We start from the raw sequence: 57,671 nt of genomic DNA, 5'->3' as shown, positions 1-57,671 counted from the left end.
ATTGTTTCACCCTATTTCATTTTTTATTCAATTCAAAATGAAAATTTAATATTATTTTGAATAATCATAATTCTTTTCTTTTTGACGAAAATAGTAACAACATTTTTGAGCTTTATGAATAGTGCTTATTTTAAAGGTTTTTTAATATTTCATAAAATGAAACTTATCAAAACCATAACAAATTTTTTGATAAAAGCACAGTATAAACAATATAATAAAAATTCTAGTGGTTATTATTATTCAGAAATAGAAAACACAATTGAGCAAAGTGTTTCTCAATTTTTTTCAAATTTATTATCTTTTTTCAAAACATTATCAACAATTTTAGTGACTTTAGGAGTCTTCTTTTGAATTAATTATATATTAGCTTTGGTTGTTTTAGCGGTTATTATTTTCTTCCTTTTCATTGCTTTATTGTTATCAAAAAAATTGACAAAACTTCAAACAACACAATTGCAAGCAATTTCTAATTTCAATAATTCTTTAAGTACATATCTTCTGACTTTACCTACTTTAAAAACACTGAATTCAGATGATAAATTTGAATTTATAATCAAAGAAAAAAACAAACAAAATTGACTCACCAGAAAAAGATTTAGTTTATTTTCAGATTTAATTTCAGTTTTTAATGAATATTCTAGTCAATTTTTTTCCACAATTATTTCAATTGGAATAGCAGTTTGGTCATTTTATTTTATCAGTAATAAAGATAACGAGATGATAATTACAAATATTTCATTAATTATATTAGTTCAGTTATCTTTTAGTCAATTTTTTTCAGCCTCCAAAGAATTATTAGACAATTATCCATCTATGATTTCAGGTTGAAAAAATATAAAGTTATTTAAAAATAATAATAAATTTCAAGTTGATAACATACAAGAAAGTCTAGAAACATTAGAAGAAAAAATTTTCTCAATTTCTATTGAAAAATTAAACTTTAAACTTCCTGATAGAACTTTATTTAATAATTTATCTTTTAACATTGTAGCAGGAAATAAATACATAATTCAAGGTTCAAATGGTTCAGGAAAATCAACATTAGCAAGAATTTTGTTAGGAATTGAGAAGAAATTTGAAGGAAATATTGTTATAAATAATAAATTTGATATAAAGCATCTTGTTGCCACATCTTTAAATCAACATATTAATTATGTATATAATAATGCAAATCTTTTTGATGCTACTGTGTTAGAAAACATTACACTATTAGATAGTGAAAAAGAAACCAATATAGATAAAATATTAAAAGATGTTAATTTTGAAGAATTAGATGTAGATAAAGAAATTAACACAAGTACTGAAAATTTTTCAACCGGACAAATTCAAAAAATTCATCTTGCCAGATCATTATATGAATCAAAAGAAATTTTAATTATTGATGAAGGATTATCTAATTTAGATAACGAAAATTTCGATAAAATTTTATTGAATTTACTACAAAATAAGAACCTAACACTAATACTGATCACACACCATTTGGAGAAAAAATATATTAATTTATTCAATGAAATTATAAATCTTGATACATAATAACAAAAATAACAGAATGGAGGTGTCAAATGCAAGAAACAATTATCGTTGCTATTATTATAGTTATTCGTTCAAACTAAAATAATTTAGACACTAAAAAAGTGAAATTCAATAAATTTCACTTTTTTAGTTTCTTCATAAATATAAACTAAGAAAAATTAAGATTAATATATTACAAATTTATTCATAGTAAAGTTCATTTTTTAAATCTAAATTAGAAATAAAGTCATTCATGTATTCAGCATAAATTTGATTATTCTGATCTATTGGTAATTTGATTTTAACAGAAGGAATTTGATTTTTTTGTGTTCTTCCATGCCCTATAGATTTGAATAATCTTTCACTAATAACGATGGCTAAATAGAATTTAGATAAAGGAAATTGATTAAAAATATTTTTATATTTTTCTTTTAAATCACAAATATTTACAAAAGAGGTAGCACCAAATTTAAAATCACAATAATAAGTTTTACCTCCGCCACCATCACCTCCATTAATAATACAGAATTTATCTTGAAAAACTTCTTCTACTAAATGATTTTCTAGTAAACCACCAACTCCATTGTTATCTTTTTTAGCAATTATAATTGGTATCCCTTTTTCAAATTTATTTTCTAATTTTCTATCTATAGATTGCTTTTGTTTTCCTTTAGAAATAAAATCTAAAATTTCATCAACAGCAAAAAATTTAAATTTTATATTTTCGTACTTAGATAAATGTTTTTTCTTTAAAATGACTTGATTTTCTATTCCAGAGAGTACTTTACTTGCAAAGTTTTCTTTCATATATTTTTTAAAAACAGATTCATCAATATCAAAAGTTCTATTAGTATTAAATCTTTCAAAAGAAAGTTCTTCATCAAATCTTAAATTATGTTTTAAAGCCTGTAAAGGAGAAAATTGTCCTTTTAAAATTTTTTGTAATTCCTTCATTTTTGAAGCAAATTTATCAGTTTTATATCTTCTTTCGTTAGCATAAATAAAACCATCATCACTAAAATCTATTAAGAAAATATTTTGTGTATCTTCTTCAATTTCCTTCTTTTTTGAAGCTAATTCTTGAATTTTCTTGATCGTTTCTTGGCTATATTTTTCTAGAACAATAATTGAAGTATTTACTCCTGCATTAGGTTGAAATACATCTCTTGGTAAAGAAATTATATGACTTACCTTAGCCATCCTAAAAATCTTTTTTAAATATTCTACATTTTCTTTAACTCTTCCATTTAAAGAAGATTTAGGTACAATAGCAGCAATTTTCCCTTTTTCTTTTAAATTTTCAAGAGTTGCATAAACAAATTTAAGTTCTGATTCTTTTTGACTAAAAGGGGGATTCATTAAAACTTTAGAATATTTATCTTTTAAAAGAGGTAATTCTTTAAAACAATCTTTTTGAATTATATTACTACTTCCATCTCCATGTAAAAGCATGTTAATCTCAGCTAAAGTAGCATTAAATTCGTTTAATTCTATACCTATTAATTTATTACTTTTAATATCTTTACATGCTTGATTACAATATTGTTCTTCTTTTTCTTTGCTTAATTTTTTATTTTTAAAAAAAGAATAAACATCTTGAAACATATTCGCCATTGCATTAGTTAAAAATGTACCAGATCCACATGTAGGATCTAAAACAACATCATTTAAAGCATCTACTTGTATTAAATCATACATCAACTGCGCGATATGATCAGGAGTAAATACTTCACCTTTTTCTTTTGCATCTGCCGAGTTTCATTTTCTAAACACTTTTAAAAAAGCATTCATTATGTCATGACCTTTATAATTTTTATGACTAATATTTATAAGGTTATAAACATTTGAAATAAGTTCAACAATATTATTTAACTCAAAAATATCAACAGTTTTAAATGTGCTATTGTATAAATAATTTTGTAAGTTTTGAAGCTTAGATTTTAAATTAGTATTATTATCTGAATCAGGAATTTGATCAATAGAAGCTTTTTTAATGCTATCTAATAAAGCAGAAGTAGAATTTCTGTTAAACTCAATGCTGTTTTTTGTATTGCTATATTTGTAAGCTAACATAACTATACCGATAAATGGAACAGTCATTTGTTTATCAATTTTAGCTTCTCTAAAAGCGTTTGCTAGTTGTTTTGCAAATTGATTTATTAGTTCTTCGTTATTTTCTTTAGAATTTTTAAAGTATTTTTCTTTGTAATATGTATGGTTTTGAAGCTCTTTTTCTTCTTGCAAAAGTTTAAATTTACCTTTTTTACCATTTCTAATATAAACATTTAAATCTTTTCCATTATATTGAAATCCTATAATATCTTGGTGTTTTTCTAATTCCATATAATCAAGTAATTGATTTTGAAATTTAGCATTCTCTTTTTTAGCATCTAAAATAAAAATAACACCATCATAAAAATAGTATCCATCAGGTTTTGTAGCTTGATAACCATCTTTGTCTTTTTTATATAAAGGTACAGATCCATCTGTTTGATTTTTAAGTCCTAAAGTCGTGCTGAATTTTTCTACAACTTTGAATTCTGATTTTAATATTTTCATCTTTATCCTTTGCATATTTTTTTATATTTTTATAATTTTACTAAAATAACAATTGTTAATTAATGATTTAATTACTTTTTTAGTAATAATATTTAATAAAAATTTTCAAATAGAAATTTATTGATGAAAAATTAAATTGTTATAACATTAATTGCAGAAGTAAAAAATAAAGGAGTAATATGAAAAGAAAAATTACAATTACACAGCACGATGATGGTTCAATTACAATTAAAATAAAATAATTAAATATAAATACTTATAAACTTCTATATTAAAAAATAACTTAATTGTTATTTTTTAATATAAATTTATTTATAAAACCAAAACTTTTAGGAAATTATGAAACTTTTTAGTATTGTACGCTATTTTATTAATTTAAATAAACCATCTAATATTTTTATTTTTTTTCTTAAGTTTTTATTGTATTCTTTTTTAAATCTTCATTTATTTACATATTCTTATTTAATAAAATTTATAAAAAACAAAGTAGAAATTCAAAATCCAGAATTTATAACTTGAATTTGTATTTCAGCTGTCTCTTTTGTTTTGTTTTTTATCATTGAATTAATATTAATTTTTAAAACAAATAATGTTTTATACAATACCAAAAGAAAAAATATTAGTTTTTTAACTAATAAAATTGCAAAAGAATCTTATGATTATATTTTAGAAAACAAAACTTCATATATTTCTAAGTACAATGTAAATTTATCAGTTGCTTTTTCAATTAATGAAATAATTTATTCTATTCTTTTTTCATCAGTTTTTAATATTCCTATTACTATTTTATTTTTGTTTTTGACAGAAGTAAATATTTGAATAATTATTTTACATTGCGCTATTGCTTTGATTATTTCTATTATTATATTAATGAAGTTTTCTTCAGTTTTAAACAAATTACAAGAAAAATTAGAAAAAATATTAAGTTTAAATGCAAAAAAACAAATCAAATTTTTTAGTTTATTCAAACTATTTTACTTTTTCAATAAAAGAAAAATTTTTAAAACCTTCTTAAAAAATCAGGTTTTGGATAAATATACAAAAGAATTTCAATTACTTAAACAGTTTTATTACAGTCAATATTTTTTGGATATTATTTTTTCAGTTTTCTTATTTAGTTCATTAATTACTTTATCAGTTCTAACATATACTAAAACATTTCCTTGAGAATCTTTTATTAGTTTATTTTCTTTAACTACCAGTTTTATTTTTTCAATTTCATCAGTTTTTTCTTTTACTTTAATTTTTAAAACCCTTACACCTTATTTAGAAATTTTTATTACTTCACAAGAAGGAAATTCTTCTTCAAAAATAGAATTAAATGAAGAAATAAGAAGCATTTCCATTAAAAATTTAAGTTTTAAGTACAATGAAGATGAAAAGGTTTTTCAAGATTTAAACCTGGAATTTTTAACAACTAAAAAATATGGAATAATATCACCTTCAGGAAAAGGAAAATCCACACTTTTGAAATTAATTTCCGGTTTAATCACTAATTATGAAGGTCAAATACTAATAAACAACAAATTAGAATACAAAACTATTTCAGATGAAAGTTTAAGAAAAAACATAGCTTTACTTACAAACGAAAATGTTATTTTTCAAGATACTTTAGAGAATAATATAAGTTTGTGAGATAAGAATTTAGACAAAGAAAAATTAGAATTTTTGGTTAATAAATATAGAATTTTAGAATTTTCAGATTTAAATAAAGAAATAAATAATTCTGTTTTATCTGAAGGTGAAAAACAGAAAATTGCACTTGCGAGATTAGAATACCAAGACTTAAATATTATGTGTTTGGATGAAGCATTTGATAATATATATAAAGATGATGTTTTAAAAATTTATAAAGATTTTTTATCTCAGAAAAATAAAACAGTCTTTATCGTAAGCCATCATATTCCAGAAGAAATTAAGCATTTATTTGATGAAATTATTTAATTATAGGAAAAGCAATGAACCAACCACCAAAACATTTTTGATTTATTATTTGAAACTGAATTAATGTAATATTTACTATTGCTTTTAAAGTTTTTAGTATTATTTCGCCTTATTTTATTTTTTATTCTATTATCAACGAAAATTGGTTTTTTCTTTTGTTTTGAAGTATATCTTACTTTTTAGCTTCATTGATTTTATGATTTTTTGACACAATAAATACTGCTTATTTTAAAGGTTTTTTAATTCATCATAAAATGAAGCTTTTTAAGCAATTCCAGTCTTTCTTACTAAAAGTAACATTCAAAGACTATAATGAAAAATCACCTGGTTATTACTATTCGCAAATAAACAATAGTGCTGAAACTATTATTTCTAATTTTTATTCTGAATTGTTCAAAATTATCAAAATTATTTCTATTATTGGAATAACTTTAGGAATTATATTTTCCTTTTCTTGAAAATTAGGTTTAGTTACTGTTTTAATATTATCAATTTTCTTTTTATATACATCATTTTTATCCAAAAAATTAAGTACTTTATTAGAAACAAAATTGAAAAAACAATCAGAATTTAATTCGTCTTTAAGTGATTTTTTAAAGAATTTACCAACTTTATATGTATTAAATAAAACTAATAAATTAGAAGATGTTATAGATATAAGATATCAAAGTCTTTTAAAATATGAGAAAAAATATTCCAAGTTATCAAATTTTATTTCTTTTGTAAATAAGAATACAAGCAAATTATTTTCTTTTTTATTTACTATATCAATAGTTGTATTTTCTCTTTGAGATTCTCATAAGAATTTAGATAATGAAGTAATTATATTTGCAAATATTTCTTTGGTAGCTTTAGTACAACTATGTTTTGATACTTTCTTTTCTGACATAGAAGAACTTTTTGATTCATTTCCTAATTTAATAGCAAGTTGAAGAAATATTAAATCTTTCAAACAAGATCTTGTATTTAAAGTAGAAAATTCTGAATATCAATTGCAAGACTTAGAAGAAACTTTTTCTTTAATTAGTATTAAAAATTTAAACTATAAATTAGAAGATAGAGTTTTATTTAATAATTTAAATTTAGAAATTCAAAAGGGTAAAAAATATTTACTAAAAGGAGCCAATGGGTCTGGAAAGTCTACATTTTCAAGGATTTTATTAGGCATTGAGAAGAAATTTGGAGGTGAAATTTTAATAAATAACAAATATGATATAAAAACAATAAATCCTGATTCTATAAATAACCATATTAATTATGTATACAATAATTCAGATTTAATTAATGCATCAACTTTAGAAAATATCACCCTTTTAGAACAGCAACCAAAAGAAGAAATATTTCCAATATTAGAGAAAATCAACTATCAAAACTTAGAGCTTGAAAAAACAATTGAAAGTGACTTAGATAATTTTTCAACTGGACAAACCCAGAAAATTCATCTTGCTAGATCGTTGTATAAACCAAAAGAAATTTTAATTATTGATGAAGGATTATCCAATTTAGACCAAGATAATTTCGACAAAATTGTTTCCAATTTACTTTCAGATAAAAATTTAACTATTCTTTTTATAACACATCATTTTGATTCAAACTTTGTATCTAAATTTGATCAAATAATTTCTTTAGATTAAATCAAACATAAACAAAAAAGAAGCATTTTTGCTTCTTTTTTGTTTATTATCTTTGAATATTAATGGCTTTAAATCCTTCGGGAAATAAAGCAGTTTTATAATTACCATTTTCAAAACCATTAGGATAAATTTCTTTTAAGTTTTGTCTATAAGAACGTGTTTGAGCAGGGGAGTTTTGAGTATCAGAACCATCAATTAAATTATATGCTTTAATAACTTTATTGCTTACTGTGTCCTTAACATCTTTAGAAAGTAAAAAAGGAGTAAATGAAGCTCTTTTTAATAAATCTCATCTTTCACCACTTGATTGCACAAGACTATAAATTCCTACCATTTGTCCAAATTCATTATAAACTAATGAACCGGAAGCCCCAAAATATAGAGAAGAAAATCTGATATTTTGTGTATACCCATAGTAATCACCTAATGTTTTGTGAAATACTTTTGGATATGGATTTAAATTAAAATTTAACATTTTTCGTTCATTATCGTTGCCTGGAATTGCAAAAGCATTTTTATTTTCAGGTGCTCGTCAATAAGAAGCTGGTTCGGTGTCATTATTTCTTTCTGTTGGATTATTTCAAGCCAGTGAAGATTTTCCACCATCAATTCCAGGATAGCCAAGCATATAAGCATTTTTGGAGTTAGTTAAATTTTGATAATTACTTGTTCTTGAAGCAGTAATATAATCAACAGTTTGCATATAAGTAGAAATAGATTTGTCTTGATTTGGAAGCTCATTTTCTTTATTTCTCTTTATATACTGATCAAGTGCATTGATAGCTTTTAGTATCCAATCTTTTAGTGTTTTATCAGCATTTGATAAATCAACATCTAGTTCAAAAACAGCAAAATCTGTGTATAAAGGTATAAATTCTTTTGTTTCCAAAGTTTTTTTCAAAATATTATATTCACTGTATTCTTCATCAGATCCTTCACGATTTTTATAAGAATCTAGGCTATTTTGTATTTTTGTTAGCAATTCTTCTTGAAAAGGTTGGATATATTTTCTATCAATAAAGTCATAACCCGCAAATATGAGTTTCGGTCCACTAGTAAAAGCATTAGTTTTTGTAGTTACTAGGGCTGATAAGTCAGTAAAATTTGCATTTTTAAAATTATCATCTGAGGCATAGAATTTAGCTACGTTATTAGGATCTTTAGAAAAATCATAATTATTATTGTGAGTTGCAAAAGTTTGAGGTGCTTTAGCAGATTTTCCTATAGAAATTGAAGTAGCTTTGTCTTGGCTAGGGTCTTCATAATTAAATTTAGTCAAAAGGTGTTTATCTAAAGTATTTGATAAATGAGAAGCAACATGAAGATTAGTAGCGAAAAATAGTTTGTAGTTGTTGGCATCTTTTTTGTGATAATCTAGTAACCAAGCAGTTCCATTTTCAGTAGCTAAAAATTTGTTTTCAGGTGAACCATAGACTTTCACACCTTTGTTCAAAGTAACACCAAACTTTATTGAAAATGTTCTATCATAAAGCTCTTTATACAAAACTTGAGGATCAACAGCTTTATACTTTGAAGCAAAAGGAGGATATTTATCAGCATTTTTTCCTTTTTCCACACTAGGAAAAGTAAATCCTTCTGGTAAACCAAAATCTCCACCGGTTTTAGGATTTTGAAAATCACCATCTGTAGGTGGTTTTAAAATTTTGTTACCTTGTTCATCTTGATCAGTTAAATCATCTTGTGGATTAGTATTTTCAGGTGGCATTTCTTTATCAGGTGTTTCGTCTACTGGAGGATTATCAGGAGGATTTTCACCTTCATTTTTCCCATTATTTTCTCCAGTTGCCTTCATTTCAGAAGCTTTTATTTCCAATGTAAAATTATCTGACTTTGTTGTTGGTAATTCAATAACTCTGTCATTAATCATAATAAGGCCCACTTGATAGTCTACAGTAGGGTCTAAATTTTGAAACTCAAAATTAACTTGATTATCTCCAAAATCAGTTTTTCTTTTATATTGAGTATCTTTTATTCCAGTAATTCTCACTTCTAAATTTAATTTTGATCTCGGATCAGAAAAAATAGAAAAAAAATCAGGATTTAAAGCAATGTTTAAGGTTGCTTCGTTATTATCTTTCTTCTCAAAATCTACTTTTTGCAATACTCTTTGGTCAAACTTCTTATTAGAATTAATAAAAGGCTTTATTTTTAAAGCAATTTCTTCTAAAAGTTGCTTGCTTGATTTTTCTTCTGCACAAGAAATTAAGAAGGAAAATGAAGGAATTACAGCTATCAATAATAAACTTTTTAGTTTTTTCATAATACTCCAAAATCTAAGTAAATTTTATTCTTTTTTTTTTTTTTGTAAATTTAACAATAAAAAAATTCAAAAAGCACACTCGAAGTGTGCTTTTTGAAGTAATAAATTAATAATTAAACTACAGGTCCTCTTTTTACTTTAGCTTCTTCAGGTATTTCAACTTTTTGTTTTGATAAGTAACCATCAACTAAGTATTCACTTAATTTATGTGCAAATAATTCTTTGTCTGTTGCTGTATTACTATCTAATTTTTGAACATATTGACCATATTTAATTAATGATTCAATGTATTTGCCACCTTCGTAAGCTCTTTCGATTTTGTCATTTTCATTTAGGTTTAACATTTTATAACCATCTCCACCAACAGAAACAAAATCATTTGTACTTAAGTAGTAGAACTTGTTATCTTCTATAGGTTTGTCGTTGATTTTGAAGGAATTTACTTCAGGTTTTCACAATCAAGCCTGTTTATTAGTTTTAGCATCTAATCCTTTTTCTACTTTAACATCATAGGAAACGTTTGAAGAAAGTTGAGCAAAACCACCACTTCTACCTTTAGATAAACCATATGAAAGAGCTTCTTTTAAGGTATCACCTTTTAGTCTAATAGTTACAATTCTGTTTCCAAAAGGACTAAGCCCTAAAATGTCTCCTTTTGTAATGTCACCCTTTTTTAAATCAGTTCTTAATCCTCCACCATTTACAAGCGCTAATGAGTTATCAAGAGTTGCAGCTTCTCAATCTGATTTTCCTTCTCAAACTTTGGTTTTTGCAAATTCTCAAGCAAGTGAATCAGATACCATAGCACCTAATGTTGTGGCTTGGACTCTTCCTATTCAGTAAGGAGTCTTATCTATGTCTATTGTTTGAACATGTTTAAATACACCTGGTGAATTAAAGACAACTACTTTATTTTCCTTGTCATATTCTTTTTTTAGTTGTGAAATTAAGTAATTTGGAATATCTTTAGTAACAATATTAATTTGGTTTATGTCTCTTAAGGATTGAACTACTTTTACAATTTCACCTGTTAGAGTATCAAATACTAAATCAATGTCACCCAATCATTTTGTATATGCTTCTGTTTGTGTAACATAAACATTTTTATCTTTATTTGGTTTATGTATTTCAACATATGTGTGTGAATGTCCATCCAAAATTAAGTCTAGTCCTTCACCAGTATTTTCAGCTACTCACTCAGAAGTTCATTCTTGTTTGCTTCTTCCTGTTCCAAGGTGAGTAGTTGCAATTATGAAGGAAATTGAAGGATTTTCGGTTTTAATTTCATTAATTACCTTTTTAGCTTCTTGAACTGGATCTTTAAATTCTACCCAGAAAGAATTTTTTGGATGTGAAGTAATTTTAGTATCAGGAGTAGTGATTCCAAATACAGCTACTTTTAAACCATTAGATAAAGTTTTGATTATATAAGGTTTAAAAACTCTTTTTCCTTCTTGATATTGAGTTGGACGTTTATCTTTTTCTTCTTGAGGCAATTTACTTAACTCAGCTTCTGAAGGTTTTCTTCAATAAATATTAGCTGAAATAAATGGCATTGTTCTTTGAAATTCTTCTTTTTGTGCTTCTTTATCAAGGTCAAGAATATGTTGAATTCCATAGTCAAATTCATGATTTCCTACAGCTACAGAATCATAACCTGAATATTTAGCAATTTCAGTAATTGTTTTTCCTTGGTCAGTATCAGAGAGTGGAAGGCCTTGGATTAAATCACCTGCAGATAAAAGCAAGTCTCTGTTGAATTTTTTAAGATATAATCCTGTTTTATCCATACCTGAGTAATTGTTGTATTTTCCATCATCATAAACTAATCTACCGTGTTCATCGTTGGTATGAAAAATTTTGACAGTTCTTAATCTAGAATCTTCTTTTTTCTCCAATTCATGAAGTTTGTCAAAAAGATAATTTGATTTCCTAATTAATGGATCAATGTAAGCTTGTGCTTCGCTGATAATTTTGTTAATTTCTTCTGTATTACTATCTGGTTTAGTATTACGAATTGTTTTAATTTTTTCTTGAAATTCCTTTAACTTATCTGAATAATCTTTAACTGTTTTAAAGTATTCATCTCTAATTTTTTCAGAAGTTTCTACTTGAATTTTTTGACCACAACTAATAATAAAAGGTATTGTTGTAGCAACTGTTGTTAAACTAGAAAAAGTTAATAAAAATTTTTTCTTCAATTTGTTCCCCTTTTTTGATTATCACTATTAAGCCCGTATTATATAAAAAAACTTTAAAAATCATAAAATTTTCCTTTTTTTGTTAAATTCTTGATTTTTGAAGCTAAATGTAGTGTAAAAATAAAAAATAATAAAAAAAACACCAAAAGGTGTTTTTTACATCTATAAGCCGCGTTCTGTACTATTTCTAGTGTCAATTATTTATCTAAGTTAAAAAACTTTTTGTTTTTTATTGATTTCTAAAAAACAAATTCCCCTACCTTAATTTGGGTTTCTAGCTCATGGAGTTTACCGCGTTTCACTTTAATTTAATAAATTCGTCTCTGTGGCACTTGTCGTCTAGGCTTGGATTTATTAGATCCAACATGAACACTACTATCATCTCAGATAGTGCTAGCGCGGACTTTCCTCTACTTTTTACAAAGCAGCAATTGACCGATGTAAATAGAATTATAAATTAAAAAACAAAAGGAGTATAAAAATGAAGAAAAAAGTAAAAATTGTTTTAAGTATTTTTTTTACAATCTTGTTTTGTGTTTTGTGTGGTTTTTATATTACAAATAATAACTCTTACAATATTCCTACATTTCATAAACAAACGCAAGAAATTAAAGCCAAAATTACAGGTAGTGTAAAATTTCCAGGTGAAAAATATTTTAAAAAAGGAACAATTTTGAAGGATATTTTTAAAAAATTTGAACCACTTCCTAAATCTGATTTATCAGCTTTCAAATTAGAAGAAAAACAATTTAAAGATATAAATATAGTAATTCAAAATCAAAAACCTTTACTTGTTGACAATTTAAATGAAGAAACTTTTAAAACATTAAAGTTAAATAAAAAGTTATTAATAAAATTAAAAGAATTATTTCAAAACAATAAAAGTAAGAAAATCAGTTGAGAAAACATTGAGCAAATTCAAGGAATAGGCTTAAAGAGCTTAGAGAAATTACAAAAAAATTTTTCTCTTGAACAGTAGTAATATTAAGTCAAATCTTTTTAATTTTAGCAATAGACAAAAGCACATTTGATTTTTTTATTTTTAGTATTTTATGTTTAATGTTCTTGTTTTTTATACAAAGTTATAATCAAATTTTGTGAAGTTTGTTAGTTTCTTTTTTAGTTTTATTGTGATTTTGATTGAACCAAGCATCTATCAATTCGTTTGTTGTAAACTCTCAAGTTTCAATTACGAATAAAAATGCGTTAGGAGTTATTTTTCAATTTGAAGATAAAAATATTTTTTTAAAAGATAAAAATTTAGATATAAATGATCAAATTTTTATCTATGGAAAAGCAGAACGAATTGTTAATAGTTCTAGTGATTTTAATATAGAAAATTATTTAAAAAGTTATAAAACTTTCTTTGAAATTAAAGCAATAACCTCGTTGAAGATAATAAAAAAACATCAAGATTGAAAAAGTAATTTTTTTCATTTTGTGACTTCAGGTAATACTTATTATTCACAAGTTTTTCCTATAAGTTTATTAGGCGAGAATTATATTTTAGAAAATACATTTATAACTAATTTAAAGCAATTAAATGTTTATCATTTGTTTGTTATTTCAGGTTTTCACTTGTTGTTTTTTAAAAAATTTATATTTAAAATTTTTCAATTTATAAAATTAAATTTTTTAATCTCTAATTTTTTGTTTTTATTTTTTCTGTTGTTTGTAAATTATCTCTTAAATTTTCCGATTTCTTTTTTAAGAGCTACGTTATTTTTTATTTTTTCTTTAATCAACAAGCAAATTTTAAAAAATTATTTTAAAAACTTTGAAGTTTTATCTTTTGTTGCAATTGTTTTTATACTTTGAAATCCTTTAGTGATTTATTCTTTTAGTTATATTTTCACTTTTTTAATTACTTTAATTTTGTTATATTGTTCACATTTAAAATTCAACAATAAATGATGAAAAAATATAATCACAAGTTTAATTTCACACACATTTGCTTCTGTTTTATTGTTAATGTTTAATAATAAATATAATGTATTTGGCTACTTAAATTCCTTCATTTTTGTTCCTGTTTTTGTTTTTATATACACAGTTGGTTGAATATTTATATGAGAAAAAAATCTGCTGGATTTTATAGCTCAATTTATTTTATGATTAGTAGATCAATTTACAAAGTTCCAATTTTATATTTATTTAATAAAATTAAATTTTTTAACTGTATTTGTTTCATATATAATTTTTTCAGTATGTTTTTTGTTTACGGAACTGATACATATTTCACAAAGAAAAAAGTTGAGCAAATTTTAAAAAAATTTCCAGATTTTGAAGTTATTAATATTTTTGATAACGACTCTTTAGTTTCAATTATTGATGCATTAGAAGCTAGAGATCTTTTTGAAACAGAAAAAATATTTATTTTTCACAATTTTATTAATTCAAAATTAACAAACCAAGAGCAAAAAAAGATTGCTAACAAAATTTCAAAATATTCTTACAACGTAATTTTTTTATATGAATTAGAAGTAGAATCAGATGAAAAGAAAATTTTTTCTAGTTTCTTTTATTCCCATTTTTTTAAAAGTTCAAGTATTTTTAAAACTGAAGTTTTAACAGATAAAACAATAACAAAGTTTTTGACACAAATTATCAAGGAAAATGAAGGAAAAATTAACGAATCTAACCTTTTAACTTTATCTTTACAACTCCCTCTAAATGCAAATATAATAGAAAAAGAAGTTATAAAATTATTGTTATTTGATAAAGAAATTACACATTCTAGTATAGAAAATTTGCTTACAAAATATGATTCTGATAATGATTGAAACTTTATAAACGCTTTTACTGATAACGATTTTTTAAATACTTGAAACTTTTACAAAGAAAAATTAAATCAAGGAAAAAAAATTTCTTTTTTAATTTCTCAACTTAGTTCTAAATTAATGTTATCTTTTATCTGTTTCCTTTATAAAGAAGATAAATATACTGAATTTGATATTCAAAAAGAACTTCAAATTCATATATTTCAGGTTAAAAAAGCAGTTCAATTTTATAGAAAAATAGGAATAGCAAAACTTAAAAAATTAATAAAATTACTTGCTAAAATTGATAAAGACATTAAATCAGGACTATTAGGTGAAAAAGAAGCTTTTGAACATTTTTTACTAACATCTATGAAATAATTGAAATTTTTTATTTTTTTAGTATAATTCTTTTCGCAATACGTAGAGATAATAACTGTTTTTTTAATAAAACTTAATATTAGTTATTGAATGTATATTTATGGGTATTGCACTTTTTTATACTAATAAGGAGGTGTAATTTGAACGCTTTTAGAAAGAAAAAAGAAGAATTAGTTCAAGAAATTCAAAACTTAATTAAATCTTCTTCTTCCTTAGTTATAGCTGAGTATCGTGGATTAACAGTTGCTGAAGTTGAAACTTTAAGAAATGAACTTAAAGAAGCAGGTGTTTTTGTAAAAGTATATAAAAACAGATTGTTTAAAATAGCAGCAAAAGAAGCAGGATTTGAAGATTTAAGTCCTTCTTTAATAGGTCCTAACTTTTTTGCTTTTGGTTCAACAGATGCAATAGCTCCAGCTAAAATTATTTCCAAATTTGCAAAAACAAATCCAATTGTTGTTCTAAAAGGTGGAATTTTCGAAGGAAAAGCAGCTGATGCAAAAGAAATACAAACAGTTGCAACTTTACCAAACTACGAAGAAGCTCTTACTATGTTGGCTTCATCATTACTTGGTGGTTTGAGACAACTTTCAGTTGGTCTAAAAATGCTTGTTGATGAGAACAAAATTAACGCATAATAATTAATAAATAAATCTTAAAATACTATAAAAAAGAAGAAAAATTTTAAAAAGGAGTCATTAAAATGGCAAAAATTACAAAAGAACAATTTATTGAATCATTAAAAGAAATGAACATCAAAGAAGTGATGGAATTAGTAGAAGTAATGAAAGAAGAATTTGGTATTGACCCTTCAGCAGTTGCAGTAGCTGCAGCACCAGCAGGTGGAGCAGAAGCTTCTTCAAAATCAGAATTTAAAGTTACATTAAAAACAGATGGTGGACAAAAAGTTAACGTTATTAAAGTTGTTAAAGAACTTTTAGGATTAGGACTAATGGAAGCTAAAAAATTAGTTGATAATTTACCAGCTGTTCTTAAAGAAAACGCAAAAGAAGACGAAGCAAAAGACATTAAAGAAAAACTTTCTGCAGTTGGTGCAGAAGTTGTTGTTGAATAATTCTCAACAAAATACAAATTTTAAAATGGCATTGTTGTTGTGCCATTTTTACTATTCAATAAGGAAGCCCAAAAACAACAGACAAGGAGTAATAAATGGAATTTAAATTATCACAATATGGACCTACAACTGTACGTAGAGATTATTCTAAAACCAAATTTAGTCTCCCTACTCCAGATTTTTTAGATTCACAAAAACAATCATTTCAATGATTTTTAAAAGAAGGAATAGAAGAAACCTTTACAAAAATTTATCCTATTATTTCCACTAATGGAAAAATAGAAATTAGATTTAAAAAAGGTTCAGTAAGAGTAGAAGTTCCAGAACAAGAATACACAAACATCAAAGAATTAAAGAAAAAAGGTAAATCCTTTGTTTGCAAGGTGTTTGCTACACTAGAAAAATTACAAGTTGAATCTGGTGAACTAGAAAAACAAGAAATTTTATTTGGAGAAATCCCTTACATGACTGAGGGGGGAACTTTTATAATCAATGGATTTGAAAAAGTTATTGTTTCTCAATTAATTAGATCACCTGGTGTTTGTTTCAGAGAAAATGTAAGAAACAGACAAGCAGATGACTTGTTCAATAAAGTAGAAATTATTCCTCAGTTAGGTTCATGACTTGAAGTTTTCCACAGAGTTACAAGAAATGCAACAGATACTGTTAAATTAAGAATTGATAAACACAAAAACATACCTTTAATTACTTTCTTAAAAGCAATTGGTTTTGTTGATGAAGATATTATTAGAAAGTATTTTGGAAATTCACCAGAGTTAATTGAATCATTAAGAAAAGATAAATTTAAAGAACAATTTGACAGTTTAGAGTCTATTTATAGAACAATTAGAAAAGATGACAGAATAACAACAGAAGGTTTAAAAAACTTTATTCCTGCACTTTTATTTAATGAACGTCGTTATAACTTATCAAAAACTGGTCGTTATATGTTAAATAGAAAATTGAATTTATCAGACAGAATAATTCAAACCTATTTAGCAGAAAATGTTGTTGATTCTAAAGGAAACTTATTGTATCCAATAGGAACTTTTATTACTCCAAAAATTGCAAATGATATTCAATCTAAATTTGAACATGGAATTTTACCTTTATCCAACATTGAAGGATTAGACGAAAATGTTTATGGTCGTCAGCTAGAAATAACAAAAAATGAAAATCTAAAAGATAGAACAAAAATTGTTACTCTAAAAGTATGACCAAACAAACGTGCAATGGAACAAGATGCAAACAAAGAAATTCAAGAAAAATCAGTTCTAGTTATTGGAAATGATCCAACATCAACTGAGATGCATTTATTGATTTCAGACATCGTTGCTATTGTTTCATATTACTTCAATTTACTTGCTAATTTAGGTAAAAACGACGATCCAGATTCACTAGTAAATAAACGTGTTGTAAATGTTGGTGAGTTATTACAAAACCAGTTTTTAATTGCATTATCAAAACTAGAAAAAAACACAAAAGAAAGAATTTCTTCTAGAGGAGATACAGAAAAAATTAACATTAAAAACATTACTAACAACAAACCTATTTATAACCAATTTAAAAACTTTTTTAACTCTTCAAAACTTTCACAATTTATGGATCAAATAAATCCTTTAGGTGAAATGGCAAACAAAAGAAGAGTAACTTCACTTGGACCTGGAGGTCTTAACAGAGAAACTGCACAATTTGAAGTTCGTGACGTTCATGTTACTCACTATGGAAGAATTTGTCCAGTAGAAACACCTGAGGGACAAAACATTGGACTTATTTTAAACTTTGCAGTTTATGCTAAAACTAATCCATATGGATTTATTCAAACTCCTTATTTCCCAGTAGAAAATGGAGTTGTAAACTACGATCCTGAAAGCATTGTTTGATTAACAGCAGCAGAAGAATTTGGATATACTTTCGCACAATCTACTACTTTAGTTGATGATAATAACAAAATCATTGAACCTGAAATTATTGTTCGTAAAAACTATACTTATCTAACTGTACAACCTGAGCAAGTTGATTTTATTGCTGTTAGTTCCAAACAAATGACTTCACTTTCTGCAAGTGCAGTACCATTTTTAGAAAATAACGATGCTAACCGTGCGCTTATGGGTTCAAACATGCAACGTCAAGCAGTGCCTTTAATTACTACTGAAGCTCCTTTAGTTGCTACAGGAATTGAAGCAGATGTAGCTAAATTTTCTTCCACAAACATAAGAGCTTCTGAAGACGGACAAGTAGTTTATGTAGATTCTAAAAAAATAGAAATTAAAAATGAAGAAGGAAAAACAAAAACCTATCATTTACGTTATTTTGAAAAATCTAACCAAGAAACTTTAATCTTACAACGTCCAATCGTAGAAGTAGGTCAAGAAGTTAAAAAAGGTGATCTTATTTGTGATGGACCTTCTACAGATCAAGGTGAATTAGCTTTAGGTAAGAACGTTTTAGTAGCATTTTCAACTTGATATGGATACAACTACGAGGATGCAATTATCATCAGTGAAAAACTAGTAAAAGATGATGTATTTACTTCTATTCACATTCAAGAACAAACAATTCAATTTAGATCATCAAAAGCCGGAAATGACGATCTTACAAGAGAAATACCTAATGCTTCACAAAGATCCAAAAGACACTTAGATGAAAATGGTATTGTTCGTATCGGATCAGAAGTTAGTGCAGGAGATATTTTAGTAGGTCGTACTTCACCAAAAGGAGAAGATAATCCAACACCTGAAGAAAAATTAATGAACGCAATTTGAGGTAAAAAAGCTTCATCTCAGAAGGATACTTCACTAAAAGTTAAACACGGAGATGGAGGTACAGTAATCGACGTTCAAATTCTTTCTAGAAGCCAAGGTGATAATCTAGAAGATGGTGTTGAGAAGATAATTAAAGTCTTTATTGCTCAAAAAAGAAAAATCAAAGTCGGTGATAAAATGGCTGGACGTCACGGAAACAAAGGGGTTATTTCTCTTGTTTTACCAGTTGAAGATATGCCATTTTTAGAAGACGGAACACCAATAGATATCCTTTTAAATCCACAAGGTATTCCTTCTCGTATGAACATCGGACAAATTCTAGAAATGCATTTAGGAATGGTTGCTAAAAAACTAGATGTAAAATTCGTTTGTCCTGTGTTTGATGGAGTGAAATTAGACAAAATGAAGGAATTATTCCAACAAGCAGGTGTTCCAGAATCAGGTAAATTTACTTTATATGATGGAATCACAGGTCAACCTTTTGACAATGATGTTTCAATAGGTTATATGTATATGTTAAAACTACAACACATGGTTGATGACAAGATGCACGCTCGTTCTGTAGGTCCATATTCTCTAACAACTCAACAACCTCTTGGAGGTAAGAGCCAAAACGGGGGACAAAGATTTGGAGAAATGGAAACTTGAGCTCTTGAATCGTTTGGAGCTTCATCAGTTCTTCTTGAATTATTAACTTACAAATCAGATAATATTCAAGGAAGAAATGCTTTATATAACAACCTAGTTTCTGGTGGAAAAATACCAAAACCAGGAACACCTGAATCCTTCAACGTTTTAGCTTATGAACTTAGAGGATTAGGAATTAAACTTGAAGTTCACAAAAAAGAAAATGAAGAAGAACAACAACAAGAAATAAATCCTTCAAATTCTGAAGAAATACTTCTTGAAGATGCTTTTGATCAAGAGTATTTTGAAAGCCAAATGTCTAAAGTAGAAGACTATCACGAAGACTACGATAATGAAGATTCTGAAGAAGAATTTGATCATTTTAAATAAGAAAGGAAGAACATTAAATGAGTACAACTAATAAACAAGATACAAAAGTTTCTCGTCAATATGCAAAAATTTACGAAAACACAATTGAAAAAATTTCTTTAGCTCTAGCTACTCCTGAAAATATTTTAGAATGATCAAGAGGAGAAGTAACTAAGCCAGAAACCATCAATTATAAAACCTTCAAACCAGAACGTGGAGGTCTTTTTGATGAATTAATTTTTGGTCCATTAATTGACTACAAATGTCCTGTTTGTGGTAAAAAATATAAAAAATCAAACGAAAACACAATTTGTGTAGCTACTAAAGAATGTGAAGAATTAAAATCAAAAATTCTTCCAAAAATAGCTCGTCGTTATTCAATGGGTCACATCGCTCTTAATTCTCCAGTTTTACACTTTTGATTCTTCAAAATAGATCACTCAATTATTTCAAAATTATTAGGACTTAAAAACGAAGAAAACGGAAAACCTGTTTCAAAATCTTCTTTAGAGTCTTTAATTTACTACAAATCCCACATAGTTTTAGAAACAGGTGGTTTAAAATCTTTATCTAAAAACAAAATTATTGACATCTCAGAAGCTGGTGTTATTTATAAAAATGCACTACAAGAAATTCTTCAAAAATTTTCAGAAGAATCAGAAGAATATCAAGACATTTCAACCGCTCTTACTGACTTAACAGAAGTTGCAACTTCTAAAATCGGGCGTGATTACGGAATTGATTTTTATGAATTAAATGAAATTATTGAAGAGTATTCAGATGCTCGTATTTCTACAGGAACTAAAGCAATCGAATATCTTTTAGATCATCTTGATTTACAAGCTGAGAAAGTAAAAGTTGAACAAGAAATTCAAGAAGTTCAAAATACTACCAGTCTTTCTAAAAAAGATTCAACTAAAAATCAAAAAAGAGACAAACTCTATAAAAGATTACAAGTTATTAACGCATTTTTAAACTCAGGTCAAGATCCAAAATCTATGATTATCAAGAATCTTCCTGTTATTCCAGCTGATTTACGTCCTTTAGTTCAACTAGATGGTGCTCGTCATTCAACTTCAGATGTTAACGAATTATATCGTCGTATTATTATCAGAAATAATCGTTTAAAAAGATGATATGAAACAGATGCTCCAATTTTAATTATTCAAAATGAACTTAGAATGATTCAAGAAGCAATTGATGCTTTAATTGATAATCAAAGAAAATCACCAAATCCTGTTACTACAAAAGACAACAGACCGCTTAAATCCATTTCAGATGCGTTAACAGGTAAAAAAGGTCGTTTTAGACAAAATTTACTTGGAAAACGTGTTGACTATTCAGGTAGATCTGTTATTGTTGTAGGTCCAAAACTTAAAATGCACCAAGCAGGATTACCTCGTAGAATGGCTGCAAAACTCTTTGAGCCTTGAATTATTAGAAGGCTAATTGAACAAAACAGCGCTCCTTCAATAAAAACAGCTAGAAAGATGATTGAAGAACAAAATCCACAAATTTGACCTCACGTTGCCGAAGTTATAAAAAACAAACCAATTTTATTAAACAGGGCACCAACCCTTCACCGTCTTTCAATTAGGGCTTTTGATCCTGTTTTAGTTCGTGGAAAAGCAATTCAATTACACCCTCTTGTAACAACAGGATTTAACGCTGACTTCGATGGTGACCAAATGGCTGTTCACGTGCCAATTTCACCAGAAGCTATTAGAGAAACAAGAGAATTAATGTTTGCTAACAAAAACATTTTAGGTCCAAAAGATGGAGAACCAATTGTTAACCCATCACAAGATATGATTTTAGGTCTTTACTATCTTTCACAAGAAAAAGATGATGCTAAAGGTCAAGGTCGTTATTTTGGTTCTTATAATGAAATGATGAAGGCATATGAAGTAAAAGTAGTTGATTTACATGCTAGAGTTGCCTTACCTTTTTATGAAGTAAAAACAGCAAAATCTGCTTCATTACATGAAAATAAATACATAATTTCAACAGTAGGAAAATTCATTCTAAACAGAATTTTCCCAGATAATTTCCCTTTTATTTTTGACAATAAAGTAGATAACTTAGAGCTAAATTATGATACTCAACTAGAAAAATATTTAATTCCAATGGGAACAAATATTCCTGAGTATATTCAAAATTTACCTTTAAATCCTGCGCTTACTAAAAAAGATATAGCAAAAATTGTTCGTCAAATTTTCGACACTTATGACTATGTGGTTTCAAAAGAAGATGTAGCAAGCGTAATCAACAAATTAGACTTTGAAAACTATCAAGATTCTATACTTTTATATAGAAAATTACTTGATTTTAAAGGTGAACCACTTGCTTTAACTCACTGCATTAAATTAGCTGATTTTACAACAGCAGAATTTGAACGTTTAACTAGAATTAATAAAATTCATTCTGCTAATAAAATCAAGGTTTTTGAAGTAAAAGATAAAGTAGAAATCCTTGAAAAAGTTTGATTTAATTACACAAACGTAGTAGCTTCTATCTTAGATGACATTAAAGATCTTGGATTTATTTACTCAACAAACTCTGGTGTTTCCATGGCTATCTCAGACATCAAAATTGCACCAAAAAAACAAGAGTATTTAAAAGAAGGCGAAGACTACATAAATCAACTAAATCGCTTCTATTCACAAGGTTGAATCACTGATGATGAATGTTATATTCTTTCTATCAATAAATGAACAGCTGTTAAAAATGAAATTCAAAAGAATCTAAACGAAACTGTTGAACTCGATCCAAAAAACTCACTAGTTATTATGATGAAATCAGGAGCTAGATCAAATATGTCTAACTTCGTTCAACTAGCTGGTATGCGTGGATTGATGGCAAACAACGTTAAAGCTTTAAAAGTCGACGCTGAAAATGAAAGAGTTGTTCGTTCAATTGTTGAAGTTCCAGTTAAGTCTTCATTCTTGGAAGGTCTTACTTCATTTGAGTTCTATTCTTCAACCCACGGGGCTCGTAAAGGTCTAACCGATACTGCGCTTAACACTGCGAAATCCGGTTATTTAACACGTCGTTTAGTTGACGTAGCTCAAAACATTGTTGTGACTCAAAATGATTGTTTTTCTGACTTTGGATTTGTAGTAAAACAAATTATTGACACTAAAACAAATACAACAATTGTTCCTTTAGCAGAAAGAATTGAAGGTAGATTCTTAAATAAAGATGTAGTAAGTCCAGATGGTATGACACTTGCTAAATCAGGAGATTTTGTAAACGATCAGTTAGCTAGAAGAATAGTAGATTCTGGTGTAAAAGCAGTTGAAATTCGTTCTATTTTATCTTGCCACACTAAAAATGGTGTATGTAAAAAATGTTATGGTAAAGACTTAGCAACTAACAGATTAGTAGCTATCGGAGAAGCAGTTGGAATTATTGCAGCTCAATCAATTGGTGAACCTGGAACACAGCTTACAATGCGTACTTTCCATACAGGAGGGGTTGCTGGTGTTGAAGATATTACAGGAGGATTTACTCGTTTAATTGAGCTAATCGATGCTCACGAACATCCTTGAGGACGTCCAGCACAAATTTCACCAGTTCACGGAGTAGTTACTAAAATAGAATCAGTTAAAAATAAAGAAGATGGACAACTTACAGGTTCAATTTTAATTACAATTGAGTACAAAAATGAAGAAAATTTAGATGCAAACAAAATAATTAGAGTTGCTTCAAATCAAAAATTAAGAGTACAAATTGGTGATAAAGTAATACCTGGTCAAAAACTAGTTGAAGGTCCAATTATTCTAAAAGAATTACTAAATTACGCTGATGCAAGAACATTACAAAATTACTTATTAAAAGAAATTCAAAGAATTTACCGTATGCAAGGGATTACAATTTCTGATAAATACATCGAAATTATTATTAGACAAATGCTTTCAAAAATTCAAATTATTGACAACGGAGATTCAGATTTCTTTGTTGGTTCAATAGTAGATATTTTTGATTATCAAGAAGTAAGTGGAAAACTAATTGCTGAAGGTAAAAAACCTCCTTTTGGAAGCATTATTATCAAAGGAGCAAAACAAATTCCTTTACTTTCAAACTCCTTCCTAGCTGCTGCATCATATCAAGAAACTTCAAAAATCTTGGTTCACTCAGTAATTTCTTCACAGGTTGATAAATTAGAAGGTCTTAAAGAAAACATTATTGTTGGACATAAAATTCCAGCAGGAACAAACTCTAATTTTGAACACAAATCAAAATATGATATTAGAGATCCTTATTCATTCTTTAAGCCACAAATCAATAAAAATCATTAATTTTTAATCAAATAATATACAAAATTAAAACTAGGAAATTCCTAGTTTTAATTTTTATTTTTTTATTTTAAATAACATAGTAAAATTTGAATAAAAAGCTATAAAAATGAAGCAAATTTTAATCTATTATGAACTATAATCATTTAATTAATACACTTAATAACAAAGAAAAAATTTTAGTAAAAACTATAGAAGATTTACACTTAGTAGTAAATAAAATATTATCTTTAAATAAACAATTTATTTATCTTATCGGCGATTTCGGAGCTGGAAAAACCGCATTTGTTAAAGCATTAGCAAAAGCCTTAGGTATAAACCAAGAAATTACTTCCCCATCATTTAATTTTATGTTTTCATATAACAAATTAATTCACATTGACCTTGACAATTACAACTCAGATTTATCAGAATTTGAAGATTATTTTGAAGATAAATTCGTGGCAATTGAGTGAGCTAATAAACTTAAATTTTTGTATAATAATTCAGTTGTAATTTTTATAAAAATGCTTGAAAATGAAGAAAGAGAGTTCAATATTCATTGATAAATTATGAAGATATTTTTAGATACTACATCAGATTTTTTAGTGTATTTCCTTTTTGATAAAGATTTTAGACTTATAGATAAGCAAATAATAAAAGAGTCGAAAAAAGTAGAATTACTTGCAAATATCATTGAAAAATCACTAGAAAAAAATAAAATAAAGATTTCACAAATCACAGATTTTTATCTTAATTTAGGTCCTGGCTATTTTACAGGTTGTAGAATTTCTTTAGTTTATGTAAGAACAATTTGCCAACTAACTAATGCAAATATTTGAACTACAAATACATTTTCACTTTTATCATTTACAAACAAAAAAGAAGAAACTTACTACATTAATTCATCCGGTTTACACTTTTTTAGTGCTAGTGCAAAACAAGGCAAATTAACATCAGACGTTATTCAAGTTTTGAAAGAAAATAAAGAACTTAGTCAGGTAGATTATGAACTAATTTCCTTCAATTTTGAAGCATTTTCAAAAATTTTCCAACTAGAAACAAACATCTTAACAATTCAACCCTTTTATACCAAAGAACCCAGTGGAGTATAAAAAAATAGCAACTTATGTTGCTATTTTTTAACATTATTCTTTAAAAGCTTTTTTATCAATTTGTGAATTTTTAGTCATTCATTTAGGAACATTTACAGTTTTGGTTTCAGTGTTAAATATATCTACAATTTTAATTCTATTATCTTCATAGGTATTGACTTTTTGTACTGGATTTTTTGCAAACGCTTTACTATTAATGGTGATTTTAACATCTTTAGTTTTTGGTAATGTGATTTCTTCAATTTTATTATCTATAAATGCTTGTTCTTTAATTGTTAGATTTTTAAGATACTCAGGGAATTCAATCTCACTAATATTGTTGTTTGCAAAAGCTAATTTATCAACTGTAAAATCTGTTGCAGAAGAATAATCTTCGGTTTTTTCATTAGAAAAAATAATATTTTGTAATTTATTATTTATAAAAGCACCCTCAGAAATTTCTTTTAAATACCTAGGATCAATTTGTAAGTTTAGAGTATTTACACTATTGCTACCATAATAACTTCTATTACTGTAGCCATAAGTATATAGGCTTGTCCCTAGTTTATTATTAGCAAATGCGTATTTTCCTATTTTGCTAATTTGAAGTTTGTTTCAATCGTCTCTATTTGAATAACCATTATCAATTCAGTTTAATCAAGATATTTTGTAAATATTAGCATTTTTAAAGGCGTTATCTTCGATAGTTTTTAAACTTCTTGGAAGCATTAATCAAGGCATTGTGTTGTTTTCGAAAGCAGATTCACCTATTGTTGTTAAACCTATATCTGAATCACCATAGTCTTGAAATTGATCGTTTCTACTTATTAAGTTTTCTCACTGAAATTGAAGAGGAATTTTTTGTAATTTTATAAATTGTTCTTCTTTTTCAAAGTTTTTCTTGTCTAAATAAAATGCTTTTTCTTTAATAGTTTTTAAAGTATTTGGAAAAATAACATTACCTAAATAATATGTGGTTTTTTCGTTTTTATCAGTAATAGTAACTGTTCTAGATTCTCAAGTACTAAAAGCAAATTCAGGGATTTCTGTAATGTTAGTGGAACTTAAATCTAAAGTAAACATTTTAAATTTCAAAGTATTTTCATCATTTCTATAATAATAGTTACTAAAATCTTTATTGTCTAAATATATAGTTCCTCTACCAAAATCAGGTGCACTATTTTGATTTCTGCTAAAAAGAGAATATTTATAATTTTCATCATTATATCTAGAATCTTTTTTATAGTTTAGATCTTTTTCTCAATAACCATAATCAGTCTCTAATTTAACATATTTATTCCCGTCACCACCTCTGATGTATTTGTTAGTAAATTTGTTAGCTTCTTCTTTTTTAAAGACTTTTTTGACTTTTTCAACAATTTTATCTACAGTTTTATTTACTACTTTATTTACAGCTTTTTCCACTGCAGTTTGAACAAGAGGATTATCTTTAGCTTTATTTAATAAGTTTTCAACTGTTTTTATTGCTTTATTTTTAGTTAAAGGATTTGCTTCATTTTCCTTCATTTTTGAAGGATTTTCTTCAGGAGTTACAGGTTTTTTATTTTCCTCAGATTTTACTGGACTTTTTGTATCTGTTTTAGGAGGGTTTATTCTATTATTATTTTCAGACTCTTGAGTTTTTTCTGGTTTTGCGGTAATAGGCTTTACAACTGTAGTATTTGGAGAACCAGTATTACTGTTTTGATTTCTTCTAATAATAGGTTCTGGTTGAGGTTTAGGCTGAGGTTTTGGCTCTGGTTTTGGCTCTGGTTTTGGTGTCGGTTGATTAGTAGTTGTTGTTTCACAAGATAACAACACAGTTGTCGGAAACACAAAAACCAATGCACTTAATAAAATTAATTGTTTTTTCTTCATAGATAATTATTAAAACAAAAAAAAAAAAAAGCAAGAAAGTAAAAGTAAAAAATTCGCTAAAATTTATTTTAGCTTCAAAAAAGAAGAAAAAAGCACTGAAAATCCAGTGCTTTTTAAATGTTTAATAATTATTTAAAAGCTTCCCTATGAATACTTATTTTGTTTGTATCTGAAACAATAACGTCGTCTTTCTTTATAGGATTTTGTGAAAATACTTCTTCTGCAATGGTCAATCTTGATTCTAAATTAGTAGGTAATTTAACAGAAGCAATTTGATTCATTTTAAATGCTGCTTTTGAAATAGAAGTTAATTTATTAAACTTTTCTAAATCTAAACTTGTTAATTTATTATTGAAAAAAGCTCCAATACCAACTTTTGATAAAGAAATTTCTTCTTCAGGTCTTGTAAAGCTGATAGATTCAATTTCACTGTTTGCAAAAGCTTCGTCGCCTATTACACTTAAACTATTTGGTAAAACCAATTTACTAATTTGGTTGTTTTTAAAAGCTTGCTCTTTAATTTCTGTTAATGAAGTTGCTTTAGAAAAATCAAGTTCTAATTTTCTTTGTTGTTGACCATAAATAGCAGGGTCTAAGAAAAATGCTCTTTTTTCAATAGATCTTAAAGTAGCAGGAAAAATAATTTTTGATAGATTATATACAACAGAAACATTTTTATTTTCACCTGTTCCTGCTTTTGTATATGTTCTAGATTCAGCATTATAAAAAGCATTTTCAGGAATTTGTGTTAAATCTGTAGATGATAAATCTAAAGTGAAAGTAAAAATACTGGTTTTTGTATTATCTGGATTAGTAATTTCTGTAGTTGGATTAATTTTTACATATTTTTCAATCTCTTTTTCGTCCCCAGTTAAGTATTTAGAAGAAAAAGATTGTGTTGAACCACAAGATAATACTGTTATTATTGGAGTTGCAATGACTAATGCACTTAACAAAGCCTTTAGTTGTAATTTCATAGTCTTATTATTTTACTAAAAAAAGCAAAAATGCTTAAAAATCTTTATTTTTCTTTATCTTTGTTTAAAATTTTTTTATTAAATTAATAAAATCAAATAAAGTCAACAAAGGAAAATATGGTAATTTCAATTTTAGCAATGGGAAAAAATAATTTAATCGGAAAAGGTGATGATTTACCTTGATATGTAAAAGAAGATTTTGATTTTTATAGACAAGAAACAAAAAATCACGATATTTTAGTAGGTAAAAATACCTTCTTTACACTTCCAGAATCTCTTCAAAAATGAAGCAAAATTTTTATTATTACAGATGATAAAAGCTTTAAATATGAAAAAGAAAATGTCAAAACAATAAATGATTTTTCTTCATTAATAAAAGAGTATAAAGATCATCCAACAAAACATTTATACGTTTCTGGTGGATACACTTTGTATAAAAGTATTGTCAATGATTGTGATGAACTCATTATTTCTTTTATTAAAGGAGAACACTCAGGCGATGTTTTCTTAAATGAATTAAAATGAGACAAATTTACTGAAGTTTCTTCAGAAGATAAAGGTAAATTTATTGTAAAAAAATACAAAAAAATAAAGTAATTTGGTAAAATTTTATTTTTAAAAACACAAAAAAATTTATATAAAATAGGGGAAAAATGAAATTCAAAAATAAAATTTCTAAACTTTTAACTGCGTCTGCAATTTTAGTGCCTACAGTATTTTTAGCATCATGTCAATCAACTACAAGATTTGATCAAGTTAATGATAAAAAATTAGTTATTGCTCATACTTTTAAAAACAATGAAAGTAGATTTTTAGCTTTAAAAGAAATCGTAGACCTTTGAAACAATACAGAAAATGTAAAAAATGAAAAAGTGGGTTTTGATAGAATTGAATTAAATGGTCAGTTTGCTCCAACATATGCCCAACAAGGTGAAGCGCTTGAAAAACAACTAAAGGTAAAAAACACTAATCAACTTATTAATTTAATTTTTGGTTATCCTACACTTGCTGCTGTTGCTTCACAATACAATATGAGTTTAAATTATTCTGATTTTCCTGAACTAAATCAAGCAATTGAAACTACTTTTCCTAAAAACTTTTTACAAGAAAGTAAAGAAATAGCAGGATTAGACCCAAGCAAATACTGAATACTTCCAACACTAAAATCTTCAAGATCTTTACTTATAAATGGTCCATTATTTAATTACATAGTAGAAGAAGCCACAAAAACTGGTACTCGAAAAGCAACAGTAAAAGAAGAAGATAAATCTTGATTTGAAAACTTAGATAAAGAAAAAACTGATAGTAAATACATCAAAAAAGTTTGGGGAGATTATGTTCCTATTTTAGTAGAAAATGGTGGGCTAGATGGATATGTATTTTCAAAAAATGCTTTAGATAATTATGAAGATTTTTTTGATTTAATTTCAAGAATCAGAAAATCATTTCCTACAAAATTTACTGAAGAAGAAAATAAAAATAAAAATCAGAAATTTATTCTAGGTCTGGATGATATTGGAAATTCAATGTACTCAATAGCTTTTGCTAATGCAGATGCTGATTTTAAAAAATTCCTATTTAGTTTAGAAAAAAATAATAGTCCTAAAAATGATTCAGATACAGTTATAAAATATGCAACTTTTTTAGATGAGAAAAATTCTCCAAGATATCAAACTGGATTAAAAACTTTCAACCAAATTGACAAGTTATTAAAAGATGGTTCTTTATATTTTTATGGTTTAGTCAATGGCAATCCACCTTCTAATCTTTTCTTAAATGATCATCATATGTTGTTTGCAATCACTACCACTTCTAACTATAAACAAAGATTTGCTACACCTAAAGAAAAAATTAATATTCTAGAATTTAAGCCAAATCCGAAAGATCCTGAAAAACTAAAATCCGAACTAAAAAATAGTGTAAATGTTTCTTCAGTTCCTGTTTTTGTTGCTTTTTCACCAACAGATGAAGAAACAAAACAAAATATTTTGTTCAAATTTACTTCTACAGATAACCAATTAGAAATTCCCGAAGCAAGTTGATGAACTCAGTCTGAAACTCAACAAGTAAATTATTCTTTAAATTTCAAATCTTTTACTGTCAAAAAAACAACTGATAATAAATTATTAGTAGAAGAATGAGATGCAAATTCTACACAAGCAAAAACTCACGAATTACAAGAAAATTCTGACTTTTTAAATTTGATAAACTCTTTAAATAGCAAAGAAAATGAAGAAACTAAAGGTGTTTGAAGTGCTTATTTCTTTAACAAAAATCAAGATTTTAAAGGTGGTAAACTTGATGATTTTACTGTATTTGATAACCTACATCTAAGCAGTTCTACTAATGACAAACTAGCGTGAATAACAGCAACTAAAAATGTTAAACATGAAAGAGTTGACAAAGACAAATCTCTAAACGAGAATGAAATCCATTTTTTAATTGAACCTAATAAAAAAGATAAAAATAGTGCAAAAAAATTAGTAACATTCCAAGGTCCAGGTTTAATAGGGATTCACTCTAACAATGAAGAAGATTTAGCTACTGCAAACTTTTTAAAATGATTTATCACTGAAAAAATAACCTTCACTTATAAAGAAAAAGAAGCAGATACAGTATCAAAAACCTTTGAAGGAACCCCAAACGAATATTTAGCATTTAGAGGAAATTATTTAGCTCCTACAAACTCTAATTTAATTAGTGATATAAACGATAAAACAAAATTTCCAAACAACAGATTGTTTAAATTATTATTTGAAACTTTTAAAAATGTAAAAGACAATCCAGAGAAATATGCTATATTTTCAGAACCAGCAGGAGCATTATCAGGTCGTTTAAGAACCAATATTACTATAGCGTTTCAAAATTATTCCAATCAAATAAAAACCAATCCTAATGCTACACATGATTACGATTCTTATGTAAGAAATCTTAAAAACTTATTTTTACCTAACAAAATTCAATAATTTTTTAGGATTTTTACTATATAAAATTAAAAAAATTTACTTTTTTGAAAAATATTATATAATGTAGGCTATGATTAGCACAAACTCAATAAAAGCATTTATTTTGAAGTCAAATAAAGTTTTATTGAGTTTTTTTATAATGAAAAAATGAGGAAAAAATGAAGAAATCTTTTAACAAAACTAAAAAAATTTTATTAGCAACATTAGCACTTTCACCTGCTTTAGCCTTATTATCTTGTGGTCAAACAACAACAAGATTCGATCAACAAGAAGATGGCGTAATTAAATTAGGATATTCTTTTTCTTCTACAGGACGTGAAGCAAAAGCAATTCAAGCAATCATTAAAAAATGAAATGAATTTGATGCAACTAAAAAAGCAACTTTCCCTAATTATTTACCAGCAGATAAAATGGAATTTCAAGGTGGTTATTCAGGAGCCGCTTCAACAATTTCACAAAAATTAAAAGCACAAGACAAAACATCTTTAGTTAATTTATTATTTAACTATGATTCTGTTTTAGCAAATATAAACTCTTATGATATGAGTGTTCCATTTGTGGTAGACACAAAAGATTCAAAGAAAAATTCTGAAGATCAAAATGAAATTAATACTTTTGTAAATGACAACTTTTCTGAAATATTCTTAAAAAACAACACATTAATACCAGGAAAATCAGCAGATGTAATTTATACTATTCCAATTAGTAAGTCTTCTGAAATGTTAAGTGTTGATGGTGTTTTATTAGGATTTATAATCAATAAAGCTACAGAATCTACAACAAATCCAGCAACTATTAAATCTGAAGATACTGCATTTTTTAAAAAATATCAAGATATGGCAAAAGATACCAAATCAGCAGATGATATAAAAGAAATAGAAAAACTTTGAAAAGAATATAAACATCTTAACAAAGAAGATGGTGGTCTAGGTGGTTTCGAATTTTCTAAAGAAAAATTTACTAACTATAAAGATTTGTTAGACTTAGCTCAAAGAGTTAAAAAATCATTTCCAAAAGCATCAGAAGGAGATAGTGTTTTAGATACAGTATCAAATGTTATAGGATTTGATGCAATTGCAAATGCTGTTTATGTTCTTTCTTCTTCAATAAGTGAAGGCGATAGATCAAAACAAATTGTTCAAGTTAAAGATAGAAAAGTTAGCTTTACTGCTTCACAAAAGAAGGATACAGATAGTTACAACAACTTGAAACAAGTTTTCGAATTTTTATACCCTTACATACAAGATGAAACTTTAAAAATTAGTGGCAAAGGAGAATATTCTTCAGATTTTTTAAAAAGTCACCAACTTCTTTTCGCAATAGGTTCTACAGCAGGGTACTCACATAATTTTGTTGCTAACACTGGGGAAAACAAAAGCGTTTACACTTTAAAAACAAAAATAAATTCAGAAGTTAAAAGTCAAAATATAGAAGAAAGATTCACTTTTGAATTAATTAAAACACCTAAAAAAGAAGTAGAAAAAGCAATTGGTTACTTAAAAAATTTAGGTACACAAAAAGAAAGTGCTGTTTTTTCAGAAACCGATCAACCACAAACACTACTAAGTGGTTCTTTAGTTGTAGATGAAGCAGCTGCTACAAAAATTAAAAGCATTTTAGCAGGAACAGCAGAATTTTATATTTCTTCAGATAAAAAATTTGGTAATTATGTTTCTTCTAATTCAATACCAACAGAATCAATTGAAAAAGTAGGAAAACAACTTGTAAAAAACAATTCATTTGATATTTTCTTCTTAAATAAAGCAACTAATGAAATTGTTTCGCAAAAAGCTTCAGCTAAACTAAACAAAGATGAACTCATTTCTTTAGCTTCACCAGAAAAATATACTTCACAAAATACAAAAGCTATAATTCCTTTACAAGGCCCTAACCTATTTGCTATTCACTCTACAGAAAAAGAAGATAAAGCAACAATTGAATTTGTAAAATGATTCTTAACTTCAAAAGAAGACTGAGAAAAAGATCATAAACAACTTACACCAATGGAATTCTTTAAATCCCAAACTGACTATATTTCTCTAACTAATGAATCATTAAATGAAACCAATCCAAAATTAAGAGTTGGTTCAAAAACAGCTTTTGATGTACTTAAAAAAGCAAAAGCAAATCCAAATGACTTTGTAATTTTAGAAGATGCAGTTGATTCAAAATCTAGCACTTTTAGAGATGCAATAGTAACTACATTTACTACCGTAGCAAATAGAGAAAAAACCGGAAATAAACTAGACACATTTGACAAATTTTTAGGAACTTTAAAAACCAATCTTGGTCCTACATTTAAATAAATATGCTAATAAAAAAACTCGTTCAACATAAAAAATCCTTCTTTTTCCTTCCTATAATTTCATTTTTACCTGTTTCGTTTTTCGTCTCTTGTTCTTCAATTTTAGATTCTGCTTCACAAGTAATTTCACTAAATGATTCTTCACCAACCGAAAACTTTCCTAAAATTGGCTTTAAAATAGATACTTTTGAACAATCTCCACTAGAAGATATCAAGAATTCACAAAGTACTTATTTTAAAGAAATAGCTAAGTTTTTAGACCACTCATATCAATGAACACAAGAAGATAAAGACAGATATCAAGGACTTGCATATTCACTACCATCAAAAGAAAATACTTTTACATCTTTAGATGCCACTATAGTTAGATGAAACGATGGTGATACTCCTACAATTTCGCTAAATTATCCAGGTTGACCTAAAACCATTAATGTGAGAATCAAAGACATTGATACACCTGAAAAAGGAAAAAAAGAAGGTAATCAATATACACAAACAACAGGTTTAGAGTATGAATATGCAACAAAAGCAACAGAATTTGCAGAAAAATTAATTCCTGTTAATTCTAAAGTTACTTTTGTTTTTTCCGGTCAACATAAAAAATCATATGAAAGATTTGTTGGCTCAATTTTAATAGGTCATGATGGAATTTATAGAAATTATTCTGTAGAATCAAATCAAGCAGGTCTTTCAGTAACCACAGGAGATTATAAAAAAGTTCCGGATAAAACTTCTACTGAATTTTATTGAGGACTGGCTCAATCCGCAGTTATAGAAAATGCAATTAATAAACAATATGGTTTTTATAAATTATTAAACTCAGATACATCAACTAAAAAAATTTTACAAATGATGGCAGATGTATTTCAAACAAGAGGAACTGGTAATCTTCTTACTTTCATAAAAACTCCTGAAACTAAAGACGAAAACATAATAGATTATTTTAATTGACTAAAACAAAATAAATAAGTTATTATAAGAAAGTTAATTATGCAAGTTAATCAAGACAAAATTAATTTTATTAATAAAACAAAAGAAAAAGCTGATAAATGATTTAAGTCTCAAAAAGATAATTGAGCTATAGAAATCAAGGATTTAACTATAGATTTTGGTGAAACTTTAGCAGTTGATAAGGCTAATTTACAAATTCAAAAAGGAAAATTAGTTACATTACTTGGACCTTCTGGTTCAGGAAAAACAACAATTTTAAATGCTATAGCAGGTTTAATTACCCCGACTTCAGGAGAAATACTTTTTGAAGGTTTAGATGTTACAAAAAGTACTCCACAAGATAGAAAATTAGGTTTAGTTTTTCAAAACTATGCACTTTATCCTCATTTAAATGTTTATGATAATATCGCTTTTCCTTTAACAAATGACGCTGTTTGAAAACAAAAAACAAGAGAAAAATCTTTATATGCTAGACACCAAGCAAATGTTATTGTCTTTAAATCAAACGGTTGTTCTGAGAAGGAAATTGAAGAATATAATAAACTAATTTTTAATTATTTTGATGTTTATAAACAAGTTGAAAGACAATATAATAATCAAAAATCACATCTTTATAAAAACTTGTTTGAATTAAATAATAAAAAACATTTAATTCAGCTTTATAAAGAAACAGAAATTAAAAAATTAAATGAAAATACAATTTCTAAACTAAAAGAAATTAGAAAGAATAATTTTAATAATTATATAAATTCACAACCTAATTTAAATTCTAAATTTGCTTTGTTTTTTCACAAAATTAAATTTGCAATAAAAGACTTTCTTTCTTCTTTTAAATCAATAAAAATCAACAAAAAAGAAGTAAAAAATTCTATAAACAACATCGATTCTATTAAATCTAACGCAGAACTTCAAGACTATTTTTCTCAAGTTATTAAACAAATAAAACATAATTTTAAACAACAAAAAAATCAATTAATTCAACAAATAAAACAAGAAAAACAAAAAATTAAAAATTCAGCTGAACTGATTGAATTAAAAGAAAACAAAAAAAATATTAAAAAATCAAAACAACTAACTTTAAATTTATATTTAGATTTTGAAAAAGCACTAGTTCAAAAATATTCTTTAAATTTAACTAAATTATCAGAATCCGATAAAGAAAAATACAATAAATTTAAATCAGAAGATATTTCATTAAAAACTGCTATTAATAATGAAGTATTAAAAACTGCTGAAAAAGTAGAAATTACACAAAACTTGCATAAAAAACCAACTAAACTATCAGGTGGTCAACAACAAAGAGTAGCGATTGCTAGAGGAATAGTGAGACATCCAAAAATTTTATTAATGGATGAACCACTTTCAAATTTAGACGCTAAATTAAGAGTTCAAACTAGACAATGAATTAAAAAAATCCAGTCTGAAATAGGAATAACCACAGTTTTTGTAACTCATGACCAAGAAGAAGCTATGTCAATTTCAGACAACATTATTTGTATGTCAACTGGGAAAATACAACAAATTGGTACTCCTTTAGAACTTTATAACACTCCCAAAAATGAATTTGTTGCCAAATTTTTAGGTGTACCTGAAATGACAATTTTCACAGCAAATTTGACTACTCCAAAATATTTATTTTTATTAAACGAGCTTCAAAAAAGAAGCATTTCTTATAAGAAAAACCAAATTAGAGTAGGAATAAGAGCTGAAGATTTAATTGAAACTAACTCACAAAATTATTCTTTTAAAGGAAAAATTGAGTCTGTTGAATATTTAGGAAAAGACATTTTAGCCAAAGTTAAAGTTGAAAATGTAGAAGTATTTAATATTTTCTTGAAAAATAAGGCAAATTATGAAAAAAATGAGGACATTTTCTTCAATCTTTCCACTTCTAAGCTTCATTTATTTGATATAGATACAAGAGAGAGGCTGTAATGAATTTGTGATATAGACTTAAGTTTAAAATGTTTAAAAAAGAAACAAATTTTGAACTTGGAATCCTTCATAAACAAGAAAAGTTTTGAAAACCATTACTACTTTTATTACCCTCCATCTTAATAATTTTGTTATTTACTTTGCTTCCTTTTATATATGCAGTTAAAGAATCTGTTTTAATAAATGATGATCCTAATAACAAAGCCTCAGTACATTTTGGATTTACAGCTTTTTCAGATGTTTTACAAGATCCATTTTTTCAAATTGGGATAAGAAATTCAACTATTTTTGCCATAATTTCTCTTCCTATTACCTTGCTTATTTCGTTATTAATTTCTTCAACAATTGCAAGCATTTATAGAAAATGAGCTAGAGGTTTTTGACAAACTGTCTTCTTTTTACCCTATGTTACATCAGGGATTGCTGTCTCACTTGCCTTTTCATATGTTTTTGCTACAGAAGGCGGATTTATTAACAATTTATTTAATACAAAAACAAGATGATTAGAAAGCGGACAAGAAGATTCTTTCAACGCTTTAATAGTTATTTTATTTTCAGGTGTATGACGTTCGCTAGCTTTTCAAATTTTAATTTTAACTACAGCAATGTTATCAGTAAATCCTACACTTTACAAAGCCGCTTCTATTGATGGTGCAAGTCCTTTTAAACAGTTTTTCAAAATCACTTTACCTTCAGTTTCTAAAACAATAAACTTTTTAATCACAATGGGAATTATTGGGGGTATTAAAGTATTTCCAATTGGTATTTTTCCAGATGCTGGAACAGCAAAAAGTAATGGTGGAACAACAATTTTAATTTATATCTATCAACAAGTTAAAGATTCTGAATTTACCTATGCAGGAGTTTCTACCATTTATTTATTTGTTTATGGTTTAGCCCTTTCAATAGTGCTTAAAAAAGGAATAAATACTATATTACTTATTATTTCAAAATTAGGAGAAAGACATGTACGCAACAAAATTAAAGCTACTAATTTTTTGAAGGAATAAGTTAGCAAATTTAAAAACAAGAAAAGCAACAAACTTAATTTCTTCTCAAGTAAAAGAAGTATCTTTGTGGAAAAATGTAGTATCTTTTCTTCTTAAATTCATAGTCTTATTTGTTTTTGGTCTATTTATTATTTTCCCTTTTTACTTCATGGTTATCTATGCACTAGCACCAAAAGAGCAAGTAATTGACTCAAGGGTTTTAGTTTATTATCCACAAACATTAGAATGAAGTAATTTTTCTCAAGCTTTTGCAGAAGGTTATGGTCAAGCATTAGGTTGAACAATTCTAATTACGCTAATTTCAGTTATTGGAAAAATATTTTTTTCAATGACTTTTGGCTATGCATTTTCTTTAAAAAAATGAAAATACAAAAAAGCTTCTTGATTAATTTTTCTATCTATCTTATTGCTACCAGAAACAGCTTTATTAATAGGTCAATACAGAGTTGTAATTATTTTGTTATGAAATAAACAACCCGGAACCATTTTAGCTTTAGTAGCTCCATTTGCAGCCTCAGTTTTTTCAGGCTTTATGTTCAGAAATGCATTCGAAGAAATCTCAGATAGAATTAAAGAAGCAGCTATGGTTGATGGTTGTTCAAATATTAAATTTTTCTTCAAAGTGGCTATTCCATTAGTGAGTCCGACAATTTGAACGGTAGGTATTCTTACAGCCTTTGCAGCTTGAAATGGACTTTTATGACCACTATTGATTTTAGAAGGAAACTCTAATATTAAAGTAATTAATATTTGATTATTAGATGTTGGTAGAAATCCAGATGAAGGTGAAGGATTAATTCCTTTCTTAAAAAACATTAGAATGGCAGGAGCTATTTTAGCAATATTACCAATGTTTATAATTTATTTTGGATTTAGAAAAAGAATTCTAAGAGCAATTTCAAGACAAGGTTCAACAATTAAAGGATAAATTATGTTTTTTGAATATTATTTAAACAGTTTGAAATTAAAATATCGTAAACAAGAACATAATGCAAAATCAAAAATTCAACTTAAAACATTTTTGAAAATTTTTGGAATGTCATTAGTAGTTTGTGTAGGATTAGGGCTTACAATTTCTGCAATTTATGGTCTTGTTGTTGTTTTTATTTCCATTGGGACCATCGGAACTATATAAAATAAGCTTTTATATTTGTAAATAATTAAAATTTGTTATTATTAAATATTACAAATATTGGAGTAAAATGAACAAAAAAATTAATATTGCTATTGATGGACCATCCGGTGCAGGTAAATCTTCAATAGCACAAACTATTGCACAAAAGTATAATTATTTATTCGTAAACACAGGTTCACTTTACAGAGCTATTGCGTATTTTTGCTATAAAAATGAAGTAAAAATTGACAGTGAGAAAGAAATTTTAAAACACTGAAGCAATTCTTTTTTACAACTTTTAGAAGATGGTTCTATTTTGTTAGAAAAGCAAAAAATTGAAGATGAATTGAGATTAGATGTTATTTCTAAAAATGCTTCACAAATTGCAAAATTTCCAAAAATAAGAGAACAAGTTGTAGATATTTTAAAAGAATTTCAACAAAACCATAAAGGAATAATAATGGAAGGTAGAGATACTACATTTGTTGTTATGCCTAAAGCAGAATTAAAGATTTTTCTATGAGCTGATTCAAAAATAAGAGCAAAAAGAAGAGTTGAACAAAACAAAGAATTAAATTTAGAAACTAATTTCCAAACAATTTTAGAAGAAATTGAAAAGCGAGATCAAAATGATATGAATCGTAAAGTCAACCCTCTCCATAAGACCGAAGATTCAATTTTTATAGACTCAACACATTTAAATTTTGATCAAGTAGTTAATCAAATTTGTAAATTAATTGAACAGAAATTGCTTTAAAAATGAAGAATATCGTAGCTTTAATCGGTAAACCAAATGTTGGAAAATCAACATTATTTAATAAATTAGTAGGAAAAAAAGTTTCAATAATTCACAATAGTCCAGGTGTTACAAGAGACAGAATTTATTCAAAAGTTTCTTGATCAGGCAAAGAATTTTACTTAATTGATACTGGTGGAATTGAGGTAGAAAATAAATCTTTTCAAGAGCTTATCAGAATTCAAACACAAATCGCAATAGAAGAAGCAAACCTAATTATTTTTTTAGTAGACGGTAGAGCTGAAATTGATTCAGACGATTATTTTGTTATTGATCTTTTAAGAAAATCAAATAAAAAGGTTTTAATTGCAGCAAACAAATTAGAAGGAAATAAATTTTTTGATACAAGCATTTATTCTTTAGGTTTTGAAGAAATTTTCCCAATTTCAGCTATTCATGGCGAAGGTATTGGAGACTTATTAGATGCAACAATAAATAACTTAGATTTTGCAAAAGAGAAGGAAAAAGAAGCATTTAAACTTGCAATTATAGGAAAACCTAATGCAGGAAAATCAACTTTATTAAACACGCTGACTAAAGAAAATAGATCAATCGTTTCGCCCATCGCAGGAACTACCAGAGATTCAGTTTCTAGCTTTATAAAAATAGATAAAATGGATTTTGAAATAGTTGATACTGCTGGGATTATTAGAAAATCTAAAATAGCAGAATCTGTTGATTTTTATGCACTATTAAGAGCTTTTAATTCTTTAGATGAGGCTAATTTATCCTTGATTTTAATAGATGCTACACAAGAATTATCACATTTTGATGCTCGTTTGGCAGGTTATGCATTTGAAAAACAAAAACCCATTATTTTAGTAGTTAACAAATGAGATTTAATTGCTAAAGAAACTAACACTCAAAATATTTTTATAAAGAAAATGAAGCAAAATTACAAATTTTTAGATTGAGCCCCTATTTGTTTTATTTCTGCACAAACAGGAAGTAGAATTACTAAATTAACAGATACAATAATTCAAGTAAAGAATAATTTAGAAAAAAAAGTTTCCACAAATGCCTTAAATCAGTTTGTTTTAGATATTCAAATGCTCCAACCTCCACCAAGTGTTAGAGGTAAGAAATTAACTATTAAATTTGCTCAACAAATCCAAGCACAAATTCCTACTTTTTTATTTTTTGTTAATGACAAAAATTTAATTCATTTCTCCTATCAAAGATACATAGAAAATCAATTTAGGAATTATTTTGGTTTTGAAGGTTGCCCAATAAAAATAATTTACAAAAATAATAAAGAAAAATAAAGAAAATAAAGTAAAATATAAATAATTTATCAATACAAAGGAAATCATTATGAACAAAAAAGAACTATTAGAATTAATTATGGATGAAACACAACTTTCATTTAAAGAGTGTGAAGCAGTATTAAATTCATTTTTTGATATAGTAACAGGTCAAATTAAAAGAGGAGACAAAGTTGTAATTGCAGGATTTGGAACATTTCAAGGTATTTTTAAAGAACAATCTACAGCAATTAATCCAATTACTAAATCAGAAGTTAGTATTCCAGCAAAAATGGTGGCAAAATTTAAACCTTCTAAAAATCTAAAAGATATGTTGAAATAGAAGTTTAAAATGTCAAAACCAAATAAACAAGCCAAAGAGTATTTTATTGATGATACTCAAATTAAAACTCCAACAATTCAAAGAGACGTTGAAGGTCAAAAACCAAAAGAAAACATTATTTTTTATAAAAGATTTTTAAGATTTAAAGAAAGACATAAAGCAGAAAGAGTAGCTCTATTTTTCTTGTTACTTGCTATCATTATAGTAGCAATTGTTGTAATAACTTGAATAATTATCTGATCTCAACAAGACATACACCATGATCAAGTTAGACCAGTTGCTGAAATTCTTTATAAAAATTCTGCTAGCCAACAAGCTTCTACTACAATTTTCAACACCACAACATCAGATTTTTTTACACTAATTAAAAAGTAATTTGTTATGGATGCTAAAAAAATCCGAAATTTTTCTATCATAGCACACATCGATCATGGTAAGTCCACTTTAGCAGATCGTATTTTAGAATTAACTAATGCAGTAGAAAAAAGAGAACTTCAAGCACAACATTTAGATTCTATGGATCTGGAAAAAGAACGAGGAATTACTATAAAACTAAATGCAGTGCAGCTTCATTACAAAGACTATATTTTTCATTTAATTGACACACCAGGTCATGTGGATTTTACTTATGAAGTTTCAAGGTCTTTAGCAGCTACTGAAGGTGCTTTGCTACTTGTTGATGCTACACAAGGAATTGAAGCTCAAACACTTGCAAATGTTTATTTAGCTATAGAAAATAATTTAGAAATAATTACAATAATTAATAAAATAGATTTGCCAGCAGCTGATGTTGATAGAGTTAAAGAAGAAGTAGAAAATGCTATAGGTACACCTACAGATGATGCAATTTTAATATCAGCCAAAAACGGTACTAATATTGAAGCAGTTTTAGACGCTATTGTAACTAAAATACCAGCTCCAAAAGTAGATGAAAATCATAAAGAATTAAAAGCACTTGTTTTTGATTCTTATTTTGATATTTACAGAGGAGTTATTATTTTAGTAAGAATTGTATCTGGTTCAATTAAAGTAGGCGATGAATTTAAATTTATGGCAAATGGTAAAAAATTTGGTGTTATTGAACTAGGTGTAAGAACTCCAAAAGAGCTTAAAAAAGAAGAACTTGTAGCAGGTGAAGTAGGTTGAATTGCAGCCTCAATTAGAAATGCAAAAGATGTTTCAGTTGGAGATACTATTACTTTAGTTTCTAATCCAGCAAAAGAACCTTTACCTGGTTATAAAAAATTAAAACCTGTTGTTTATACCGGATTTTATCCTGTTGATTCACAAGATTACAATTTATTAAAAGATTCATTAGAAAAAATTTCACTATCAGATTCTTCAATTAGCTATGAACCTGAGTCTTCAAAAGCTTTAGGTTTTGGTTTTAGAATCGGATTTTTAGGTCTTTTACATATGGAGATTTTGCAAGAAAGACTCGAACGTGAATTTAATTTATCAATAGTTGCCACTGCTCCTTCTGTTGAATTTAAAGTTACTAAAACAAACAAAGAGGTAGTTTCTATTTCTAATCCTAGTTTTTTTCCTGAACCTACACAAATTGAAAAAATTGAAGAACCATATATAAGAGCAACAATCTTTGTTCCTGAAGAATTTCTAGGTTCAATAATGGGTTTATGTCAAGATAAAAGAGGAGTGTATGAATCTTTAGAATACATAGACAAATCAAGAAGAAAACTAGTTTATATTCTTCCTTTATCTGAAATTATTTTTGACTTTTTTGATAAATTAAAATCTATGTCCAAGGGTTATGGTTCTTTTGAATATGAAGTAATTGGTTATCAAGAATCAAATTTAATAAAATTAGATATTTTATTAAATGGACAAAAAGTAGATGCTCTTTCAATTATTGTTCACAAAGATTTTGCATACAAAAAAGGAAGAGAATTAACAGAAAAATTAAAAGAAACTATTCCAAGACATTCATTTGAAGTTCCAGTTCAAGCTGTTATTGGCTCAAAAGTTATAGCCAGAGAAACAATAAAAGCTTATCGTAAAGATGTTACCGCTAAGTTATATGGGGGAGATGTCACTCGTCGTAAAAAACTCTTAGAAAAACAAAAAGCTGGTAAAAAACGTATGAAGTCCTTTGGTACAGTTGATGTTCCACAAGAAGCTTTTTTAGCTGTTTTAAAAACAGATACAGATAATAAAAAATAAAATCATATTAATTTATGATTTTATTTTTCTTTAAAAATGAAGAAAAATAATCTTGATATAAGATAATAACGTAAAGGAGTCTAAATGAAATATTATAAAATTTCAGAAATTGCTAAATTAGAAGCAGTGAGTCAAAAATTCATTAGAAAAGAAATAGCTAAAAAAAGTTTAATTTCTATAAAACAAAATAATAAATATTTAATTTTAGACTCAGATTATCAAGATTGAAAATTATCCTATAAAAAAGAAGTAAACAGTAATAAAAAAATAGGAAAAATTGAAGAAAAAGTTCATTTCATTGACGTGTTAAAAGAAATAAATAAATTAGACGGTTGAAATTTTAATTATAAAAATGGTTATAAATTTATAGACCTATTTTCAGGAGCAGGTGGATTATCCTGTGGTTTAGTTATGGCAGGTTTTGAGCCAATTGCTAGTGTTGAAATTATGCCTGAAGCAGTAGCAACTTATGTCTATAATTTTCAAAATAGGAACAAAAAAGAAGAACTTATTGAAACTAGAGATATTAGAGATGCTAAAGTCAAAGAAGAACTTTATAACAAATTTAAAAATACAAATATTGATCTAATAGCAGGAGGATTTCCATGCCAAGGTTTTTCTATGGCAGGAAATAGAGTAGTTGATGATCCCAGAAATAGTTTATATCTTGAAATGTTAGAAATAGTCATAAATTTGCAACCAAAATTTGTTCTTATGGAAAATGTGCAAGGTTTAAGAACAATGTTAAATGGACAAGTAGAACAAAAAATAATAAATGACTATAAAAACATAGGATATCAGATAAATGTAACTACTTTAAATAGTGCAGATTATGGAGTTGCTCAAATAAGAAAAAGAGTGATTTTTATAGCAAATAAAATTAACAAAATTAATTATTTTCCTAAACCAATATTACAACAAAAAGACTATAAAACTCTTGGTGAATGTATAGAAAAATATATGCATTTAGAAGAAAATAAAGAAATAAATCATATTTTTACAAAACATTCAAAAGAAATGGAAGAAAGAATCAAAAATACTCCAGAGGGACAAAGCGCTTACAAAAACTATTCAGATGGTTGAAAAAAATCTCCTTGAAATCAACCTAGTTGCACTATTAAAGAAAACCACGGTGGTGTCAATATCCATCCAAAATTACCACGAGTTTTAACACCAAGAGAATTAGCAGCCTTGCAATCTTTTCCAGATGATTTTATTTTTAAAGGTTCCAAAAAATGACAACTTGTACAAATTGGTAACGCCGTTCCTCCGTTGTTAGCTAAAGCGATTGGACTTGCAATTAAAAAAAGTTTGGACAAAAATAATGTATTATAGAAATTTAAAAGTATTACAAAGCAACTTTTTAGAAGATGAAAATAATTGTATTGAATCTTCAACAGCTATAGGCTTTATAATTAAAGAATTTTTAACAAGAAAACTAAAGCTTATTTAATTTTAAAAATAAATTATAAGTTTGACAAATCTTTAAAAGATCAGCAAAGAAAAAATGATTATTAGTAATATCTATTCTTTCTTTTTAAAAGAAGTTGATTTTCAACAAGGACACAAACAAGATCATAGAAATTGAAGCTCTACTTTTAATAGAAATTCAGGAAGATTGTTAATATCAAAATATTTTCCAAAATTAGACCCTAATTCTATAAGTTATCAATTAACTAAAAAATTCTTAATAAATATTATTAAAAAAAATAATAAATAATTTTTTAGTTTAAAAATAATAAAAAAAACTATATAATTCCAACTATGTTAAACCACAATCAAAATGCAATTGAATTTATTCAAATAACTAAGAAGTTTGGAGAATTTGTCGCAAATGATAATATCAACATTAATATCAAGAAAGGTACTATTCATGCCTTAATTGGTGAAAATGGTGCTGGTAAATCAACTTTAATGTCGATTTTATTTGGAATTTATACTCCAACCCAAGGTAGTATTAAAATAAATGGAAAAAGTAGTTTTATTCAAAATCCTAATGAAGCAAAAGATTTAGGAATTGGAATGGTGCATCAACATTTTAAATTAATTGATGCTTATACAAACTTAGAAAATATTATTTTAGGTAGTGAATTTTTAAAAAATAAAGTTTTTGTAGACTATGAGTTAGCAAGAATAAAAGTTTCACTATTGCAAAAAAAATATAATTTACATTTTGATTTAGATCAGAAGACTGGAGATGCAACAGTTTCAACTCAGCAAAAAGTTGAAATTATGAAAATGCTTTTTAAAGATTCTGATATTTTAGTATTTGACGAACCAACCGCTGTGTTAAATCCACAAGAAATTGAAGGATTTTTAGACATTCTTCGTTTTTTTAAAAATAGTGGAAAAACAATTATCTTCATATCTCATAAATTACATGAAGTAAAATCCGTTGCTGACGAAGCAACAGTAATTAGATTAGGAAAAGTTGTAAAACATTTTCCTTCTTTAAAAAATGTTCAAATTGATGAATTATCAGAAGCAATGGTTGGTAAAAAAGTTGTAATACCAAAAAATCAAAGTGGAATTTTATCAGACAAAACAGGCTTTCGGATGACTAATATTTTTGCTAAGCAAAACAAAGAAATTTCCAATATTAACATAGAAATTAAAGAAGGAGAAATTCTAGGTATTGCAGGTGTTGAAGGAAATGGTCAAGAAGAAATTGAGCTTGTAATTTCAGGAATTTTAAAGCCAAAAGAAGGAAAAATTGAGATTCTAGACAATTCAGGTCAGCTTGTAGATATCACAAATTTTTCAGTAAAAAACAAAAACAAAGCAGGTATTTCACACATTCCAGGTGATAGACATAAATATGCAATTGTGCTTGATTTTACTATCAGAGAAAATGCAATTATTAGAGAACTTTATAATCCAAAATTTCAAAAACTTAGTTTTATAAAAAATAAAGTTTTAAAAAATTTTTATAAAGAAATTCAACAAAAATTTGACGTACGTGGTGATGGAAGTGGAAATGCACTTGCAAGGTCTTTATCTGGTGGAAATCAACAAAAAGCAGTAGTAGGGCGTGAAATCCTTTCAGAGCATAAATTATTAGTTGTTGTTCAACCTACTAGAGGATTAGATGTTGGTGCTATTAACCAAATTTATGACTATCTTTTAGAAGAAAAAAAGAAGAAAAAATGTATTTTATTAATTTCATATGAACTTGATGAAGTTTTTGCTCTAGCAGATTCAATTATGGTTATCAATAAAGGTAAACTATCTGAAAAAAGAAGTGCAAAAAGTATGACAAGAGAACAAATAGGAATATTGATGGGAGGTGTGCATAATGACTAATGTTTTTACAAAAATAAAAGAGTTTAATTTATCAAAAATAATGAATTTTATTTTCAATAATGAGTCTATTTCAACAAGAAGAAAAGTTTTTAATTCATTATGATCTATCTTTTTTGGTCTATTAATTGCTTTTATTTTTATTTCTTCAAGTGCAAGTCCGTTCGAGGTAATCGAAGATATTTTTAATACTGCGTTTTCATCAACAAAAACTTATGATACATTATTGTTAGTTATCATTTTCACTTTTGGTGGTATAGCTGTAGGAACAGGATTTAAAGCAGGAATTTTCAATATAGGAATACCTGGTCAAATGATGACATCGGGAGGAGTAGCATTACTTATTTTAATTAATTCTGCTAAAATAAATGAACCAGTCTCAAATGGCTTTATTTTCCTAGCATTTTTAGTTGGAATTTTCTTTAGTGCTTTTATTGGTTTTATTGCAGGAGTACTAAAAGCCTTTTTCAAAATTAATGAAGTTATTTCAACTATATTACTTAATTGAATAATTTTTTACTTGTTTTATCAAATATTTTCAGCTCAATTATGAAACTTTTATAAAGGCGATGATGTTTCTCAGTCTGTAACTTTACCTACTTTTACAACTAGCAATAATTTTATAATTATGATGTTATTTATTTTGGTGATTTTTGCAACGTTAATGTGATTTGTATTCCAAAAAACTACTATTGGTTACAAAATTAAAATGTCAGGACTAAATTTAAATGCTTCAAAATATGCTGGAACAAATGAAAAAATTCTTGTTATTTCTTCTCTTTCATTTTCAGCGTTAATTGCAGGGGTTGCTGGATTTTTATGATATGTGATTTTACAAAAAAATATGCTGTTTAGTGCTAGAGCCCCATTAAAAGAAGGTTTTGATACTATTTTAATTGCACTTCTTGCTTATAATTCACCAATTGGTTCTATTTTAGTTTCTTTATTTTATTCAATAATTTTTAGCGGAAGTTCTAATTTACAAAGTATTGCTTATAATCTTGATTCAAATTCAATTTCTATTATTTTTGGTATTGTAGTTTATTTATCAGCAATTTCTATTGTATTTACAAAATTTAAACCACTTACCTTCATTTATAAAGCTTATTTACTTATAAAAGCACAGGTTTTTTGAAAATCTCAACAAAAAGAACAGTGAATAACTTTTAAAAAAGAAAAAGATAGTAAATTAAAAACTAGTTCAAAAAAAAGGAAAAATTCAGAACTTTTAGAAGAAAAAGTTCATATAGTTGAAGACAAAATAAATTACTTACAAAATCAATATAATAAACGAAATCTTGCTTTATTTACAACTTACTTTAGATTAATAATCCTTCATTTTAAACATAATTGTTTAAGTAAAAAAATCATTAAACAATCTACTGCACAACACAAATTAGAATGAAAAAAATTAAAAAAAGAATTAGAAAATGAGTTTTTAACTAACTATAAAAATATTAAAACACTAAATTCAACTCAAAAACAAATATCAGATGATGAAAAACTTGCTGAATTTAGTAAAATTCATGAAAAAAGAAAACAATTAGATGAAAAATTAAATAGTTTAGGTTATGACAAGTTAAAATACCAAAAACAAAAACACAAAGCTAATATCTTTGCTTTAAATAATTTGTTTAAGAAGGATTTAAAAGAGTTTTTAGCCATAGAAGAAAAAAAACTGTTAATTACAATAAACAAAATTAAAGCAAAAATATGTAAAAAATCTAAAAAAGAGGTTAAATAACATGGTTGAATTAGAACAAATTATAGTTTTCTTCTTTTTATTTCTTTCCATTATTATGATTGCTACTTATTCTGGCTTTTTTAGTGAAAGAGTTGGAATTGTTAATATAGCAATTGATGGTATGATGATTATAGGAGCAACATTTTTTGGTTTACTTGCACAGTCTTTTAATGCCGTTAGTCCGATAATGTCGTTAGTTGTGATATTACTAGCTTCATTAATTACAATGTTATTTTCAGCACTTCACGGACTTATTACCATAAAATTGAAGGGTAATCATATAATTTCAGGAGTTGCTATTAATTTATTAGCTGGATCAATTTCTGTTTTACTTTTAAGATTTACTGGAGCCAATGCACAAAAGTTTCAGTATGATTTAAAAGAACTAGCAGCTTCTACAGATAATTCTAGTTTTCTAAACATTATTTCTTTAAAAGTAGTTATTACAATTTTAATTTTTGTCTTCATTTTTATAGCTTTTAAGTACACAAAATGAGGTCTTAGACTAAAATCAATTGGTGAAAATCCACAAGCTGCAGATGCTGCAGGTATTAATGTTAATTTCTACAAATGACAAGGTGTTTTAATCTCAGGATTTTTAGCAGGAATCGCAGGTAGTATCTGATCACAATATTTAGGTGTAGGTTTTGGTGGAAACGTTAGTGGTTTAGGTTTTATTGCTTTAACTATTTTAATTATGGGAAGATGAAAAGTCGCTTATATAGGAATAGCTTCTATCATATTTTCTTTAATTTATTCAATTACTACAGTTATTGGTAATGGAAGTGGAATTTTCGAAAGTGTAAAAACTTACCAAAATATTTTCTATTTATTACCATATCTAGTAACGTTAATAATATTAATTTTTACATCAAAAAACACTATTGCCCCAAAAGCAGTTGGTCTCCCTTATGACAAATCATTAAGGTAGAAAATAAAAAACTTAACATTTTTTATTTTTATGGTATATTATAATTTTAAATTATACATTTAATAACTAAGGAAGGTGAATTTATGAATATTAAAAAATCATTATTATTTTTAACAGGAACAATATCAACAGTAGCATCAGTAGCAACTTTTGTTTCTTGTGGAGAAACTAATTCAACTAGACTTTTTGACAATTCTTTTGTTGCAAATAGAAAACAAGAAGTTGAAAAAGCAAAAGCAGATAAAACAGCATTTGACTTTAACACAGTTTTATTAACAGCTGGTGGTACTGTTCAAGATAAATCATTTAATCAATCAATTTGAGAAGCTGTTCAGGATCACTACATTCAAATTGGTAAAACTAGTATAAAAGATAGAGTTTCAGAAGAAACTAATAATCAGTCAGAACTTATTGGTAAATATAAAAATTTCCTTAATAGAGATCAAAACGTATGAATTTTAACTGGTTTTCAACAAGGTATAGAGTTTCCTAATTTTTTAAAACAACAAGCTCCTGATGGTAAAACATATGCTCAATTATTAGCAGAGAAAAATGTAATAATAATTGCAGTAGACTGAGATTTATCACAAGAAGATACAAACTTAATTCAGCCAGGACACTTTATTTCATTATTATACAAAACAGAAGAAGCCGGTTACATCGCGGGTTATGCTGCATCTAAATTTTTAGCATATAAATTCCCAAATGATGAAGCAAAAAGAACTATTTCTCCTTTTGGTGGTGGTCATGGAGCAGGAGTTACTGACTTTATCGCAGGGTTTTTAGCTGGAATAGCAAAATACAATAGCGATAGCCCAACTGCAAAAGTAAAAATCGCAGATGAGAAAATTAATATTGACACAGGATTTGTAGCTAATCCTACAACTTCTACACTTATAAATAATTTAGTAAGTAAATCTGCACTTATTTTTCCAGTAGCAGGTTCATTAACAAGTTCAGTAGTTGATTCAATTAAAAAATCAAATGATTCAACAAAATACTTAATAGGAGTAGATACAGATCAATCTAAAGCACTTTCTCCTGCTACAGCTTTCTTTACTTCAGTAGAAAAGCGTTTGGGAAGAACAATTTTTGAAGTATTAACTGATATTTATCTTAAAAAAGAAAATTCATCATTTTTAGGTTCATTTAGATCATTCCAGTTAAACAATCCAGCAAACGCTAGAGTTTATAAAGGAATTTCAGATGATTTTGTTGGTGTTTCTAATTCTACAGTTGCAAATGCAGACAAAGCAAAAGCTCAAGAATTTTTAGATGCAGCAACAAGAGATTTTAAAGCTCAAATCCAAGCTCATCCAACAGATTACAAAACAGTTTTAGGTATTCCTACAATGCTAATTAATGAAGATGATGCAAAAAGTAATGAAAAAGCTTTAAACAATTTAATTAAAAAAATTAACGGAACAACTACTACAGCAGCATAAAATCTATTTATAAATTAAAATTCAATAATCATTTAAAATAACACCCAATTTTGGGTGTTATTTTTAAATCAAAATATTATAAAATAATATAATTATTTAATATGTCAATAGCAATAATAGCAGAATATAATCCTTTTCATAATGGACATATTTATCAATTAAATTATGTTAAAAAATATTTTCCAAATGACAAAATTGTTGTAATCTTAAGTGGAAAATATACTCAAAGAGGCGAATTAGCAGTAGCAGATTTTGAAACTAGGAAAAAGTTTGCTTTAAAATTTGGAGCAGATGAGGTTATTAAATTACCTTTTAAATATTCTACCCAAGCAGCTCATATTTTTGCTCAAGGTGCAATAGAAATTATTGCAGAAAATAAAATAGATAAATTAATTTTCGGTTCTGAATCAGATGATATTGATCAAATGTATTTTTTAGCTACTACAATTAAAAATAATTTTGAAAAATATAATCAACTAATAAAAATATTTTTAAAACAAGGTAATTCTTTTCCAAATGCTTCAGCACTAGCTCTTAAAGAATTAACAGGCACAGTTATTACTTTACCTAATGATATTTTAGGTTTTGAATATGTTAAAGCCATTGTTTTTAATAATTATAATATTAAAGCTTATTGCTTAAAAAGAACTATTGATTTTCACTCAGAAACCCCAGATGATAATTTTGCTTCCGCATCTTATTTACGTAAATTCATCTATAAAAATGAAGACATTTCACAATATAGTCCTATGAAATTTTCTTCTATTCCTGATAGAATCGAAAATCATTATCCAGAATTTCAAAAAATAGTTAGAGAAAAATCTTCCGAAGAATTAGCTCAAATCCATTTAGTTTCTGAAGGAATCCAAAATCTGTTTAAAAAGCATATTGATGCTCCTGATTTTGATTCTTTTATTAACAGAGTTAATTCTAAACGATATACAAGTAGTAGAATTAAAAGAGTAATGTTGTACATTTTATTGCAGATTACAAATCCTGATGAAATTGATATTTAATTTAAATTTATTCATTTATAATATAAGAATATGAAAAGTTCTAAGAAGAAAATCACAATAATTTCTTCAGTATTATTAGCATCATCTATTATTGCTATTTCTACAACTTTAGGAATAATTTATTCTAAAGCAAAAATACAAGACAAAAAGCAAGATTTAAATATTTATAAAGATAATAGTTTACACCCGCAAAATAATAAAAAAAACAAAGAAAATGAAACAAAAGATTCTTCATCTGACAGAAAAATCAATATTTCTGACAACGAAAATAATAATCAACACTTACAAAACAAATCATTAAATAATATTTCTAAAATAGCAAAAATTGATGAAGAAAATAAAGAAAAACCTTCACAAGAATCTTCACAGAACCCTCCGCTTAATAATAATTCTGAACAATCTAATTTACAAGATAAACCACAAAATAATTTAAAAGAAAAAAATCAGAGTCAAAACACAGAAAAAAGTAAAATTAACAAATCTGATAGCACTTCTAATCACAAAACACCTGATATTCCTTCAAAAAACACAGATTTAAATCATTTACATGAGCATACAAATGAATCTTCTCAAAAAGAAGAAAATAGCTCCAAATCCATAGATGTTATTCAAGAAAATCCTAACCAAAATGAAGAAAAATCAAGCAAAAACGCAATTTCTACAGAGCCTAGTAAAACTAATGCTTCTTTAGGTGAAACTAAAACAAAAGAAGAAAAAATTAAAGACGAAATTGTAAAAACAAGCACAAATACAGAAACAGTTTCGAAAGATCCTATTAATCTAAATCCACAAGATGTAGAAGCTTCACAAGACAGTGCTAAGAAAATGGAGAACGAAATTAAAAATCCAATTTCTAATCCTGTGTTACATACATCAATCCCTTTTCTTTCTATCAACAAAAATACCCCAATAGAAGAAAGTTTGAAGAATTTCTTTGAAGGCAAAAACATTGTTTCGATAACTCATCTAAATGACAAAGATGAAGAAGTTAAAAATTATAATCCAGATAATTTAATTAAAAAATTAAAAATAAGCTTTGAAAATAATTGAACAAAATTATATGATGTTGAATTTTTTAATATAGAAAACAATCTTGTAGAATATAAAATAAAAAACAATAATAATGAACTTTTATATATTCCTTTTGTTGTCAATAATGAAAATTCAGTTAAATTAGATTTAGGTGATTTATCAACACTTAATTTATATTCAGATAATTATAATGCTTTATTAGCTGCTAATAATACTGATCTTAAAAAATTATTTTTAGAAAAATCTTTTAATGAAACAAAAATTAAAGCAAAAGAAATTATTTCTAATATTTTTAATTCTTATGTTAATTCAGCAAATATTACAGATGAGCAAAAACAACAATTAGCTACAAAAATAAAGAAAAATAAAGAAAAATTAGTATTTGTTCTTTCATATTTAAATAGATGATTCAACTTTAATATAAATACCCAAAACTTTAAAAATTGACTTTTATTTTCAAATTGATTTAATAAAAATAAAAAAGTTTCAATACTAGATTATTTAATAGATTTACCTAATGATTTTAAACAATATTTACCACATTGGTATCCTTCTAGATATGATAAGAATAAAATACAGGGTGTGGTAGATAAAGATACTTATAAGTCAAAAAATATAATTACTTTTTTTGACGATAATTTTAAACCATTAGTTAATAAAACATATTTTGATGCTATAGAAAATCAGTTAAATATTTCTTCATTAGATGTAAATACTTGATTTAAGAATACAACCAAAGCATACATAATTGAAGAAAATTCAAAAAATGATGATTTGAAAACATTACAAGAATCTAACGACGAAACCAAAGCAAACAAAATTTGATTTAAGTTAAAAAATCATCCAAATTACAAAGCTTGAATTCCTGTTTTACTTACCTTACCAGAGCAAACTATTTACATAATTTCAACTATAAATTCTTTATCTGTGGGTATGTATGAAAGTTATATAGATTTAAAGAATCCTTCAAAAATAAAGGAATTAGAAGAAAAAATCAAGCAAACTGCTGTAGCTCAAAGAAGTTGGTCTGATTTTTGACCTAGGATAATTTCTAATGAGTCAAAAATGAAATTATTTAGAACTACATTAATAGTAGATGGATTTAATTTGGTTGATCAAAACCAGAAAAATAGATGATTAAATCCAAGAGTAGATTATGATATTTCTTCATACTATAACTTTTTTGGTCCATTAATTGATTATTACTCAAATTCAGAGAATCACAGAGGAGAAGTTCAAGCTTATTATGGAGAAACACAAGATATTGTTCATTTCCAAAACGCTAGAATACTAACAGATTTTGGTTGAGCAACATATTCACATGAACTCACTCATGCTTATGACAGAAGTATTTTATTCGAAAATCATCAAAGAAGATTAGATCTTGGACCCGAACTATTTGCAAGAGGTTTATTCGAATCTACTTATGAAGCAAATCAAGATTTTTTCGGTATTAATACAATCAAAGATTATTCTAATATTAAAGATAAAGAAATAACAGGAAGTAAATACAGCAGACAAACCAAATGAAATACTAAATTAACTAACACTAGTCCATATCAATTTAAATCTGAACAAGATTTACAAAATTATTTCAAAAATCTTTTTGATTTAATTTACTTACTTGAAGCTACACAAGCAAATGCACTTATAAAATTAATACAAAATAAACCAGAAAGAGCTGTTGATTTTTTAGCTAAAATTACAACATATTCAAGTGGTCAAAACAACATACAAAAACTAAATAAAGAAGAAATAAGAAGGATTAATTTAAACTCTATAAATGATTTTATAGATAACGATTTAATAATTTTTACACCGACAAACACTTTGAAATATGGTACTCAAAAGAAAGATTGATACTATCAAATTCCAATGTTTAAAGCCTTTTGAGCTACAGCCGAGAATAAATTAGGATCACCAGGAGATTATTCTTTTAGAAGAATAGCTTTTGAATTACTTGCAGCTTTTGGTTATCAAAAAGGAATGCTTCCTTATATTTCAAATATGATGTTAGAACCAGGTAAAAACAGACTCACAGATGATGAAGTATTTCAAAAAATATTCAAACTCAATAATGTAGATAATAAATATAAAACTTTTAAAGATTTTAAAAAAGCTATGTATAAAGAAGTTTTAGCAAAACAAAATAAACTTAAAAAAATCAGCGATTTTAATTATGAATATACAAAATTCCAAGGAAGTACAAAAGTAGAAGAACCTTCATTTTATTTGAAAAATTTAGAAAAAATTGTAGATGAAATACTAAATAAAGACTTTAATAATTCACATTCTTTAAAACAAGGTTATGATGATAATACAGAACTTTTTTCTTTTATAAAAGCTATGATTAATATTTACAAATGAAGTACAAAAGATTTTAAGGAAAGTATTTTTACTTAATAAATCCTATAAAAAAGAAGTAAAATAAAACCAGAAGAAATGATTCTTCTGGTTTTGTAATAATTATATTATTTACTGTAGAACTCAACAATTAGAGATTCTTTAATTTCTGGATTTAATTCTTTTCTTTCAGGTAATCTTTCAAATGTTGCTTTAAATTTATCTTTTTCTAACTTAATTCATTCAGCTGTTCTGTTTTTTTCAAGAGATTCAAGAATTTGAACATTTTTTCTAATTTTTCCTTCTTTTTTAGTTGTTAATTCAATTGTGTCTCCAACTGAAATTATCATTGAAGGAATATTAGCTTTTTTACCATTTAATAAAAAGTGACCGTGATTAACTAATTGTCTTGCTTGTCTTCTAGTTTCAGCAAATCCTGCTCTATAAACTACATTGTCTAATCTGGATTCTAATGTTTGTAAGAAAACTGTACCTGCAACTCCGTGTTTTTTTGTAGCTTTTTTGAAAGTATTTCTAAATTGTCTTTCATTAATTCCATACATAAAACGAACTTTTTGTTTTTCGTATAAGTGTAATCCATAGTCAGATAATTTAGTTTTTCTTTGCCCGTGTTGACCTGGAGCATATTTTCTTTGTCTACCTTTTGCAAACTCTTTTCCTGTTTCTAAGATAGAAAATCCATATCTTCTAGATTTTTTAAATACTGGACCTGTATAACGTGACATTTTGTTCTCCTTTATATTTTTCATTAATAAAAAGGAAAATGATTCTTTATTTGAATTTTAAATTTAATGTTTTCGGATAACAGCATTCTTACTAACAAATTTCAAGCAAATTTAAAATTTTAAAATAAATATCATTTTGCTGTTTAAATAATGTTTTAATATTTTAATAAAAATTCTTTATTTTCCAAGTAAAAAAGAAAAAAATTGTGAAAAAATGAAGAAAATTTCCTAGTCTGAACAGATAAAAATAAAAATTAATTTATAATTAAAAACAATATGTCATTTTTTAAAAGATTAAAAGAGAAAATTTTCGGGCGCAAAAAAACAGAAGAAGAAAAGCAATTAGATGAAATTGCAAAGGAAAAAAAAGAACTTGAAAAGCAAAAACAAGAATTAAAAGAAGAAAAAATTGATAAATATGTAGCTGGTCTTAGCAAAGCAAACATTTCACTTTCTGAACAATTAATAGAATTACAAAAATCTAAACTTAAAGTAGATGAAGAATATTTTGAAGAATTAGAAGAAATTTTAATAATGTCAGATATTTCTCCATTTTTTGTTGATGTTATTATAGATGAGTTGAAAAAAGAAGTAAAAAAACAAAATATTTCAGATTCAAAATTAATTAATGAATTAATTGCTGATAAAATGTATACAATCTATGCAAATAGGTCTATAATTAATACTCATTTAAATATAAAAGAAGATAGATTAAACATTATTTTAATGATTGGTGTAAATGGTTCTGGAAAGACAACATCAATTTCTAAAATAGCAAATAAGTTGAAAAAAGAAGGAAAAAAGATACTTATTGCAGCTGGAGATACATTTAGAGCTGCTGCTGTTGAACAATTAGAAATTTGAGCAAATAGAGTTGGAGCTGATATTTTAAAACCCAATCCTAATGAATTCGATCCAGGTTCTGTAGTTTATCGTGCGCTTGAAAAAGCTGAAGCAGAAAATTACGATGTTTTAATTATAGATACTGCTGGAAGGCTTCAAAATAAAGTAAACTTGATGAACGAACTTAAAAAAGTAAACAAAATTATTCAAAATAAATATCCTGATGCACCACATGAGTCATTGCTAGTTTTAGATGCAACAACAGGACAAAATGGAATTTCTCAAGCTAAACATTTTAAAGAAGCAACCCCAGTTTCAGGAATAGTTTTAACAAAAATGGATGGTACTTCAAAAGGTGGAATCATCTTTTCAATTAAAGATGAACTAGATATGGATGTTAAATTAATAGGTTTGGGTGAAAAAATAGATGATTTACAGGAATTTGATTTAGATAATTTTATTTATGCTCTTACCAAAGATTTAATTAAAGAATATGAACAACAATAAAGAATTGGATTTGCTTGAAAAAAAAGAATATTGAATGAATTTATTTAAAAAATATTCTTTTTTATTAACTCAAAATCAGAAACAAGTTTTTCACTTATATTTTGTAGAAGATCTTTCATTAAACGAAGTTGCCACAGAATTAGCAGTAACTCGTTCTGCTGTTTTTGATACTTTAAAAAAAACTAAAAATAAATTAGAAGAAATATATAAAAAACACCAAAATTAAAGGAGATAGATGGCTAAAATTAGTTTTTTTGCACTTGGAGGTCAAGACGAAAATGGAAAAAATTCCTATGTTTTAGAAATTGATAATTCAATATTTTTAATAAACACAGGAGCAAAAATTCCACTTAGTAATTCACTTGGAATCGACACTGTTATTCCAGATTTTTCATACATAGAAGAAAATTTTTCAAGAGTTCAAGGTGTTTTTTTAACAGATGCTAAAAATGAATCTTTTTCAGCACTTCCTTGATTAATAATGAAAGTACCAAAATTGAAGATTTTTTGTTCATCATTTACAAAAGCTTTGATTTTGGAAAGGCTTACTAAATACAAAATTTCAAACAATCAATATGAAATTGTTTCT

General features: G+C 26.3%; 42 protein-coding genes and 1 other RNA gene (1 of these 43 cut by a window edge). 36 read left to right on the top strand and 7 right to left on the bottom strand.

Features of this window, described 5'->3' with window-relative positions:
• The first annotated feature begins 156 nt into the window (after positions 1–156).
• Positions 157–1,533, top strand: a complete 1,377-nt coding sequence (locus HF996_RS03690) for an ABC transporter ATP-binding protein (protein ID WP_334199178.1) — start codon at positions 157–159, stop codon at positions 1,531–1,533.
• 180 nt (positions 1,534–1,713) lie between these two features.
• Here the strand turns inward: HF996_RS03690 and HF996_RS03685 are convergent, their stop codons facing one another.
• The gene (locus HF996_RS03685) at positions 1,714–4,071 is read right to left on the bottom strand and encodes an HsdM family class I SAM-dependent methyltransferase (protein WP_168910683.1); all 2,358 of its coding nucleotides are present in this window, start codon (positions 4,069–4,071) and stop codon (positions 1,714–1,716) included.
• Between the two features lie 339 nt (positions 4,072–4,410).
• Here HF996_RS03685 and HF996_RS03680 point away from each other — a divergent pair, with 339 nt between their 5' ends.
• Both HF996_RS03680 and HF996_RS03675 read left to right on the top strand, forming a co-directional pair.
• Positions 4,411–6,015 (top strand): ATP-binding cassette domain-containing protein, encoded by a 1,605-nt coding sequence (locus tag HF996_RS03680; protein WP_168910682.1) that lies wholly within the window; start codon positions 4,411–4,413, stop codon positions 6,013–6,015.
• Positions 6,016–6,029: 14 nt separating this feature from the next.
• Positions 6,030–7,649, top strand: coding sequence for an ABC transporter ATP-binding protein (locus HF996_RS03675; RefSeq protein ID WP_168910681.1), 1,620 nt, complete (start codon positions 6,030–6,032; stop codon positions 7,647–7,649).
• Between the two features lie 46 nt (positions 7,650–7,695).
• Here HF996_RS03675 and HF996_RS03670 read toward each other — a convergent pair whose 3' ends face one another.
• From HF996_RS03670 to rnpB, 3 genes are all read right to left on the bottom strand, one after another.
• On the bottom strand, positions 7,696–9,930 hold the full coding sequence (locus HF996_RS03670; protein ID WP_168910680.1) for an MIP family Ig-specific serine endopeptidase: 2,235 nt from the start codon (positions 9,928–9,930) through the stop codon (positions 7,696–7,698).
• A 113-nt stretch (positions 9,931–10,043) separates the two neighbouring features.
• Entirely contained in the window at positions 10,044–12,131 is a 2,088-nt protein-coding gene (locus tag HF996_RS03665) for a 5'-nucleotidase C-terminal domain-containing protein (protein ID WP_168910679.1), read from the bottom strand.
• A 160-nt stretch (positions 12,132–12,291) separates the two neighbouring features.
• Positions 12,292–12,574, bottom strand: an RNA gene (rnpB, locus tag HF996_RS03660) — RNase P RNA component class B.
• Between the two features lie 38 nt (positions 12,575–12,612).
• Between rnpB and HF996_RS03655 the strand changes: the two genes are divergently transcribed.
• The 9 genes from HF996_RS03655 to HF996_RS03615 all read left to right on the top strand — a co-directional run bounded on the left by HF996_RS03655 (position 12,613) and on the right by HF996_RS03615 (position 25,496).
• On the top strand, positions 12,613–13,110 hold the full coding sequence (locus HF996_RS03655) for an MAG0490 family ComEA-like DNA-binding protein (protein WP_168910678.1): 498 nt from the start codon (positions 12,613–12,615) through the stop codon (positions 13,108–13,110).
• Between the two features lie 161 nt (positions 13,111–13,271).
• The gene (locus HF996_RS03650; RefSeq protein ID WP_254427711.1) at positions 13,272–14,396 is read left to right on the top strand and encodes an MAG0480 family ComEC-like protein; all 1,125 of its coding nucleotides are present in this window, start codon (positions 13,272–13,274) and stop codon (positions 14,394–14,396) included.
• Complete coding sequence (gene holA / locus HF996_RS03645; protein WP_168910677.1) at positions 14,336–15,268, top strand: DNA polymerase III subunit delta; 933 nt, start codon at positions 14,336–14,338, stop codon at positions 15,266–15,268. The genes HF996_RS03650 and holA overlap by 61 nt, the downstream gene beginning before the upstream one ends.
• Positions 15,269–15,408: 140 nt before the next feature.
• Positions 15,409–15,906 carry a 50S ribosomal protein L10 gene (rplJ, locus tag HF996_RS03640; RefSeq protein WP_168910676.1) on the top strand — a complete coding sequence of 166 codons (498 nt, stop codon included), beginning with the start codon at positions 15,409–15,411 and terminating at the stop codon, positions 15,904–15,906.
• Between the two features lie 65 nt (positions 15,907–15,971).
• On the top strand, positions 15,972–16,343 hold the full coding sequence (rplL, locus tag HF996_RS03635) for a 50S ribosomal protein L7/L12 (RefSeq protein ID WP_168910675.1): 372 nt from the start codon (positions 15,972–15,974) through the stop codon (positions 16,341–16,343).
• Positions 16,344–16,438: 95 nt separating this feature from the next.
• Positions 16,439–20,125: a DNA-directed RNA polymerase subunit beta gene (rpoB, locus tag HF996_RS03630; RefSeq protein WP_168910674.1), complete on the top strand. Its 3,687-nt coding sequence runs from the start codon at positions 16,439–16,441 to the stop codon at positions 20,123–20,125.
• A gap of 17 nt (positions 20,126–20,142) precedes the next feature.
• Positions 20,143–24,405, top strand: a complete 4,263-nt coding sequence (locus HF996_RS03625; RefSeq protein ID WP_168910673.1) for a DNA-directed RNA polymerase subunit beta' — start codon at positions 20,143–20,145, stop codon at positions 24,403–24,405.
• Positions 24,406–24,533: 128 nt separating this feature from the next.
• Positions 24,534–24,950 carry a tRNA (adenosine(37)-N6)-threonylcarbamoyltransferase complex ATPase subunit type 1 TsaE gene (gene tsaE, locus HF996_RS03620; protein WP_168910672.1) on the top strand — a complete coding sequence of 139 codons (417 nt, stop codon included), beginning with the start codon at positions 24,534–24,536 and terminating at the stop codon, positions 24,948–24,950.
• A gap of 3 nt (positions 24,951–24,953) precedes the next feature.
• Positions 24,954–25,496, top strand: coding sequence for a hypothetical protein (locus HF996_RS03615; protein ID WP_168910671.1), 543 nt, complete (start codon positions 24,954–24,956; stop codon positions 25,494–25,496).
• Positions 25,497–25,529: 33 nt separating this feature from the next.
• Here the strand turns inward: HF996_RS03615 and HF996_RS03610 are convergent, their stop codons facing one another.
• Positions 25,530–27,353: a leucine-rich repeat domain-containing protein gene (locus tag HF996_RS03610; RefSeq protein ID WP_168910670.1), complete on the bottom strand. Its 1,824-nt coding sequence runs from the start codon at positions 27,351–27,353 to the stop codon at positions 25,530–25,532.
• A 128-nt stretch (positions 27,354–27,481) separates the two neighbouring features.
• Complete coding sequence (locus tag HF996_RS03605; protein WP_168910669.1) at positions 27,482–28,330, bottom strand: leucine-rich repeat domain-containing protein; 849 nt, start codon at positions 28,328–28,330, stop codon at positions 27,482–27,484.
• Between the two features lie 117 nt (positions 28,331–28,447).
• Here HF996_RS03605 and HF996_RS03600 point away from each other — a divergent pair, with 117 nt between their 5' ends.
• The 21 genes from HF996_RS03600 (at position 28,448) to HF996_RS03990 (ending at position 55,046) form a co-directional block, all read left to right on the top strand.
• On the top strand, positions 28,448–28,927 hold the full coding sequence (locus tag HF996_RS03600; protein ID WP_168910668.1) for a dihydrofolate reductase: 480 nt from the start codon (positions 28,448–28,450) through the stop codon (positions 28,925–28,927).
• A 56-nt stretch (positions 28,928–28,983) separates the two neighbouring features.
• Positions 28,984–31,296 (top strand): P68 family surface lipoprotein, encoded by a 2,313-nt coding sequence (locus tag HF996_RS03595; protein ID WP_168910667.1) that lies wholly within the window; start codon positions 28,984–28,986, stop codon positions 31,294–31,296.
• A 158-nt stretch (positions 31,297–31,454) separates the two neighbouring features.
• Positions 31,455–33,602 (top strand): P68 family surface lipoprotein, encoded by a 2,148-nt coding sequence (locus HF996_RS03590; protein ID WP_168910666.1) that lies wholly within the window; start codon positions 31,455–31,457, stop codon positions 33,600–33,602.
• Positions 33,603–33,604: 2 nt separating this feature from the next.
• Entirely contained in the window at positions 33,605–34,570 is a 966-nt protein-coding gene (locus HF996_RS03585; RefSeq protein ID WP_254427710.1) for a thermonuclease family protein, read from the top strand.
• 21 nt (positions 34,571–34,591) lie between these two features.
• Positions 34,592–36,487: an ATP-binding cassette domain-containing protein gene (locus HF996_RS03580; RefSeq protein ID WP_168910665.1), complete on the top strand. Its 1,896-nt coding sequence runs from the start codon at positions 34,592–34,594 to the stop codon at positions 36,485–36,487.
• Between the two features lie 29 nt (positions 36,488–36,516).
• Positions 36,517–37,497 carry a carbohydrate ABC transporter permease gene (locus HF996_RS03575; RefSeq protein WP_334199177.1) on the top strand — a complete coding sequence of 327 codons (981 nt, stop codon included), beginning with the start codon at positions 36,517–36,519 and terminating at the stop codon, positions 37,495–37,497.
• On the top strand, positions 37,454–38,425 hold the full coding sequence (locus HF996_RS03570) for a carbohydrate ABC transporter permease (RefSeq protein ID WP_168910663.1): 972 nt from the start codon (positions 37,454–37,456) through the stop codon (positions 38,423–38,425). The genes HF996_RS03575 and HF996_RS03570 overlap by 44 nt, the downstream gene beginning before the upstream one ends.
• 3 nt (positions 38,426–38,428) lie before the next feature.
• A complete protein-coding gene (locus HF996_RS03565) occupies positions 38,429–38,632 on the top strand; it encodes a hypothetical protein (protein WP_168910662.1) in 204 nt (67 codons plus the stop codon).
• A 67-nt stretch (positions 38,633–38,699) separates the two neighbouring features.
• Positions 38,700–39,368 carry a (d)CMP kinase gene (cmk, locus tag HF996_RS03560; protein WP_168910661.1) on the top strand — a complete coding sequence of 223 codons (669 nt, stop codon included), beginning with the start codon at positions 38,700–38,702 and terminating at the stop codon, positions 39,366–39,368.
• A 2-nt stretch (positions 39,369–39,370) separates the two neighbouring features.
• Positions 39,371–40,672, top strand: a complete 1,302-nt coding sequence (gene der, locus HF996_RS03555) for a ribosome biogenesis GTPase Der (RefSeq protein WP_168910660.1) — start codon at positions 39,371–39,373, stop codon at positions 40,670–40,672.
• Positions 40,673–40,721: 49 nt separating this feature from the next.
• The gene (locus HF996_RS03550) at positions 40,722–40,994 is read left to right on the top strand and encodes an HU family DNA-binding protein (protein ID WP_168910659.1); all 273 of its coding nucleotides are present in this window, start codon (positions 40,722–40,724) and stop codon (positions 40,992–40,994) included.
• 9 nt (positions 40,995–41,003) lie between these two features.
• A complete protein-coding gene (locus HF996_RS03545) occupies positions 41,004–41,369 on the top strand; it encodes a hypothetical protein (protein ID WP_168910658.1) in 366 nt (121 codons plus the stop codon).
• 6 nt (positions 41,370–41,375) lie between these two features.
• On the top strand, positions 41,376–43,175 hold the full coding sequence (gene lepA, locus HF996_RS03540) for a translation elongation factor 4 (RefSeq protein ID WP_168910657.1): 1,800 nt from the start codon (positions 41,376–41,378) through the stop codon (positions 43,173–43,175).
• An 84-nt stretch (positions 43,176–43,259) separates the two neighbouring features.
• Complete coding sequence (locus HF996_RS03535; RefSeq protein ID WP_168910656.1) at positions 43,260–44,510, top strand: DNA cytosine methyltransferase; 1,251 nt, start codon at positions 43,260–43,262, stop codon at positions 44,508–44,510.
• A gap of 172 nt (positions 44,511–44,682) precedes the next feature.
• Positions 44,683–44,895 (top strand): hypothetical protein, encoded by a 213-nt coding sequence (locus HF996_RS04130; protein WP_254427709.1) that lies wholly within the window; start codon positions 44,683–44,685, stop codon positions 44,893–44,895.
• Between the two features lie 44 nt (positions 44,896–44,939).
• Positions 44,940–46,478, top strand: coding sequence for an ABC transporter ATP-binding protein (locus tag HF996_RS03525; protein ID WP_168910655.1), 1,539 nt, complete (start codon positions 44,940–44,942; stop codon positions 46,476–46,478).
• Complete coding sequence (locus HF996_RS03520; protein WP_168910654.1) at positions 46,471–48,219, top strand: ABC transporter permease; 1,749 nt, start codon at positions 46,471–46,473, stop codon at positions 48,217–48,219. Before HF996_RS03525 ends, HF996_RS03520 begins: the two co-directional genes overlap by 8 nt.
• A 1-nt stretch (position 48,220) precedes the next feature.
• The gene (locus tag HF996_RS03515) at positions 48,221–49,150 is read left to right on the top strand and encodes an ABC transporter permease (RefSeq protein ID WP_168910653.1); all 930 of its coding nucleotides are present in this window, start codon (positions 48,221–48,223) and stop codon (positions 49,148–49,150) included.
• 83 nt (positions 49,151–49,233) lie between these two features.
• Positions 49,234–50,595 (top strand): BMP family ABC transporter substrate-binding protein, encoded by a 1,362-nt coding sequence (locus tag HF996_RS03510; RefSeq protein ID WP_168910652.1) that lies wholly within the window; start codon positions 49,234–49,236, stop codon positions 50,593–50,595.
• Between the two features lie 101 nt (positions 50,596–50,696).
• Positions 50,697–51,611 carry a nucleotidyltransferase gene (locus tag HF996_RS03505; RefSeq protein WP_168910651.1) on the top strand — a complete coding sequence of 305 codons (915 nt, stop codon included), beginning with the start codon at positions 50,697–50,699 and terminating at the stop codon, positions 51,609–51,611.
• Between the two features lie 30 nt (positions 51,612–51,641).
• Positions 51,642–55,046, top strand: a complete 3,405-nt coding sequence (locus tag HF996_RS03990) for a ZmpA/ZmpB/ZmpC family metallo-endopeptidase (RefSeq protein ID WP_254427708.1) — start codon at positions 51,642–51,644, stop codon at positions 55,044–55,046.
• A 68-nt stretch (positions 55,047–55,114) separates the two neighbouring features.
• Here HF996_RS03990 and rpsD read toward each other — a convergent pair whose 3' ends face one another.
• On the bottom strand, positions 55,115–55,732 hold the full coding sequence (gene rpsD, locus HF996_RS03480) for a 30S ribosomal protein S4 (protein ID WP_168910650.1): 618 nt from the start codon (positions 55,730–55,732) through the stop codon (positions 55,115–55,117).
• A gap of 276 nt (positions 55,733–56,008) precedes the next feature.
• Between rpsD and ftsY the strand changes: the two genes are divergently transcribed.
• The 3 genes in view from ftsY to HF996_RS03465 are tightly spaced (at most 9 nt apart) and all read left to right on the top strand, a layout consistent with a single transcriptional unit that may run on beyond the window.
• Positions 56,009–57,082, top strand: coding sequence for a signal recognition particle-docking protein FtsY (ftsY, locus tag HF996_RS03475; RefSeq protein WP_168910649.1), 1,074 nt, complete (start codon positions 56,009–56,011; stop codon positions 57,080–57,082).
• A complete protein-coding gene (locus HF996_RS03470) occupies positions 57,069–57,308 on the top strand; it encodes a sigma factor-like helix-turn-helix DNA-binding protein (RefSeq protein ID WP_168910648.1) in 240 nt (79 codons plus the stop codon). Before ftsY ends, HF996_RS03470 begins: the two co-directional genes overlap by 14 nt.
• Positions 57,309–57,317: 9 nt before the next feature.
• Positions 57,318–57,671, top strand: partial view of a ribonuclease J gene (locus tag HF996_RS03465; protein ID WP_168910647.1) — the 5' end (the start) only. It continues 1,329 nt past the right edge of the window; only the first 354 of its 1,683 coding nucleotides appear in the window; the start codon lies at positions 57,318–57,320; the stop codon falls past the right edge of the window.

Source organism: Mycoplasma sp. 1654_15 (genome assembly GCF_012516495.1).
In the GTDB taxonomy this organism is placed as follows: Bacteria; Bacillota_I; Bacilli_A; order Mycoplasmatales; family Metamycoplasmataceae; genus Mesomycoplasma.
The sequence above is the reverse complement of the archived record's forward strand: the minus strand, read 5'-3'. Positions and strand labels throughout refer to the sequence as shown.